Annotated in this window: 52 protein-coding genes (1 of these 52 cut by a window edge); 31 read left to right on the top strand and 21 right to left on the bottom strand. The window is 29.9% G+C overall.

What is annotated here, in order from left to right:
- The 3 genes in view from NEF87_RS01000 to NEF87_RS01010 are tightly spaced (each overlapping or abutting the next) and all read right to left on the bottom strand, a layout consistent with a single transcriptional unit that may run on beyond the window.
- A protein-coding gene (locus NEF87_RS01000) for a tyrosine-type recombinase/integrase (RefSeq protein ID WP_457918243.1) crosses the window boundary here: on the bottom strand, positions 1-422 show its 5' portion. Its footprint begins 529 nt before the window's first position; only the first 422 of its 951 coding nucleotides appear in the window; the start codon lies at positions 420-422; its stop codon lies beyond the left edge, outside the window.
- Positions 419-916, bottom strand: a complete 498-nt coding sequence (locus NEF87_RS01005) for a hypothetical protein (RefSeq protein ID WP_457918244.1) — start codon at positions 914-916, stop codon at positions 419-421. The genes NEF87_RS01000 and NEF87_RS01005 overlap by 4 nt, the downstream gene beginning before the upstream one ends.
- The gene (locus NEF87_RS01010) at positions 906-1,070 is read right to left on the bottom strand and encodes a hypothetical protein (protein ID WP_457918245.1); all 165 of its coding nucleotides are present in this window, start codon (positions 1,068-1,070) and stop codon (positions 906-908) included. Before NEF87_RS01010 ends, NEF87_RS01005 begins: the two co-directional genes overlap by 11 nt.
- Here NEF87_RS01010 and NEF87_RS01015 point away from each other — a divergent pair.
- Positions 1,069-1,407, top strand: coding sequence for a hypothetical protein (locus NEF87_RS01015; protein WP_457918246.1), 339 nt, complete (start codon positions 1,069-1,071; stop codon positions 1,405-1,407). The two genes, NEF87_RS01010 and NEF87_RS01015, sit on opposite strands and share 2 nt — an antisense overlap.
- Here NEF87_RS01015 and NEF87_RS01020 read toward each other — a convergent pair.
- Positions 1,396-1,575, bottom strand: coding sequence for a hypothetical protein (locus tag NEF87_RS01020; RefSeq protein WP_457918247.1), 180 nt, complete (start codon positions 1,573-1,575; stop codon positions 1,396-1,398). The two genes, NEF87_RS01015 and NEF87_RS01020, sit on opposite strands and share 12 nt — an antisense overlap.
- 752 nt (positions 1,576-2,327) lie before the next feature.
- Between NEF87_RS01020 and NEF87_RS01025 the strand changes: the two genes are divergently transcribed.
- The 4 genes from NEF87_RS01025 to NEF87_RS01040 all read left to right on the top strand — a co-directional run bounded on the left by NEF87_RS01025 (position 2,328) and on the right by NEF87_RS01040 (position 6,568).
- Positions 2,328-2,510 (top strand): hypothetical protein, encoded by a 183-nt coding sequence (locus NEF87_RS01025; protein ID WP_457918248.1) that lies wholly within the window; start codon positions 2,328-2,330, stop codon positions 2,508-2,510.
- Between the two features lie 16 nt (positions 2,511-2,526).
- A complete protein-coding gene (locus NEF87_RS01030; protein ID WP_457918249.1) occupies positions 2,527-2,823 on the top strand; it encodes a hypothetical protein in 297 nt (98 codons plus the stop codon).
- Between the two features lie 115 nt (positions 2,824-2,938).
- Positions 2,939-3,166: a hypothetical protein gene (locus NEF87_RS01035; RefSeq protein ID WP_457918250.1), complete on the top strand. Its 228-nt coding sequence runs from the start codon at positions 2,939-2,941 to the stop codon at positions 3,164-3,166.
- Positions 3,167-6,568: a hypothetical protein gene (locus tag NEF87_RS01040; RefSeq protein ID WP_457918251.1), complete on the top strand. Its 3,402-nt coding sequence runs from the start codon at positions 3,167-3,169 to the stop codon at positions 6,566-6,568.
- 1,321 nt (positions 6,569-7,889) lie between these two features.
- On the opposite strand, the gene NEF87_RS01045 is transcribed toward NEF87_RS01040, so the two are convergent.
- The gene (locus tag NEF87_RS01045) at positions 7,890-8,438 is read right to left on the bottom strand and encodes a hypothetical protein (protein WP_457918252.1); all 549 of its coding nucleotides are present in this window, start codon (positions 8,436-8,438) and stop codon (positions 7,890-7,892) included.
- 345 nt (positions 8,439-8,783) lie between these two features.
- On the opposite strand from NEF87_RS01045, the gene NEF87_RS01050 reads away from it, so the two are divergent.
- Positions 8,784-9,452, top strand: a complete 669-nt coding sequence (locus tag NEF87_RS01050) for a hypothetical protein (protein WP_457918253.1) — start codon at positions 8,784-8,786, stop codon at positions 9,450-9,452.
- A gap of 129 nt (positions 9,453-9,581) precedes the next feature.
- Entirely contained in the window at positions 9,582-9,854 is a 273-nt protein-coding gene (locus tag NEF87_RS01055) for a hypothetical protein (RefSeq protein ID WP_457918254.1), read from the top strand.
- Between the two features lie 282 nt (positions 9,855-10,136).
- On the opposite strand, the gene NEF87_RS01060 is transcribed toward NEF87_RS01055, so the two are convergent.
- On the bottom strand, positions 10,137-10,526 hold the full coding sequence (locus tag NEF87_RS01060) for a hypothetical protein (RefSeq protein WP_457918255.1): 390 nt from the start codon (positions 10,524-10,526) through the stop codon (positions 10,137-10,139).
- A 129-nt stretch (positions 10,527-10,655) separates the two neighbouring features.
- Between NEF87_RS01060 and NEF87_RS01065 the strand changes: the two genes are divergently transcribed.
- The 4 genes from NEF87_RS01065 to NEF87_RS01080 all read left to right on the top strand — a co-directional run bounded on the left by NEF87_RS01065 (position 10,656) and on the right by NEF87_RS01080 (position 14,313).
- Positions 10,656-11,327: a hypothetical protein gene (locus tag NEF87_RS01065; RefSeq protein ID WP_457918256.1), complete on the top strand. Its 672-nt coding sequence runs from the start codon at positions 10,656-10,658 to the stop codon at positions 11,325-11,327.
- 12 nt (positions 11,328-11,339) lie between these two features.
- On the top strand, positions 11,340-11,738 hold the full coding sequence (locus tag NEF87_RS01070) for a hypothetical protein (RefSeq protein WP_457918257.1): 399 nt from the start codon (positions 11,340-11,342) through the stop codon (positions 11,736-11,738).
- Positions 11,739-11,750: 12 nt separating this feature from the next.
- Positions 11,751-12,170 carry a hypothetical protein gene (locus tag NEF87_RS01075; protein ID WP_457918258.1) on the top strand — a complete coding sequence of 140 codons (420 nt, stop codon included), beginning with the start codon at positions 11,751-11,753 and terminating at the stop codon, positions 12,168-12,170.
- Positions 12,171-13,389: 1,219 nt separating this feature from the next.
- Complete coding sequence (locus NEF87_RS01080; protein WP_457918259.1) at positions 13,390-14,313, top strand: DUF6602 domain-containing protein; 924 nt, start codon at positions 13,390-13,392, stop codon at positions 14,311-14,313.
- A 317-nt stretch (positions 14,314-14,630) separates the two neighbouring features.
- Here NEF87_RS01080 and NEF87_RS01085 read toward each other — a convergent pair whose 3' ends face one another.
- Both NEF87_RS01085 and NEF87_RS01090 read right to left on the bottom strand, forming a co-directional pair.
- Positions 14,631-15,536: a phospholipase D-like domain-containing protein gene (locus NEF87_RS01085; RefSeq protein WP_457918260.1), complete on the bottom strand. Its 906-nt coding sequence runs from the start codon at positions 15,534-15,536 to the stop codon at positions 14,631-14,633.
- Between the two features lie 244 nt (positions 15,537-15,780).
- Positions 15,781-16,557, bottom strand: coding sequence for a leucine-rich repeat domain-containing protein (locus NEF87_RS01090; protein WP_457918261.1), 777 nt, complete (start codon positions 16,555-16,557; stop codon positions 15,781-15,783).
- Between the two features lie 288 nt (positions 16,558-16,845).
- Between NEF87_RS01090 and NEF87_RS01095 the strand changes: the two genes are divergently transcribed.
- Positions 16,846-17,163: a hypothetical protein gene (locus NEF87_RS01095; RefSeq protein WP_457918262.1), complete on the top strand. Its 318-nt coding sequence runs from the start codon at positions 16,846-16,848 to the stop codon at positions 17,161-17,163.
- Positions 17,156-17,527, top strand: coding sequence for a hypothetical protein (locus NEF87_RS01100; protein ID WP_457918263.1), 372 nt, complete (start codon positions 17,156-17,158; stop codon positions 17,525-17,527). Before NEF87_RS01095 ends, NEF87_RS01100 begins: the two co-directional genes overlap by 8 nt.
- A 268-nt stretch (positions 17,528-17,795) precedes the next feature.
- On the opposite strand, the gene NEF87_RS01105 is transcribed toward NEF87_RS01100, so the two are convergent.
- Positions 17,796-18,755 carry an ATP-binding protein gene (locus NEF87_RS01105; protein ID WP_457918264.1) on the bottom strand — a complete coding sequence of 320 codons (960 nt, stop codon included), beginning with the start codon at positions 18,753-18,755 and terminating at the stop codon, positions 17,796-17,798.
- Between the two features lie 199 nt (positions 18,756-18,954).
- Between NEF87_RS01105 and NEF87_RS01110 the strand changes: the two genes are divergently transcribed.
- Entirely contained in the window at positions 18,955-19,908 is a 954-nt protein-coding gene (locus NEF87_RS01110; protein WP_457918265.1) for a hypothetical protein, read from the top strand.
- A 266-nt stretch (positions 19,909-20,174) separates the two neighbouring features.
- Positions 20,175-21,227 carry a hypothetical protein gene (locus NEF87_RS01115; protein ID WP_457918266.1) on the top strand — a complete coding sequence of 351 codons (1,053 nt, stop codon included), beginning with the start codon at positions 20,175-20,177 and terminating at the stop codon, positions 21,225-21,227.
- Positions 21,228-22,392: 1,165 nt separating this feature from the next.
- Here NEF87_RS01115 and NEF87_RS01120 read toward each other — a convergent pair.
- Positions 22,393-23,283: a viperin family antiviral radical SAM protein gene (locus tag NEF87_RS01120; protein ID WP_457918267.1), complete on the bottom strand. Its 891-nt coding sequence runs from the start codon at positions 23,281-23,283 to the stop codon at positions 22,393-22,395.
- Complete coding sequence (locus tag NEF87_RS01125) at positions 23,284-23,760, bottom strand: NYN domain-containing protein (RefSeq protein ID WP_457918268.1); 477 nt, start codon at positions 23,758-23,760, stop codon at positions 23,284-23,286.
- Positions 23,761-23,882: 122 nt separating this feature from the next.
- Between NEF87_RS01125 and NEF87_RS01130 the strand changes: the two genes are divergently transcribed.
- The 5 genes from NEF87_RS01130 to NEF87_RS01150 all read left to right on the top strand — a co-directional run bounded on the left by NEF87_RS01130 (position 23,883) and on the right by NEF87_RS01150 (position 34,060).
- Positions 23,883-29,429, top strand: a complete 5,547-nt coding sequence (locus tag NEF87_RS01130) for a tetratricopeptide repeat protein (RefSeq protein ID WP_457918269.1) — start codon at positions 23,883-23,885, stop codon at positions 29,427-29,429.
- A gap of 250 nt (positions 29,430-29,679) precedes the next feature.
- Positions 29,680-31,722: a hypothetical protein gene (locus NEF87_RS01135; RefSeq protein WP_457918270.1), complete on the top strand. Its 2,043-nt coding sequence runs from the start codon at positions 29,680-29,682 to the stop codon at positions 31,720-31,722.
- A gap of 14 nt (positions 31,723-31,736) precedes the next feature.
- The gene (locus NEF87_RS01140) at positions 31,737-32,315 is read left to right on the top strand and encodes a hypothetical protein (protein WP_457918271.1); all 579 of its coding nucleotides are present in this window, start codon (positions 31,737-31,739) and stop codon (positions 32,313-32,315) included.
- Positions 32,312-33,127, top strand: a complete 816-nt coding sequence (locus NEF87_RS01145; RefSeq protein WP_457918272.1) for a hypothetical protein — start codon at positions 32,312-32,314, stop codon at positions 33,125-33,127. Before NEF87_RS01140 ends, NEF87_RS01145 begins: the two co-directional genes overlap by 4 nt.
- A 570-nt stretch (positions 33,128-33,697) precedes the next feature.
- On the top strand, positions 33,698-34,060 hold the full coding sequence (locus tag NEF87_RS01150) for a hypothetical protein (protein WP_457918273.1): 363 nt from the start codon (positions 33,698-33,700) through the stop codon (positions 34,058-34,060).
- Positions 34,061-34,482: 422 nt separating this feature from the next.
- On the opposite strand, the gene NEF87_RS01155 is transcribed toward NEF87_RS01150, so the two are convergent.
- On the bottom strand, positions 34,483-34,977 hold the full coding sequence (locus NEF87_RS01155; protein ID WP_457918274.1) for a hypothetical protein: 495 nt from the start codon (positions 34,975-34,977) through the stop codon (positions 34,483-34,485).
- Between the two features lie 411 nt (positions 34,978-35,388).
- On the opposite strand from NEF87_RS01155, the gene NEF87_RS01160 reads away from it, so the two are divergent.
- From NEF87_RS01160 to NEF87_RS01170, 3 genes are all read left to right on the top strand, one after another.
- Entirely contained in the window at positions 35,389-35,964 is a 576-nt protein-coding gene (locus NEF87_RS01160; RefSeq protein WP_457918275.1) for a hypothetical protein, read from the top strand.
- Positions 35,965-36,167: 203 nt separating this feature from the next.
- Positions 36,168-37,841: a hypothetical protein gene (locus NEF87_RS01165; RefSeq protein WP_457918276.1), complete on the top strand. Its 1,674-nt coding sequence runs from the start codon at positions 36,168-36,170 to the stop codon at positions 37,839-37,841.
- Positions 37,842-37,972: 131 nt separating this feature from the next.
- On the top strand, positions 37,973-38,761 hold the full coding sequence (locus NEF87_RS01170; protein WP_457918277.1) for an ATP-grasp domain-containing protein: 789 nt from the start codon (positions 37,973-37,975) through the stop codon (positions 38,759-38,761).
- A 149-nt stretch (positions 38,762-38,910) separates the two neighbouring features.
- Here NEF87_RS01170 and NEF87_RS01175 read toward each other — a convergent pair whose 3' ends face one another.
- From NEF87_RS01175 to NEF87_RS01185, 3 genes are all read right to left on the bottom strand, one after another.
- The gene (locus NEF87_RS01175; protein ID WP_457918278.1) at positions 38,911-39,843 is read right to left on the bottom strand and encodes a CPBP family glutamic-type intramembrane protease; all 933 of its coding nucleotides are present in this window, start codon (positions 39,841-39,843) and stop codon (positions 38,911-38,913) included.
- A gap of 153 nt (positions 39,844-39,996) precedes the next feature.
- Positions 39,997-40,239 carry a hypothetical protein gene (locus NEF87_RS01180; RefSeq protein ID WP_457918279.1) on the bottom strand — a complete coding sequence of 81 codons (243 nt, stop codon included), beginning with the start codon at positions 40,237-40,239 and terminating at the stop codon, positions 39,997-39,999.
- 305 nt (positions 40,240-40,544) lie between these two features.
- Positions 40,545-40,937, bottom strand: coding sequence for a PadR family transcriptional regulator (locus tag NEF87_RS01185; protein ID WP_457918280.1), 393 nt, complete (start codon positions 40,935-40,937; stop codon positions 40,545-40,547).
- 479 nt (positions 40,938-41,416) lie between these two features.
- On the opposite strand from NEF87_RS01185, the gene NEF87_RS01190 reads away from it, so the two are divergent.
- Positions 41,417-41,896 carry a nitroreductase family protein gene (locus NEF87_RS01190; RefSeq protein WP_457920111.1) on the top strand — a complete coding sequence of 160 codons (480 nt, stop codon included), beginning with the start codon at positions 41,417-41,419 and terminating at the stop codon, positions 41,894-41,896.
- Between the two features lie 202 nt (positions 41,897-42,098).
- Positions 42,099-43,466: an MFS transporter gene (locus tag NEF87_RS01195; RefSeq protein ID WP_457918281.1), complete on the top strand. Its 1,368-nt coding sequence runs from the start codon at positions 42,099-42,101 to the stop codon at positions 43,464-43,466.
- Between the two features lie 480 nt (positions 43,467-43,946).
- Here the strand turns inward: NEF87_RS01195 and NEF87_RS01200 are convergent, their stop codons facing one another.
- Positions 43,947-44,990 carry a hypothetical protein gene (locus tag NEF87_RS01200; protein ID WP_457918282.1) on the bottom strand — a complete coding sequence of 348 codons (1,044 nt, stop codon included), beginning with the start codon at positions 44,988-44,990 and terminating at the stop codon, positions 43,947-43,949.
- 202 nt (positions 44,991-45,192) lie between these two features.
- Between NEF87_RS01200 and NEF87_RS01205 the strand changes: the two genes are divergently transcribed.
- A complete protein-coding gene (locus tag NEF87_RS01205) occupies positions 45,193-46,575 on the top strand; it encodes a hypothetical protein (RefSeq protein ID WP_457918283.1) in 1,383 nt (460 codons plus the stop codon).
- A 65-nt stretch (positions 46,576-46,640) separates the two neighbouring features.
- Here NEF87_RS01205 and NEF87_RS01210 read toward each other — a convergent pair whose 3' ends face one another.
- Positions 46,641-47,324, bottom strand: coding sequence for a tyrosine-protein phosphatase (locus tag NEF87_RS01210; protein ID WP_457918284.1), 684 nt, complete (start codon positions 47,322-47,324; stop codon positions 46,641-46,643).
- A gap of 552 nt (positions 47,325-47,876) precedes the next feature.
- Here NEF87_RS01210 and NEF87_RS01215 point away from each other — a divergent pair.
- Complete coding sequence (locus NEF87_RS01215) at positions 47,877-48,812, top strand: leucine-rich repeat domain-containing protein (RefSeq protein WP_457918285.1); 936 nt, start codon at positions 47,877-47,879, stop codon at positions 48,810-48,812.
- A 593-nt stretch (positions 48,813-49,405) separates the two neighbouring features.
- Positions 49,406-49,552: a hypothetical protein gene (locus NEF87_RS01220; RefSeq protein WP_371804564.1), complete on the top strand. Its 147-nt coding sequence runs from the start codon at positions 49,406-49,408 to the stop codon at positions 49,550-49,552.
- A gap of 213 nt (positions 49,553-49,765) precedes the next feature.
- Here the strand turns inward: NEF87_RS01220 and NEF87_RS01225 are convergent, their stop codons facing one another.
- A complete protein-coding gene (locus tag NEF87_RS01225; protein ID WP_371804565.1) occupies positions 49,766-50,317 on the bottom strand; it encodes a GNAT family N-acetyltransferase in 552 nt (183 codons plus the stop codon).
- A gap of 780 nt (positions 50,318-51,097) precedes the next feature.
- On the opposite strand from NEF87_RS01225, the gene NEF87_RS01230 reads away from it, so the two are divergent.
- The 3 genes from NEF87_RS01230 (at position 51,098) to NEF87_RS01240 (ending at position 53,831) form a co-directional block, all read left to right on the top strand.
- The gene (locus tag NEF87_RS01230) at positions 51,098-51,244 is read left to right on the top strand and encodes a hypothetical protein (protein WP_371804566.1); all 147 of its coding nucleotides are present in this window, start codon (positions 51,098-51,100) and stop codon (positions 51,242-51,244) included.
- Positions 51,245-51,505: 261 nt separating this feature from the next.
- Positions 51,506-52,927, top strand: a complete 1,422-nt coding sequence (locus NEF87_RS01235; protein ID WP_457918286.1) for a cryptochrome/photolyase family protein — start codon at positions 51,506-51,508, stop codon at positions 52,925-52,927.
- 115 nt (positions 52,928-53,042) lie between these two features.
- Entirely contained in the window at positions 53,043-53,831 is a 789-nt protein-coding gene (locus NEF87_RS01240) for a hypothetical protein (protein WP_457918287.1), read from the top strand.
- A 319-nt stretch (positions 53,832-54,150) separates the two neighbouring features.
- Here NEF87_RS01240 and NEF87_RS01245 read toward each other — a convergent pair whose 3' ends face one another.
- The 3 genes from NEF87_RS01245 to NEF87_RS01255 form a co-directional block, all read right to left on the bottom strand.
- Positions 54,151-54,564, bottom strand: a complete 414-nt coding sequence (locus NEF87_RS01245; protein WP_457918288.1) for a hypothetical protein — start codon at positions 54,562-54,564, stop codon at positions 54,151-54,153.
- Positions 54,565-54,892: 328 nt separating this feature from the next.
- Positions 54,893-55,675: a CPBP family intramembrane glutamic endopeptidase gene (locus tag NEF87_RS01250; RefSeq protein WP_457918289.1), complete on the bottom strand. Its 783-nt coding sequence runs from the start codon at positions 55,673-55,675 to the stop codon at positions 54,893-54,895.
- A 273-nt stretch (positions 55,676-55,948) separates the two neighbouring features.
- Positions 55,949-57,409 carry a C45 family autoproteolytic acyltransferase/hydolase gene (locus NEF87_RS01255; protein ID WP_457918290.1) on the bottom strand — a complete coding sequence of 487 codons (1,461 nt, stop codon included), beginning with the start codon at positions 57,407-57,409 and terminating at the stop codon, positions 55,949-55,951.
- Positions 57,410-57,671: the final 262 nt, after the last annotated feature.

Genomic DNA, 57,671 nt, shown 5'->3' on the forward strand with positions numbered 1-57,671 from the left:
TGAAATGAAAGAGCATCTCGTTCGACTTTTCCAGCAGTATCCGTAAATTTGAAAAAATCGTTTGAGAAGATATAACTGTAATCATAATCAACTTGTTTTTTATAAGCTCGTGATTCGCCTAAGAGATATTTAATGAAAGCACTTAAATTCATTCTGTATTTGATTTTCACTTTATCTCGCAAAATTCGAGATTCTAAATGCTTGAAAAACGTTTTGAATTGATCGGGAGTTATTTCTAATACTGAATTGACTTCAGGAAAGTTTTCTTGGAAATATTTAAACCCGTAATAGCAATTCTGACTTATATTTTTCTTTGTTGCAGGGGATCGTTTAGATACGATAAATTCCTCAAATTTTACCTGATCTTTCGGTAAGACAACATGAGGTGTTTTTGGAAACACTTTTCCTAGATTTACATTCATTTGCGATACCACCTCTTTCGAGCAGATTGCTCGATTTTGCCCGTTTTTTGTAATGTCACTAAAGATTCTAAAACTTTTGCAGGACTTTCATTACAATAGGTTGCAATTTGGTTTAAAAACAAACGTTTTTCACCAAGATTAGAAAGGATTTGTTCTTCTAATGAAATATTGGTTTCACTAGGCTTATTTGAAAGATTTTGCATTAACATACTCATGCTAAATTCTTTATCTTCCAATTTTGAAACCAATTCAGAAATTTTCCCTAATTCTGTTAAAACGTTTGAAGACTTACCATTTGATTGTGTTCGATTGTAGATGACATTATCAACGCAAAACATTATGAATTCAGAAATATTTTGGTTGTGCTCAAGAGCTTTCGCCTTGATTTGGGCTTTTTTTCCTTTTGAGATTTTGATACCGATGAAATCATCCTTCACAAGAGAAGGATAATGATATTCAGTATTTCTCTTGCTTTCATCAATTTTAGTTGCCATTATTTTCTTCTCCGTGGTTTTCGAGGAATTCGTATAAGACTTCTCGCACAACATCCGAGAAGTAATCAGCTTTGCGATGCGGTTTGTGTTGTTTGAATACATCCCGAACGTTTTCTAAGAGATCTTCACTTAGTTTTAGTGTGATTTTTTTCATGTTAGTCTCTACTTACTCTATAAGAAGTGTGAGGTTAAAAAGTTACTATAATAGTGGACAAATATTCTACCTTAGGGATAACAATAAAACTTATGATTACTCGATTGTTACTACAAATATGGTCGATTATAAATCTATGAAGATTCCTATTAAAATTTGGAATACATTTGATGCGTATATTAAAACTCACACCACTTTGAACGATTCTGCTACGACTATGATTCATGAAGTCATTAAAAACAAAGCAAAAGAACTTCTTCAAGAAATGATAAAGGAAATGGAGGAAAAAAAAGCGAATTGGGAAACAGTTAGAGACCAACTTGATTCAATATCCTAAAATTTTAATAAGTGAATCCAAACCAAGTTTTTTTAACCTTTCTTTAACTTCTTGTTGCAATTTTAAAATATCTTGCTTTAATTTTACATACTGTTTATAATACATATCTAATTCAGAATCTTCAATTGGATCATCATTTGCGGTTTTTTCTTGTGTGTCGAGTGCCATATTTTTTCCCTGTGTTAGTATTTCTTAGCGAAGTTCAAAGACACATAATAAATATGAAAGTTATGCAAATGAACTTCTATAGTATAATATTAAATAAGAATAATTTAGTATTAAAAGGCTCTAATTGTGAGATAACAATATCACTTGATTAATCCACTAACAAATATTTTAGATCCATAAAATTACGTGAAATTTTAGGTGTTTATGAATATCCATAAACATTTTAAAAAAGAATCTAAAAATAGGGACTAATTATTAGTCTAAAAATAACCGACATATAAAAATAGGTGATATTTTCTGATTTAAAATCCTTCAATTTTCTCAAACGGTTCTATTCGCAGTAAACTAAGCCAGAATTGAACAAAATTTTCAAATTTGTCGACAAAAAATGGCCATGTAGGATAGGTAGAGTTAAAAAAATCATATATAAACCTATTGATCAATTTATAATCCATAGGTTTATATATTTAATGAATACTGACTTCAATTTCAACAGAAGAAGGATGAAATCTATTTGAGGTCCGACTAATATTTTTTTAAGGTCTTTATCTCAATTCATTGATTTTTACAACTTCATAATGGGCTACTACAATCTTTTAGAATGAGTTCAATTTTTCCAATATGCCTATAAATTACTTAGAATTCATCCGATTCTTTTCTAAAAAACTGTACTGTGCCGTTACTTTATAAGGAAGATATTGTTTGAGTATCATAGTGTTCAAAATGGGTACTAAACTCACAGTGGTGTAAATATGGAAACTCTAACTCATGTGCGAATAAATCGACGTATTGCTCAAGAAACAAGAGAATTAGGATATACTCTAACTCCCTACATTGAAATATTATTGAGGGAGAATAACCAACTTACCAGAGAAATTCGCAAAAGGCGATTTGAATCAGCATTAGAAAAAGCTAACGACCTGCTTCGAATTTAAATAGGGGAAAAAACTCATGAACACCCAAAAATCAACCTTAAAACACAAATTCACTCAACCTCCCAAGATAATCTCTGAGCAATCTTTCAAACGAGTGGATGCAATTTGGGATTTAGGAGAAAAAACGGATGTTCATGAGTTTCAACTTCTTCCAATCCAAAAAAAACTAGTCTATTTTTTGAATATTATAACTCCAAATACTGCGTTTTTTGCACGAATAAGTCAAAAAGAAAAAGAAGCATTCTCAAGGTCTCCAGCCCTGAGAATGGGACGAATGATCACAAAGAAAGAATCAGTAAGTATATTTACTTAATTCTTCCTTAAAAATATTTGTTATTGAGCTATCAATAGCTCATATGCGATGTTGATGATCGTTTCTAATCACACACTTTCTCTTTTTGAGCACCTAAATATACTAAGTGATCACAATGATACAACAAGAAACAATAAAAAATACGCAAGAATTAACTCAAAAGCCGAACGCAAAGAAGGGAAGTTCACGGCTCCTCTTCTTTGCTAACAAATACGCAACTTTTCATTTTATTCAACACAAAAACGCATCTGCTAATTATTTTAAATTAGCATGGGCTAATAAAGTATCGCACACCTCATTTGTACCGTTTTTTGTTGCTATCGTCATTGGAGGAATGAATTAAATGAAATCCGAAAATCAAGCGATCAACACTTCGAATCCGTTTAAGAAGAAAAATACACCCCATCTTAATTTTGTAGTTGGTTTAAATGGATCAATCTATAAAAAAGAAGACACTTTAAGAGAAAAATACAAAGAATTCTTTGAGAAATACAATCCAAAAACAAATTTTGGTGATATTTGCTTACATCACAAAGAATACTTAAAAGAAATCCCCTATGAAGACCGAAAGTGGATTCGATTTAGCCGACAATTAAAAATTTGGCGAATTATGACATGTGCGAGTTTTTCCGACGATAGATTACAATTTAGAACTGTTCCTGTCAGCAAAAATGGATTTATTTCTTGTGGAACTCAACCTGAATATCAAGGACGATCTTTGGTATTTTTGGATTACGATGTGCCAAAAAATGAAGAAGTCACGTTTAATCTGGAAGCATTAGATAAAGCTTTAGGAGAATATGCTGATACTTTCACACAAGCAACTCCTACTGGAGGATTTCACAAAGGATATTATTTAAAAGAGCCGTATTTTGAGAGGGATGGAAAAAAGATAGATATCACTCCTGCAAATACTCAAGAAAAATCGCTTGAAGATCATACCGAATTAACTCAGAAACTAGGGTTGCAAGCAGTTGATATTAGAGGAAAAGGAGGCAAAATTTTTGCTTCAGGAACAAAATTTGTAGAACATGGGTTAAAAGAATATAAAATCGTGAATGCAAATCTTCCAATGGAAATAACCTTGCAGGAATTTAGTGAAATCACAGGACTATTCCTCCCAAAAGAATTATACGATCCATTTGAAAATCTGAATAAAGCTCAAAATCGGAAACGGGTAAGTAAATTGAAAAAGAAAACTTCTTCGCCAAATTCAATAAATTCCGATTCAAGCGAGATTCCTATGAAGATTCGAGAAGGGTTTAAGGATATATTAGAAGGAACAGTCGCTATTGAAGATCTTAAACTCGAAAAATTTAAGATATTTTCAGCTCTCTTCCGGGAATGTCTAAATTGTGAAATGATACAAGAAGAAATCATTTCCTTTCTTGAACTGAACCAAGGTAGTTTTAAACGGTCAGAAACAGAAAATAATCTTAATTCACAAGAAAAATCTGATAATTGGGAAAAAAGACCAACTAAAGAGCATTATTCTGAAATATTTTCAGAGTACCTAATCAAAAAAGCACAGACACAAATAAGTAAAATACTTGAAACACTTGAACCTGAGAATTTTACTGATTCCCAAATTTTAGAATTAATCCATTTAGCAGATACAACAGCAGATAGAATTAAACTTAAGAAAAAGCTGAAGGAAAAAATTGAGTTAACTAGTAAAGAATTCGATAAATATGTATCCTTATTTACAAAAAAACAAAACGAACTAAATGATAGGGCTAAGGAGGTTTACTATAAATCAAAAGAAGAATTAACTGTAAAATTTGACAAAGGAGATGATCGGAATAAATTCGACCAAGCTTTTAAACTAGAGAAATGCTCTCTTAAAGGGATTCACAGAGAAAAAGTAGGAAAGGAATTTGAATCCTTTTCCTTCATTGAAATTGTGGATGGATGTAAAAAATTCCAAGAGATCACCGCTCGTTTACGAAATCAAACTCAAAACTCTAATAGAATTTCGGTAGATACCCGAAATAACATATTTGCACATGCTTTTAAAGATGTGTTATTGGAAAATGGACGGTTTATTTATGATATAGAAAACACACCTTATTTCTTTCGGAATAAAGAGAAGGATGTGTTAGAGATCGGGGTTAAAAAAGAACATGCTGAATTTTTAGCCTATATCTCAAAATGGGGGATAAATCATAAAAATAGGGAAGGAAACGTAATAATTCAAGAACTGGTGAACTATTGTCTGAAGATGGGAGAAAAAGTTCAAACATATCAACAATCCCATTATGATAAGCTGAGAAAACAACTCTATATCTTTGACGGAGTAAATCAAATCTTTCGACTTGATGGCAATCAGATAGTCAAAATTGATAATGGGGAAGATGGAGTGTTTTTCAGATCTGCATTCCGTAATAATCCTATAGAATTAGTAGATGAAATTGATGAAAAAAGGATTTTTTATGGGAAATTACGTGATGGAAAGTATCTATTTCAACGTATGACTTCATGTCGAATCAATTTTAGTGAGACCGAACTATCTATTGAACAAAAGGCATTTCTTTACGATGTTTATTTTATTGGGATTATGTTTAGAGAGCTTTTCTCAGAACGTGCAGGTGCTCTTTTTATTGGAGATACAGGATCAGGAAAAACTTTAGCTCACTCCTATTTTAGCTTATTTTACACCAATGAAGAACCATTTTCACTTACCAAAGATCAGCGAGATTTTCGAACCACGTTGAATCATTTTGAATTGGCAAATTTTGAGAATGTAGATACAAATTATAATAATGAATTTGATGATATTATCGCTTCAACAATAACAGGAAGTGGAAATACTCCCCTTAGGGAATTACATACCACAAAAAAATCAAGTATTCTCAAACCAAAGACTTGGATCATATTTGACGCACGAACGCCCCGTTTTTTGCGAGCAGACAATTTGAATCGATTTGTAATGTTCAAACTTGATTCATTTCAAAACTCTATTGGCGAATTCGAAGTTATACAAAGAGATGTATTTAAGAAAGTATTTGAAGAGCCAGCTATTCTTAATGAGATTTGGAGCGAATTATTTGTGGTGTTCAATCAAATTATAAGAAAACTACAAAGCACTAATAACTCTGAAATTAAGAAATATCCTTTAAGAATCGCTGAGTTTGCCCGGTTCATGGAAATCTGTGGGGATATTTTTGAAAAAGATGAGAAATTTGTGAAAAATACTATGAGGGCTTTAGCGAAGGAACAACAAGAGATCGGAAATCAAGGTACCCCATTAGATACAATTTTTCAAAATCTTAAAGGTGAATGGGAAAAACATTGCAATGGAAAATCATTCATTATTCCTGAACCAAAAAATCTTGAAAAAAAAATGTATTTCTCAGCAACAATATTACATGAACTCTGTCAGAAACATTTTCCTAGTGATTATCACTACAAATCAGCTCAAGCTTTTGGAAGAGCATTGAATGAACGAAAAGCATATTTATACAAAGAATATGGATTTAGAGTGTTCAAAACCAAAAAGAAAACCCTTTATTATTTTGAAGATCGTGAGATTTACACAGGAATTGTCCAAAATATTATTGAAAAACTAAAAGCGAAAAGCAAATTCACTATCTCAGCCAAAGAGATTGCAAAGGAAATTAGAGTAAATTCAATCAAACAAAGCGAAATATTAAATTACTTAAAAATATTATCCCAAGCTCAGATCAAACAATTTAAGATAACCAATATGAAGGAAAACGGACAATTTTTAATTGTCCGAGCCTAATTTTTTACATTTTTTATCTTTGTAGGGTACTGATTAGAAGCTCTATCAAACAATGTCGAAAAAAAGTGTTTTTTATACACAGAGGGAAATTATCGTAGAGATGAAAAACTACCCTAACATCTTCCTTTATAAATCCCTAACGTGCCAAATTGAATATATGCTTGTTTTAGTTCCGTTGAGGACAAAAAAAGAAAAAAAAAGTAGGGTAGTGCTTGTCAATATCTATTTTATAGCCATATATATTATGGGTGTGGGTTGTTTCTACCATGTTTTTTCTACACGTATAGAAAATGACTTTAGTAGAACCCTACTGTTTTTCTTCTCTTTATCCAATACCACACAACATAACTCATTAACTCTCACTTACTACCGTAGTCCTTTTTAAACAAAAATGCAGGGTATTGGGAGTGCTTTATATAGAAACAAGTAGGGTACGTTTGTCACTCTAATGACTGTGATATTTTATCAAGCAATCAATGAGAAAGAAAATGGTTAAACTCAATTCATATCTCTTTTAACGTTCAATGAAAGACTTTCCTTCATAATTTCATCCTTCTTCTTGGCTAAAATGAGAGTAACAGCATTGTGACACCAAGTACAAACGTTTTGAAATGGTTCAATTTTTAATGTGCCACACTCATGACAAACAGCTCGACCGCATATTTCACACACCTATATTCGCCTTCATTCACAGAATTATAACAGTGACAGCAAGTTGGAATAATAATAAAGTCAGAATTTAAAATAGCTTCCATAATGTAATAAAGACAACACAAATATTTAAATCCACGTTGTTTTTCGCCTATTTTCGTGCGATAAATTCTCAATTTGGATGAATTGCTTAGTGAAATCACTCCATTTTGATAATAAGTTCAATTTATTTTGCTTTCACACTTTTCTTGGGATGACCAAACCAAAATAATTTTTTGTGAGGGTGATCCCTCCTGCTAAGCTAAAAATACCTGCTGGCTGAAAAATGGATGTTTTGTTTCAATAATTAGGTACGCATTATCTTTTTTAGAATGATAACCAAAAAAAGAAGGAAGTACAGTGTAAATTCGAAAAGATGACCTTTAATACTCAGATGTTTAGGAATATCTATTATTTTTCTTTGTTTCTTTCAATTTCTCAATAAAAATTGCTGATGGTTCAAGAAAGATTTCAAAATAGTCTTTTAAAAAATCATTTATATCAAAACCATTTTCTTCAACATGAAGGAATTTCAATTCTAATTCATTTATAGACAAGCATAAAATTGAATTTATCTGGATTTGAGATAGTAGTTTGAAATCAATAAAATTCTTATCTTTCAGGTAATTTGCTACCTTTTTTGGTGGAAACGTAGTACAATATAATAAATAATTAAGCCAAATGCAAAAATCAAACCTCCTTTTATTAAAAGATCATATCCAAATTCATCCATCCAATCCTGTGCATAAATGAGACCAAATAAATAAATTGTAATTATTGATACAAGTCCAATATTTATGATTAATCCTGAAAGATTTTTCTTTGTTTTGCCACTCGAAGCAATATATACAATCGCAATTATTAATTCCAGACTTAAAAATGCGAATAAACCAAGATAAAATTCAAAGAAGAACTGAATGACAATGAGAATCCCAAAAACTCTATCACACCATTCTAAATAAGAAAAAATACCCTCATTTGATTTTTCAATTTTGTATATTCCAAAGAAGCACATAAAAGAAAGTAAAATTGAGATGCTAAAACCTATTCCGAGATATAACGATTCATAACCCGGGAGAAAAAATTCTTGCGACTCTTTTTTTAGTAGTTCCCATAGAAATCCGGCAAATATAATATAATCAACAAAAGAAATAATTATTTTTCTCACATTTTTGGACATGATTTTATTTCTAGTTTGGATTATTTATATGTGAATATACAATTATTTAATGAATAAATTCTAATTTTATTCGAATGGAAAGAAAATTTGTAGATATTTCTTCAAACATGCAATATTTTTCAAGTCAAAGTCTTTAATATCCACTAGCTTCTATTTTCCAATTATGTGTTTTCATTTTCTACTTCATTACATCTCTCATATTCCATGAAATCTTGTGATTCACATGTTTGGAATATCACATGCAAATTCAGACAAATATCGTTAGTTTTGTTATCCACTTTACTTTATCTAAATGATTAATGAGACAGTAAATGGATTTATATGATTTTATATCAGTAATAGTGCATGGCGAAAATTTTTATCTCTCATAGTCAACGAGATGTGAAAATAAAACAATTCTTCCATGAAATTTTTGCAAATACTAAGATACAAGCAAAATTTGAAGAATTTGATCAAGTTCTAGGACACAAAATCAATTCAAACAAAATTGAAACGGATATTGTTTCATGCAATGCAGTTTTTATTTTATTGAGCGAGAATACAGATAATTTAAAACACACTCGGGATTGGATTGCGTGGGAATCTGGAAGTAGTAAAGAAAAGGAAATATGGTTATTTGTGCCCCAAAAAATTAATCGAAAATTGAATATAGTGATTCCAAAATTTAAACATTTAGTTCTTTTTGATTATACTGACTATTGGAAACAATATATTTATCAAATTGTTGAATCTTATGATAATTCAAACGTAATGGCTGTTTCAGCTGCAACAACAGGTATCGGTGCATTAATTGGTGGGACTTCGAGTGAAGATAATTCTTCAGATAGAACAATAATTGGAAGTGCAATTGGTTTATTAGGGGGATTAATCTTGGGACAAGTGTTAATGACAAAAGCACCTAAAGGATGTAAGATTGAATGTTCCACTTGCTCTTCTATTTATACAATTCATACACGAGTACGTGAATTTAGATGTCCTGTATGCAATGCACAGCTTCATTTTATTGAAAATTAGTAAAAAAACATTTCCACTAATAAAATCGTATTAAATATGCTTTTTTCCTTCACTTTTAGCCGTTATGTATTCCAATTCATTGAGTTTATCAGTACGTATATATTTAAGGCAGAGCGATAATTGAAGATCATGAACAATAAGACAGAGAAAGAAACTTATTATTCTGAAAAACTCCAAAATAGAGTTAAAGAATTAAAAAAAGCAAATAAAATGAAGGATCTCTTCTTTTTAGGCAAAGAAAGATTCGGAATGCGTACAGTTGAAAATTTATTCTGGCCTAATACATACCCTGAGCCGATTGATGAAGAGAAATGGATTAAATTGATGGATCAGATTCTCCATGAAGGATTATCTGCCGATGTCAATTTCGTTCCTTTTGATTTGAACAATCAAGATATTTAATTATATCTCATGATTAGTAATAATTTCAGGATTAATGCAGTTAGCAATCTAAAAAACTCTCACCCTAACAAACTTTTTGAACAATTCGTTTGATTCCTCTAATTATGAACACTCGAAAAGCAACAAAAAAGGAAATAGAATTTGAAAATGCTTCGTTTTTGAAGAAATTTTTTTTGACCTTAAAAGAAAACCCGATTTACCATGTACCACTAATCATAATTGTGTTCTACCTAGTATATGTTTCTATTTTTTAAGTTGAGATTGAATTGGAGTGATAACTCATCAATTTCTAATTTTACCCTCAGCAATAGCCTGAATGTCATCTAATCCCGACAAAAATCCATCAGCAACCCGAATCGAATTGGGAATAGATTTCAAAATATCAGATTTAATCAAATCGAAATAGAGTTGGCGAAATTTCTCCCGAATTTCCTTATTGGCGAGATGAGGGTAACACTCTTGAAATGCACCTATATAAACCATTGATTCATGAGGTTTGACAATAGTATTCCGCAATTTCTTCAAATCTCGATTCGACAGGCCAGAATGGAATTGTTTCTTGAGCTGTTCGTTCACAATGTCGTTTGAATGGCCATCCACGAGTAATTTTAGTGCAATTCTCTTTTTTTGATCCCTGAGTTTTTTTTCCACAATTGGTATTATCACGACCAATTATTTAACACTTTTGTATTAGGGATCCAGAATTGGATCATTTGCAGATAATCAGAATTATTGTCAATTTGAATAAAAAGATAAAAATATTTATTTCTGAGAATTATACATATAATAAATGATAATATAATGGGAACACTTTTCAGATTTCAGATTCCAAAAACATTCAAAAAAAATATTCAAGATTTGCTCTCAATATCTGAAAGCAATAGGAAGAAATTTTTAGAGCAAATTCAAATGGCTTCTCCCACTTTGGAGATCCAAGAACTAATTGATTGCTCAGAAAGTGAATTACAATATCCATCCCAAATGTTAATGTTCCTTTCAATGATTTACAGGATTTTTAAAGAATCGAAAACAAATTTGGGAGATTTTAGAATTTCTTTGGAAGATGCTATTAATGAGCTAGGGATATCTAAAGAACATGAAAAATACTCAGATATAATCAATTTTTTCATGGAAAGCATCCAACTTGATAATACTCTGGGGATTTCATCTAAAGCAAATGCAACAATGATAGATCATTCTCAAATAATAAGAAAAACGAGAATTTTAACTGATATTAGACCTCTTTTTCAAGATAATTTTGATGAATCAGTTAAAACAGGTGTCATTTATCATATGCTAAAATTAACCACTCGTCAGAATAAAATAGAGAAAAATCAATACATCGCATTTGATTTCGAGGATTTGGTAAATTTAAAAAATACTATTGACAGAGCTTTAAGGAAAGAAAAAAATATTCGCCAATCACTTAATGATTGGATTATTTTAAGTTATTATGATGAAAACCAAATTTAGGAGGAATAAATAATGAAAATAATTGAAGAATGTAAAGTTTTGGACAATTATCCTCGTGATAATCAAATTAAAGTCCTGAATAGAGGATATGGTAATAAAACCGATATGAATCAATGGTTCAAGAAAGATGAGGATGTTGAAATGAAATTAATTTACTCTTGTCAAACTACATCTTATGACAAAACATATTCAAAATGGGAAAAAGAAACTAATTATTTTAAACAAAATCTTAATTCATTCATTGAAGACATCAATTTGAATAATAAATTCGTAGTAATTTACAAACAAAAAATAATTGATCAAGGTAAAAATGAGTATCAATTATATTCAAGATATAAAGCAAAAATACCCAACGATGTTTTTATTATTATGAAAGTAGAAAAACCTCACCTGTATACTATCGAGAAATAGTGCGGGATTCATATGGAATGGCAATATAGTAAGAAATATTATACGGATCCTGAGGCTTTATTTGGAGAAGGATTTTTAACTCCATTGTTTGAAGATGATTGGCGAAAATTTAATTTCAAAATCGACACAGGGGCTGATGTTACAGTTGTCCCCAAAAATATAGGAGATTTCTTTTCAAAAAAAATTAATCCAAGTTCTTCTTTGAACATTAAAGGTTCAAATAATACAACAAAAACTTATCCTGCTTCTTATTTCAGTTTTTCTCTTGATAAAGCAAAAGAAATTACTATTAAGTCTGCCTTTGTTCGAGATGATGATTTAATTTTACTTGGTAGGGATGTCTTAAATCATTTCATTTTACATGCAGATGGTCCAGCTAAAATTTTTAAGATGTACACTGAACCAAGTATAGATTCAGACAGTGGAGTTTGAATAATTTATCAAATTCCTTCAAATGCAAGAAATGTCTGTAGGTTGACGTATTTTAAGAGTTTAGAACATCTGGTATAGGTTGAGATAGAATTTAAACCAGATCACCCGTATCTCCCTCTTTACATCCCCTCGAGTCCCCCGTCCCGTATTTTTTAAGATACTTTTCAAATTTTTTTAAGATACTCTTCTTTATTTTTACAATATTGTTATTTTAATTCTTTTTCTTTTTCTTTCTTTTCTAAAGCCTTATCTAAGGGATGGTAAACCCCCCTTCGCAAAATTTCGAGATGTTTTTTGAAAATCCAAATTCATATACTGACTTATTTTCAACTCTTCGCCACTTATTTACTTTTGTCGGAGTAATTCAAATGGGTGCTAAAATTCAGTAAATCGAAAATAAAAGTCTGTTCTAACACACTGCACCTTTTAATTAGAAGATTATAAATAATTATATTAGATTTATCAGCAATTCTAAGGAGCTAATTTTGTTCAATCATAAACAAAAATAGCTTTAGAATTCACTACAGCCTTCTGATTCTATTTTGTGACATTCCCAAATTCAAATGCAAGATAACCCTCAAAAATTACTTCTAAATGAGTAACAAAAAATTACTCACAAGTAAAATAAGTAAGAAAAAAGGTGGTGATTAAGCGGAAGGATATCTTGGAGTTGCTGATATTGATCTGGAGTAACATATATTTTTATTATGGTGATGGCATCGGAATCGAATGTTGAAAATTTCAAAGGATCCTCTAAAAGAGTATTTTTTTAATTATATGAGGTTCTATCAAGATTTTCCAATTTAAACTTTTTTTGATTTACTTCGAGTTAATTAACCCGTTTTGAGAATTTATCCTATTTTCAATTTTGTCGAATTGAAATTTTGATCCTTTTATGAAATCGACTGTATGAAGTATATTTAATAATCTCATAGTTACTCCTTTTTTATTGAATTTGAGCGAGATAAAAATCTTAGAAATGATTTATCCAAAATCTAAATTGGAATATTAATGGGATAGATGGCTTATAAGTCGGCATAAATTTCACAAGGATGCCAAAATATTTAATCTAATAAATCTTGATAGAACCTCATATGTCAAAATTGTTCGTAATGAAAAATGGATATTTCAGATTTTCTTCCTATGATCAAAAAATATCTTTTTTCAATTCAATTGGTAGGAAACCCTTTTATGTTTTTTTTACTTTGATTTTTTTAAAATGGAAGAAGAAATGACAGAATTTGGTCCACAAGGATGGAAGCAATTTATTCAAAATCGGGAAAAAATTTTAAATACCATTGATACAGAAAGAAAAGCACATGAAAATCAACAAGTTCAAACCGACTATGGTTTTTTAGCAGAACAAAAGTTAAATGAATGGCTAAATGAATTTCTTCCAAAAAGATTTGCTGCGACGAAAGGATATGTGGTTTCTGATAATTATAAATTTTGGAACGAAGAAAATTTGGAAGAATATGATATTATTATATATGATCAATTTTTAAGCCCAGTATTATGGAGCTCTTCAAGAGGAGATGATCCTAAAAGAATAATTCCGTTTAAATATGTACACGCAGTTTACGAAGTAAAGGGAAAATTCAACAGCACAAAAACTAAAGAGGCAATTGAAAAGCTTTCTAAATTAAACATGTATATAAATTCAAATAATAATCAATTAGAGATTGATTATCCAACGACACCGATTAAAACACATTTCCATGCCGGAATGATATTTATTGATGTACCTGACGATACACCACATCCTGCTGCAGCTCTTTATCATTTAGTTCCCGACCAGTATTTAAATTACATAAAAGTTGGTTTAATAATGAGATCACATCAACGAGATGTTCGAGATAGTGCTTTAATTTATTACAATTACAAAACACATTCTGATGAAATTGTATGGAGAGATGAAAAAATCTATGATAATGGGGTTCATGAATCTAAAACAAAGTATTATTCAACGGTGAATGGAGTAGATTTACATTGTTATGCGGGAATTCAATGGCGTAGAGATATGTTTTCAACATTTATCTTTTCTCTACTTGATATATTGAATTTTAGTGCATCTACTCATTGTAATCGATGGCTGTTAAATCCTTCAAATCTATATGGTGTTGGATTTAATAGAACAGAATAAGTCTGATTTACCATATTTTTTAATATTTACTTTCTAAGTCATATAAACTTGAGATTTTTCATTCTTTCAGCAATATTGATACCCTTAAACAAATTTTGGACATCTCTCCTTATTGTTTCTCATGATAATAATGAAAAAACAATCATTTTTGTTTATTTGCAGATTTTTTAAGAACTAATCCATTTTTGATATTATTAAAATGAAACAGATTGATTTCCAACAAGTAAGAAGAAAATGCAACACGTACACCTTTTGTTATTGTTTGCAAAAAATGAACCATAAATGGTTGATGAAAAAAAAATAATCAAATTCAAGCTTTAGAATGCATAATAGCAATCCTTGCACAGAGGTTTACTATCCGTTATGCCACTTTGTTTAGTACCACAAATATGACATTGTTTCCCAAAAATACTACCGCGATATTTTTTATTTTTGAAGTAACATGGTTTGCACATTGGATGGGTAGGATCTAGTTCGATTTCCTCCCCACAAATGATACAATTGCCTTGAATTTTCCGAATGTTTTTAATTTGGGTGTATTCAACATCCAAACCGTATTTCGTACGATTCCAATTCTTTATAACTTCAGCTTCATACCAGCTCCCATCTTTTAAACCCGGTGCATTAGCAATCAAGATTTTATTTTCATAACCCTCATCTGTTTCAACTTTAATCCATTTATTCCCTTTAGAGAGAACCATGAATTTCTGTATTGAAAATTGTTCCTTGGAATTTTTCGCTAAAGTTGTTTCCTCTAGATTTTTCTTCTTTTCACTAACAGTTTTCTGTCCAGCACTCATTAAATATTTAATATGTTCCCGAACATCCAAAACTTTATCACGTTCTTCAAATAAAACTCCAATTTCATGGTTTTTTTCTGCAGAATGTTGATACATATTCATGGACGTGACAAGTGCTGTCGTTTCGTTATAATAAACTTTAGAATGAAGATCATCAACCACATATACCCTGCATCTGTCAAGATATGGCGATAATTCATCGAGTGATTTGTTATTGCCATTTGGTTGGTTTCGAGTAATAATTGTAATTTCAATTTCATTTTTCTCATTATCATTCAAAACGTATTTCAAAGCATCGTTCAAGCGAGGCCATCCATCTAATTGAATATATGGGCTTACAATCATCAATTCTTTTCTTGCCCGTTTGATTATACTCAGAATTTCTGCTGTAACACCATCTGTTTCAGTAATTACTTTAACCATTTTTATCAACTTTTTAGACTTAGTTCTAAATAGTAATTTATGGAAAATCTTTAAAAATTTATGCAGAATTGTTGATTACAGAAAAGATATATAGATTTCACAAATGAAATCTATTTTCATTAAGTACAAAAAAACTTCTAACTTATTAACTACATATATACAACGTAGAGTACTTCATTAGTAAAGCATTGGAAATACGCGGAATCATCTCAAACACAATATTTGAGTACTCAATCCGCAAGGTTTACGTTCTTTTCCAAAAATTATTAAAATATTGTTCTTGACAAAATTGTTCAAGCTTGTTTCCATTTACATAAATTCTTTCAACAGATTGCATTAATAGTAATTCAACAGGTAAAAATGTCAGCTCATTGCAAGATAACGTTAATAATTTGAGCTTTTTCAAACTTAACAATTGTTCAGGGAGACTTTTAAGTTGATTCATTCCTAAATTCAGTTCTTCCAATTTTTTAAGATTATTAATATCTTTAGAAAGTTCAGAAATCTGATTATCTAAAAGGTAAAGTATTCTAAGAGAAGAGATTGAAAATAAGATGTCGGGAATTTTGGTAATTTTATTTGTTCTTAGATATAAACTCCGAAGTTTGGTTAAATTTCTGATACTTGAAGGGATTTCCTCTAATCCACATCGATATAGGCTTAAATGAAGAATGTATCCATTAGAAGATTTAAAACCAATGCTATTGTATCGAAGAACAGTTTTTTTAGGAATTGGGAATCCAAGTATTGATTCAATCTTATCTAAGAATTCTATTTGACTTGCATACAAGGGTTCTCCATAATAATTATGGATAGGTTCATTATTCGAGTTTTTAATTTTTGCTTTCCGCTTCGCAAAAGTCTTCTCCTTTTCTTTTGCTAGATCTATTATTATTTTTTTTCTGTTTTGCTTGATCTGATATATTTCTGATGGATTTAACAAATTATCAGCGTTTTGATATTCTTCAAATAATATCCACTTATTATTCTTGGAGATTAATAAGTATTCAACGCCAATCATTTCATGAAAGATAGAAAAACGATTCCATTTAAGTGAAACTGTCCTACATTTACACTTTTTCGACTTTTTATGAAAAATTTCCCCACATAATAGACATTGATAGGTATATTTTTTTAGATTTTGTGAATATTGTTCCATCTCAAATCCTTTTTTCTTATCTTTAGTAAAATTAGGTTGGAATAATGATAATAAAAACTTTTACTCGAATGTATGAGTAATACTACTCATCAACAGAACAATAATTGGATTTATTAAGTAATATTACTTATTATTAATTAGTGAAATAATATGGTTAAAATGACACAACAACAGAAAGATGATCGTGATACCAAGATCAAAGAGTTGATTAAAGATGGACTAACAGTAGCACAAATTGTTAAGGAAGTCGGGTGTTCTAATTCCACTGTTTTAGATTTTACTCAACCCAAACATAATATTGGTTCAAGTAATATTACTCATAACGAATTAACACCTGAGATTAAAAGTTCTATCGGTGTTATGATTGAGCTATTTAAAAACTCATTAGATATTCCAGAGTTCGTTGATTCAATTGATTTGAACATTAGAAAGGCAATTTCATCATTGGAGGCAATTATTGATGAGTGAAACCTTTGAGGAAGCTTTTCAGCGAAAAATAAAAGAAAAAGGAGTTATTAAAAGTAAAGATATTGCACTTGAAGAGAAAAATAAACCTTCTTTCAAAGATCCCACAAAATCCAATAAGAACCCAATTTTGAAAGAAAAAATTAAGAAGGATAAACAACCCAATAAGAAAAGAAACATGTCTCCAAAGGCAAAAGAATCAGAAACTAAAGCGAAATTTGAGCCTACAATTTCATGGTATAGAGGTCAAGCGGAACTTTTAGCTGGAGGTTATGTGAAGGGAACTCGAGGTTCAAAAATTGATGCAATTGATGTTATGATTATTGAATTGGAGAAACGTAAATTACAATTAATTTCTAAAATGTAATTTTTTGATTCTTTTTTGAAAATATTAACGGAAGACTGCTCAATTCCGCATTTTCATGCACAAGATAGTCATCTGTGAGTCTAAAGGTTGTATCTGTTTCATCTATCTCAAAAAATACCTTCAATTCCAATTTCTGAAGAAATTTTCTTATTTCAGGTGATTGAATTTTTGTAATGTCTACAGGGAGCTTGAGTAACATAGTTAAATTAAGTGAAAAAAAGAGTATCAAAGGGGGTATGATCGGGGAAGTATCAATGAAATCTGGATTTTATTCCCATTCTGGAATTTCTATTAAATCTGAGTAAAAAATACCTTCATTTGTGTCAAAATAAGCTTTAACTTTGGTTGGGAATGTATAACCCTTTGCGTTGATATTATTTTGGAATTCTTTCTTCTCTATAAATGCAGAACATAAATCTCCATCTTCTAATTTCATAGGGAGTATATCACATAACGAATTCATAGGTTTTTCTGCTAATTTCATTGCTTCAGCCATAATTTTTCGTGGATCTAACACCTTCATCGAATCACCTAGCGTGATTGGAGGCCTAATAATTACTTTAAATTTCATATCCTCGCAATGTATTCCATATTCTTGAATTGTAATAGGACGTGGTGATATATTTACTGCTTTAATTGCAATAATGACTTCTTTAGTTATTTCTGGCGATATGACTGCCTTTGGATGAAGAGTCACATTCAATCTTTTTATTGCTGAACCACCCTTACCTAAAATAATTCCTTCAATATCATCAATCTTCAGTCTACGCTTAGATCCATCTATACGAACCCAAAATTCATAAGTTAAAAAATTAGGTTTTGATGGATTATCCTCTTGTCTGATTCCATATATTCCATGTTTTTTTGGTACTATTTTAATCGCTACAACATATTTTCCACTAGAAAGAGGTATCGGTTTTATTATTGGAAAAGGATTCAATATTGGATCAATTTTTTTTGGTAAAACATCATTAACCACAGTTTTAATTGCATCAACCTTTGTTTGTTCAATACCAATAATCTTAATCGGTGAATCTTGAATTCCATAAAATAAATAACCCTCTTTATTCCCATTTGCGAATGCAATAATATCTCTTCTTAGCTCATTTACATCGCTATGAAATTCTAATTTGTATTCAATTTGAAACGATTCAAAATTTACAGGATCTGCTTCAATAGATTTCAACATAGATTCATCAAATTTGTCAAAATTTGGAAGTGAAGACATGATACTATTTACATCTAATTATTTAAATTATTTACTTCATGTAGGGATTATTTCATAATCAACCTCTCAATATGTGTTTATAATTCTTGGATAAGACACAAATAATTCTTTTATTTTGCTGGAATAGTAATGAATGTGGGAAGATATAGGCGATAGAAATCATGGAAATCTTTTTTTACTTTTAAAATCAAATGTAACCATGTATTATTCAGATAGACATGGTATAGAACGACCTCAAATCTCTTTTGAAATGATTAAACGGAGAATATATGGTTTATTTAAAAAGTTTGAACGCAAAGGATATTTTCAAGGAGCATTTGGTTATGATTGTGTAGATAACGGAGTTGTTTATGGTGATAAAGAAATGACTTTCAAAGAGTACTTGGATATTGAATTAAATTTACAAATAGATTTCAGCAAAATGGATGATTTTCTTTCATTAGATGAAGGAAACCTTTTCAACTTGATTGAATTCTTTTATATTAATATTTCTAAACCAACTGACTCATATTATCATAATTTTGGAGATTGTGGACTTCATGTACATGAATCTGATTATGATGAAGGAAGGACTGAATTTCAAACAGAACTAAATAAAATCCTCCCGTATTATGAAAAAGAGATCTTTCTTAATTCTGATGGACACATTGAGAATGTAGATGTTGATTTGAGAGAAAGAATTTCTACAGCTTCCGTAGGACAATCTAACTTTTTTACATTTATTCCTTCTGTTTTTGATAAACCTGTAGAAGATCCAGATGAAAACTTAGTTAGTGTTATGATGCCGTTTTCTATGGAGTTTAATCAAGTTCACCTGACAATTAAGGAGGCATGTTCAGAATCATCAATAATCTGTAAAAGAGTTGATGATATGTGGGAAAACTCAATATTAATTCAAGATATATTCAAATTAATTTATATCTCTTCAATAGTAATTTGCGACTTCACAAATAAAAATCCAAATGTGTTTTATGAAGCAGGAATTGCTCATACATTAGGGAAATTTGTAATTCCAATTACTCAAAATATGGAGCACATACCCTTCGATCTTCGACACCACCGATGTGTTACATATTTACCTAACGGTGAAGGACTTGGAGAATTAAAAACTAAATTAATCGAACGAATTAATTTTCTGAAGAGAAAATTATGAATTGAAAAATAATGATGTGGAGTTTTTTTCATTTTTTAGAATCAATATCAAATATAGACTCATTTAACTTCACACAGTTCTAATATCTCATCCATTGAATTGTGTTTACAATACATAATCGGAATATTTGCACTCATGTAATTCATGAAGATTTCTCTACTAATATTTTATAAATAATTTTTTTGTTATATTCTGCAAACTGATTAGTAGATTTGAATCAGAAAAATGAAGTTAATCCTTTTATAGAGTAAGCTAATATCAATTATATGGGAAAAAATCCATTTTTTGAAAATCTGGCTATATATTTCAAAAAAGAAAATCATCTGTCTAATTTTTTAGTCGCTTTATTGAATAGTTCAGAAAGCTTAAAAGAAAATTTTCTAAAATATCTTGGGATTCCAATTGGGGATAAATCAATTTCAATTCAAAGGGAATTTTTAATAAAAGAAGGTAGACCTGATATTGCAATTCTGCTTGATGGAGTGAAATCTGTTCTAATTGAGGTCAAATTATTTTCCTTAACCAAATGTCATGTGCAACAGTATGAAGGATCTTCCAAGTCTTGGCAAAAAATATTCCTCTTGCATGCAAAAAGTGAAGATAATATTGAATTGAAGGATGAGGACGAGGATTTTTTAATTCAAAAGCAAAAAATAATACGAAAAAGGGATAATAAGATATTACAAAGATGGAATGTTTTAACTTGGGATAAGATGTTTGATTTTTTGACCAAGGATACCTTTGTAGATTCACCCGTTGACATTACTCAAGAATTGGACAAAATCAATTGTGAAAATTTTGTTTTAATGGCTAAACTAGTATTAAACAGGAAAAAAGGTATCATAGAATTCTGGAATACATTTAATCCTATCTTTAATCAGACAGTAGATGAAAAACTTAAAATTGACGAAAGAAAAGAAAGGTCTGGATGCAGTGCTTTTCCAAAAATGTGGGTTGTGTCTGACGATATTTTTCAATTAAACTATCGGATTCGGATAAAACCCAAATCTCATCCATTTCAAATTAAGATAGGATTGAAGCTCAATCCGAAAAAAATAAAGAAGAACATAATGGATATGATTGTGGAAGTAATGAACGAAGATTATAAAAGATATTTTCCAGATGATCAAAACTTTAGAAGAAAGAAAAATTCCGAAACTAAGTATGATTTTACTCGAATTATCTCGAATCATTCGTTTAATGATGTACTTACAAATATCGATGAAATTGAGAGATTGGCAAAACAAATCGCAGAAATTCTTTCGACAATAGAAAACAAAATGAAATCAAAAATGATCACTAAAATAAAACAGCTTTGAAAGGAAACATCATCTAGATCCTATCCGAAATAAATACAAACATAAGAAAGTAAATGCTCCAATTTTTCAATATCAGAATATGAAAAAGAGATATTATCATCAAGAGCATATAAAAAACCTAAATTCGTGTGGAAATTGTGCTCATATGAAAAGATACAACTGCCCTACTTCGTATCGAAATTATCCTTATGAAATTGATTTTTTATGCAAGAAATTTGACTTTTTAATTGAAAATGCAGGAAATATTCATATTCAAAAAAGTCCTTATCCCATTTGTGATTCATTTACTCCTATTAAAATGGATTAGAATCAATCAATAATAATAATTTTCCTTTTTTATTTATTTTCAGTTAAACCATCGTTTTACTTTCAGACCAACTCCTCCTCAGAGCCGCATTCTTGTATTACAAGTGTAATACAATTTGATGTATCACAAGAGTGATACAGGTGTGATACAAAAAAAAAAGAAAAAATTTAGCTAAGGGGCAAGGCCCCTTTTAGAGATATTTTTCATTTTTTTTACTTTTCCCAGAAACCTTTGCTCCGCTATCATATATCCATACTCAAAGAACCGCCCGGATAACGACCTTAGTCAAGGAAATTCACGTATTTCATCCCGTGCTAATATTTTGTGTCATGGCATTACCCCAGTTATAATGGAGTGATAACCAATATCTCTTAAAGATGAGGGAGGTCTTCTAACCCAGTGTTCTCCATAAAATGAATGCAACTGGGTGTACTCACGAGGAGGCAAATTTTTTCGTTGATGTTTGTTAGCATTATTGGCGAACTCACATAAAATAGGTATTGCTCTCTAGTTCTTTGGGAAGGAACCGCCGTGGAAATACTGTACTCAAAGGAAATTTAGGTTTATTTAGATATAAATCTTTCGGGAGGGTGAGATTATTGAGATAAGTCCTTGATAACCTTCTAGAGCACTCTATATTAAAGTAAGTTATTTAAACTTGAATTTAATAAGTCGTTAAAACGAGCAAAAATAAGAAATAAGCGAGAAAGAAAAAAAAATGACACAAAAAGAATTTATTTGGAATTTTTTGACACAGCTCTTTGAGCTCGAGCTTTGAATTTTTGATCACCTTTTGTTCCTTTTCGATCTTGAGCCGATTGAATTCTTTTCGCTGCGTTTTTTGACATTGGTTGTTTTTTAGCCAGTTTTTTTCACCTCCATTCCCATTTGTGCTTTAGACATAGTATCAGATAAAAAATGCAATCCATCTCGTTGTGAAAAATTGGTAGATGAATAGTATAATTTATCAAAGCATTCATCAATGCCATGAACCAATATTTCTGGACTGTATGTATTTGATTGATCAAAATAAAATCTTCCATCCGGAGTAATAATGCAATACGAGTTGGATAAAATTTCAGAACTTTCATAAATAGGATTATATTTTTCATGTCTTTCCATAAAATAATCGATTTGATCTTTCTTCAATTGTGGATTTATATCAAAGTAATGGTTATTAATTCCATCTATTTTATGAACCTCTAAAACCTTCCAGCGAATAGGCTGAATTGATTCTATTAATGGTGCAAAATTATCCATCCATGTCAACGAAGTTAATGTTGTATTGATTTTTAAAGGAATATTCATCGTTTTTATCCAATTTGAAATCTGGTTGATCTGTTCAACGTGGGAATAAGATGCTTTGCGATTATCAGCTAATCCTCTTCCTAATTTTTGTTCTTTTAATTCATACGGAGAATCAAGACTTAATCCAATGAGATTTATATGGGATTTAATTTTCGTTACAAACTTCTTTGAAATTAGGCTTCCATTTGAAATGATTGAAGTATAGAAACCTAGATTTTTTGCATATATTATCAATTCTGGTAAAAATGGTAATAATGTTGGTTCTCCTCCTGCAAAATTAATTTTTCGGCAATCTTTTTGAGATAATAAGAATATTATCTTTTTCCATTCATCAAAAGTTAATTCTCTACTCAAACATCGATTTTGAGCAAAACAAAACTTACAATGATAATTACATCTATTTGTAAGATGCAAATTGATCGATATTGGAAAATCATCCATTTAATTCACCTTTACCAATGATTCTACATTTTTCGCAGATGGTCGAATAAATTCTATTTTATCTGATTTGATTTGAGCAAGAGATTCATCACTAAAAAAAATTTGATTATTTATGATCATGAAAGAAATTCGATGATTTTCAACCCATTCTCTTGGATATTGTTTATATTCACGAAATAAATCATTTGAAATTATGAAAGAATCATTGCTCCAAGCGTATTGAAGGATGTAGGTATCAGCAGCACATTTTGCAGGTGCTTCAATTATTTTATGGGTACTTAGATAATCCGATTTGTACCTTTTCTTCTCATCTATTTTTCGATAAAGAGAATTGTCTGCTATAGCAATGATCTTGTATTCATTAGACATTGCATCGAATAAAGCATCAACATAATGGAGTTTGGGTTTTCCCAATCTTTGATCAAATGATGCTATATTTGATATATCACATACAAAATTTTGGTTATTAGTAGTCATCAAGAAAATATATCTTCTTGGGGAAGGATCAATTCTCCCCCCAAGATTTACAAAAATAACAAAAAGATTTTCTGGGGGGACAACTATAAGCTATCCCAAGAAGATACAATTTATTGAAAATCATGTCTCATAAAACTTACACAAAACTGGAAGCTATGCTTAAGGAGTTAGTACAGTTAATAACATCCGAAAATTTTACATATGAAACAAATTATTATGCTCAAATTCTCTTTATTCATGAAATATCTGTTTCATTGAAGAATCAATCATCTTTGGGAAAAAGTATTGAAGGAAAAATCAAGAGTATTTTAGATTATTTATTGCAAAATAAAATTGAAGAGATTCCTCAAGATTTATTGGATGAAGAAAAAATTCAAATACTGAAATTAGGAATTAATAAATTTTTAAACATAAATAATTTTAACGCAGCAGACAAAGGTCTTCAACTATTAGGGAACATTAAATCAGAAAATAAATTCGCTATAATATATCAAACACGCTTGCTCTGTAATCAAAATAAGTTTAAAGACGCTAGGGTGAAATTAAATCAAATTCAAATCCCAAATAAAAAAACTGAAAAATACTTGTTTTTCTCAACAAAATTTAATATCTTGGTTCAGAAATCTAACATTGAAGAATGGAAAAATTTTGAGAAACAAATAAAAGAATATATCCCAGATGATGTTTCTCTTGCAAGAATGACTTCAATACAGATATATAAATTGGAAGGAGAATTCGAGAAAGCAATTTCATTACAACAAGAGGTAATTAATGAACTAAAAGCGCATGAAGATACCCATTCTTTTGTTTATTCAGCAGAATATAATACTTTGGGTTTAATCTATCTATATGCAAGAAAATTTGAAAACGCAATTCAGAGTTTTAAAACTTCTATAGAATACAACCCCACTTCTTTAAATCTTAAATTCCAACTTGGAAATGCTTATGAAAGCAGAAGAGATTATCAAAGAGCAATAAAAATATATACAGAAATCCTGCAAATCGATCCTTCAAATCCAAAAGTGGTTACTACTCTTGCAAATATGATTTCTCGAGATGGAAATCCCGATAATGCGATAAAAATGTACCGAAAACTTATGGACAATAAATCTTATGTTGAGCAGAATGGATATTTTTTCAAAAATTTAGCTCTTGCATATTTTCGTAAGGGAGACTTCAAAAATGCAGAAATAAATCATAATATTGCTATTGAAAAAGATCCAAACAATCATCAATTCTATTATCATAGAGGAACATTTTATTTACACTCAATGAAATACAATAAGAGCAAGCATGATTTGTTAAAAGCAATTGAATTGTTTCCCTCTCATCCTGATTATTGGAATCAAATCGGCAATGTTTATTTGAATCAAAATTTAGTAGAAGATGCAACAACAGCATTCCAAGAATGTGTAAAATTAGATCCAATCCATTTTTCTGCATTATTTAATTTGGGATTAGTTCATTATTTTCAGAAAAAACCAAGTATTGCCTTAAAATTTCTTCAAAAGGCTGAAAAATCATGCCCTTCTCAATTTCTTGTCTATTTTTATCAAGGAGTTATTCATCTGAAAAATATTCAATATAAAAAAGCCTCCAAATGTTTTTTAATTGCATTAAAACTGGAGAAACCAACTAAATTAATGCAAGAACGCTTTGAAAAGTTTGAATTAGATATTTTATGTGGGCTGTACCATTGTCATTTTGAATTACAACAAAATGAAGAAGCTCTTACTATTGGTCAAACACTCATGAAAAAAACCGAAAAAAATATTGAATCTAATGAAATTTTTGTTTCAAATATTGAATCTGTTCAGGATCCAACTTCTTTTTTATTAATCATAAAGCGAAATTATGCTGTTCTATTAGAACGGATAGGAAAGTATGAAGAAGCTATCGAAATCTTAAGCGATCATCGACCTTCAAATTCCTTCTTATTTGATGAGAATCACAAAGAAAGATGTTTTCAATTGACTAGTATTATGTACTTGCATAAAAAAGAATATATTAATGCCAGAAATGCAATTTGGCATGCATTATCTAATCGGGAAAGTTCACTCAGTTACTTCATTTGTGGTTTCATTGAATTCAAACTTAAAACTCAAGATTCCCAGAAAAATTTTAAGGTTTCTGTTCAGATATTATATGAAAGTCAAGTAAATCTATTCCTTTATTTTGAAAACTTGAAGATTTTATTTGAATTTTGTGAAAAATTCCATTTCACATCTTCTTTTAAAAAAATTAGTGCATTTCAACCATCCTTTGCTCAACTCACACAAAAAACTTCTTCTATAGAACAATTTAACATTATTCCATATCAACTATGGTATAAAATAATCATGTTTAGCATCTGTATTGATTCTACTCAAGAGTTTATGATTGAGAAATTGGAAGAATTAAATGAACGATCTCAAAGCAAATTTTCCGAATGGTTAGATTATTGGGAAATGTTATTACATCTAGGGATTAAGTATAAAAAAACACAAAAAATCAAAAGAGTCCTAAAAAAAATGTTTGCACTTAATCCGAACTATAAAATCAGATCTAAATTATGGAACAATGAAATAATTGGCAAACAAGAAGTTCTAAAGCTAAAATTAAGCGAAAAAATAAAACAACAAAAGCAAGTTGATTTAACAGAAGAAAGATATGTTTTTAAATTTAGAGATCGTGGTTTTTGGCACAAAGGGGACTATTACATTATTTTAGATACAGGAGAAACTGGAAGTGAATTTCGTGAAGGTCCGAATAATTATTATATTAAGGATCAAGTTGATTTAGGTTTATCCTCTAAAAGAATGGGACTTAATACTAATGATAATATAAATGAAGAGGAAAAACAGAAATTTCAAGAATTAATGGAGAATTTGCATACTCAAGTATTTTTAACGGATAAAACCGAAACCAATTTTCAGTCTAATCTCACTGAATTATTCGGAATGAATAATTCTGGGACGATGAACTATTTCTTGTCAAAAGACGATATTCAAGCTATTAAAGAATATAATGAAATCATCAAAAAATCACCGGAGTACCTAAAACAATATGGGATAATTCAGTATGGAGATATAATTGGGTATTTTCTCCAGCATATTGAAGAGGATAAGAAGGGGAATCATTCCTTATTATGGATAAAAGGGACATCGGGCAATATTGGAAGAATAAGTGAAACATATTTGGAATTAGTCGGATTGTATTTACTTGAATCAGAAATATTTGAAATGGTCGATTCTCCTGCCCAAGGAAGGCTATTAAGGACCTTTACCGCCGAATCTCGAAGTTATGAACCCTTTTTTACCTTAGCTGGAAAAAAACTGGAAGAACCATTAACTAAAATTCCTTTTGTATATAACAATAAGAAATCGCATAATAAACCTGAAATGTTGTATTTAGATTATCTCATTCCAACACAATTAATTCAGTTTTGTAATCCGGAACAAGGAAGTATTTTAGCAGATAGAAGAGGAAGAGTAAAAAGGAAGATATTACAAGAATGGCATATTTTAGATGAGAATAGTCAGATCACGCTTATTACCAAAGTGCTTATCAATGCCTTACGCTCATTTTTCTTTGTCCAGCTAGGAAAATCCAATCCAGACCTAATTTCTGAGTTTGAAGTCCGTTTTTCAATATCGGAAATGATTTATTTATCTCAGCATCACAAGAAAAATTATTCTAATATTCCGGTGCTGTCTAAAATTCTTACGAGTCCTAAACAATTAGCTTTTCTAATAAGGAAATTTGCAAAAAAAACGAAAGAAGGGAATATGGTTATCGTGGAGGACTCGGGGTTATCAGAAATTGCAGATAAAGTTGAAATTTGGCAGTATGCAAATCCCGGAATTATTGATTACTCTGATAATTTACCAAAATGTAAATTTGAAACAATTATTAAAGAGATCTATCACCCTCTCCAACATCCATTTACTTTGATAGATGGTGAGATTGGATGTGGAAAAAGTGTTTTACTCGCTCAAATCGCAATAAACCAGTTAGAGCAAAATAAAACAATTTACATATTGCAACCCTTTGTCGAATTGTCCCGAGTTCCCGACATTAAACCAAATTCTTTAATCATCATTGATAATATCGACGCTTTATCAGATCATCAATTACAGATAATTAATTTATGGTATAATATCAAGGAGATACAAGTTATTGCGACTATTAGATCAGAAAAGATGAAAGCCTTTCGTAATCGATTTAATATCTTAAATCCATTACCAAATTCACTTAGTAGATGGCATTCTGTCAAATTCTCCAATTGGACGATTAAAGAATTAATTGAACTAATTGAACATGAAAAAAATTACTGGGGAATTGCATCGGGAATTGAAAATTATAGGGAAGAAATATTGGAGATTTCAAATGGAAATTGCACATTTTCAACCGGAATATTGAAAAACCTCCGATTTAAAGGAAAAAAAGTGCTGTTACGAAGCGATCTTTTTGAACCTGTTGAGGCAATGGGTTCAAAAATTTTGCGATTATTAGCCGAACTTTACCTCGATGAAAATAGTCAAATAATCTCCGAAAATGCTACCAATGAATTAAAATTGATATGGATAATTCTTATGGCATATCGAAAAATTCCAATTGAACAAATAGAACCAAAAATAAATTATTATCGAGGTTTACCAGATATATTATTTAAAAGTCTTTTAGATAATTTGCACGTAGACTTGCAAAGTGATGATTCTTACTTATCGAGTATTTTTCCCGCAATTTTGAGAGGGAATTCCATAAAAATTCCCCCAAATATTGCTTGGAAGCAATATATTTTAGATATCAAAAACGGTGGATTAATTTTATTTATGAGGAATAAACAAGGGAATTCTTCTTTTTTTGAATTGGAAAGATGGGCTCAAATTCTAAAGATCTTTCAGAATATTCAAGAAGAACAAGGAGAAAGTATTTTTCAACTCTTTAAGAATATTATTCAAGAAATTGTGAATTCAAATGATTTCGATTTTCATGAATTGATTCATATTATCTGTTTTACAATTGGATTTTATTACGATAGAGGGTTTTATGAATATTTTCCTTCAGAATTTTGGGAAAGCAAGAATTATCAAGAGATGTTCAAAAGTTTCAACAATGGAGAAATGATTGAATTTATTCAAATCATCCTTTCTACTATTTTGTATTCTTATATGCCAATTTCTTTAGAAATTCCACAGGAAGTTATATTTAAACCGCTAAAAATTGTTGAAAGCATAATTAGTTATGCAGAAACAGATTTGAAAATTCTTGTTCCTAATTTAATTAAAACACAACTATATGGCTTTCAAGGAAAATTCCATTTCTATTTTCAAAATATAGAAGAAAGCCTAACTTCTTTCTTAAAGGTGGAATCCCTCCCACAATTTTCAGAGATGGATTTAGAGATTCAAATGGAAATCTTAGAAGAAATTATATCGATTTATCTTATTCAGAAGAAACCTGAAATAATGGAAGCTTGGTTGACTAAAATAAAAGATGTTGATCAGAAAATGTGTAACAACCTTAATCGCTTTCCAAAAATACTTCAACCACATGTACATGAATTACATGCATCCTATCTATTCATTTTATCACGATATTATGAAATAAGAGGTGATACTGAGAAGAAAGATGAACTCTTCATGGAAGCAAATATATATAAAAAGGAATGGAATATTGGAAAATAAAAAAATAAGAAAATAGAGATATTTGGTGAACTCTAAAGAGATATTTGGCGAACTCTAAACAATTATTTCACTTCTTTGGAGAGGAAAATATAAGAATTAGATGGTCACCAACAAAAGGTGTAGACATCACAGTAACATCACAGTAACATTTTAAAATTTGAAATTATTACAAGATAGCTAAATTTAATAAGATATTTTTTCTTAAAAACATACAATCTGATAGTAATTAAATTGAGAAAGGCAAAAGAAAATGTCAATTGCAAAAGGATTTTTTGATAATGAAGTTATTCAGCAAATAAAGTCAGGTAATTTAGATATTTTTAATCAATTAACAAAAGATATGGAGAAAATTGTAAATACTCAAATTAAGTTTAATAATTATAAAATAAAAAAAATTTTTACATCTCCAAATTTGTCAGCAGGTAATCCACCTAGGATAATTAATCCTGATTGTGAATCTACAATTATTGTGGGACCAAGTGGAGCTGGAAAGACAACCTTTTTTGATAAAGTAATTCACCCAATAATTAGTTCAAATACAATTAAATCACCTATCAGAGAATACGTTAATGGTTTAAAAATAACGTATTCAGTATCCGATAAAAAACCTCAGAAAGACAAAACTAGAGATGATTTAACATTTCAATTCACAACAACACTACCTAACGAGGTTTCTTTGATAGTTAATAATAAAAAATCAATTGAAAATAAAAAAATCTTGAAATCTCTGGGTTTGTATGACAATTATTTGAGTGCTTTTTTTTTTGTTAGTGGTCAAAACGATCATTTACAGCTTTTCTCAAATTTTCAAGGAAATATCGCTCAATATAAGAGATTTTTTTATCACCCTACTGATTTAGAAGTTGTTAAATTATATGAAAGTACGATAAATGAAATGTCTGAGATTTTGCAAGATAATAATTCTCGAATAAATCATATTGAAACTAGAAAAAGAAGAATTGAAGATTATATTACCAAATTGCAGAAAGAAATTATAGAATACCAGATGTTATTAGACAATAGCACAGATATAAAAATTTTAATTGATAAATTGCGAGCCAATTCAAAATTTAATGCATTGCGGGAAGAGTTAAAAGAAAATAGGAAGAAAATTGATAATATTGATGATAAAATATTGATTGAAAATCAGATTATAAAAGACAAGCAAAATAAAAAGATTTCAAGAAAATTTTCAGATGAATACCACCGATTTATTCGTGAGCAATACAATTCTTCCTTCAAGAGGTGCTTAATATGCTATGAGGAAATCAATTTCAATAAATATCACAAAGCTTTTGAATCAGGAAGTTGCTATTTATGTAATTCAAAGTATCATGGATATGAAAAATATAATGGTACCATGTTTATTAAGGAAGAAAACAAAACAAAAAAAATCCAAAAAGGTTTACTGCATTTTATTACTGATAAATCGAATTTACTCAAAGAAAAGGAAGAAATAATTAAAAGAATCAAAGAAAAGGAAAAACTTACATTTTCCGATGAAGAAATACGTTTAAAAAAGATAATATCGCCATTTTACATGGAAATCACTAGGACGCATCGAAATTTTGAAGATCTTCTTAATAATTTCGCAGATATTAAAAGTTCTAAAGAAGAAATGATTACAGGATATAAAGAAAATGTTTTTGATTATAATAAAGAAATAATCAAACTCAAAAAAATACAAAATATTCTAAAAAAAAAATTTGAAATTATAAATGTAATATATAAAAATTTTATAGAAAAGTTAGAATTAGATATTAAAGATGTATATGAAGTATTTTGTGATAAAATATCTCAATTTTGGTCTCAGTTATCCCAGATTTCTGACAAAAAAATTCAAGAAAAAAATGGAAGACTTTATGTTGTTACAGTCTCAAAAGGGAGTCTTCTCCCCATTACAACTAAAATTACAGGTTTAGATCCAAAACAAAAAAGACTTTCTACAAACATGGTAGAAATATTAAGATATTCTATTCAATTAGCTTTTATTTATTGTTTATCTACCAAATTTCAAAAAACACCCTTTAAAGTAATATTTTTTGATGATCCAAATCAGAAATATCTCAGATCCCTTATAAATTTGTTAAACTCAACATTTGTTAATGACCTAAATTTTCAAATAATAATTTTAACACATATGGAAGAGGTCGAAACTTCATGGAAAAAAGAGGAATTCGATTTCTATGATGGAAATATGCCTATGTCAAATGATGCATGCTCATTAATAGTTAAAAATTGGAGATCTGGTGAATCAAATGATGTTAATTCTGAGGAGAATAATAAAAATTAGGAGTACTATGGAAATTGAGTAAAAAAACCAGATCAATTATCAATTTAGTGTTAGATAAGTTCATTTTGAATAAATATAAGCAAAAAATAGATGAAAAGTATTTAAAAAGTTTGTTTGTTGTATGTAAAAAACTAGAAAAGGAATTTTCAATATTCAATTTAGAAAAATTTATTTTGGGAATAAAATTTGAAGAAAAATTATATAATGAATCCATATTTAAAACTGCAAAAAAAACAATTCCAAAAAAAATTCTTACTGAAGATGCAGCTGTTGGATTGGCTTTCTGTTTTTTATTCAAAATTTGTCCAGATATAACTGAAATAGAATGTTATCAGGCAGAAGGAGAAGGATATGATTACAGGTATCGAATCGGAGATCATTTTTACAAAATTGAAATGAGTGGGACAGATACAGAGATTTCTAAATATTTTACTGATCGAATTTATGCAAAAAGACAAAAATTTAAAGATGGTACATATTGGGAAGATAACTTCGAAAAAGAAGAAATTTTTATCGTTGATTTTCATTTCGACAGATATACTTATTGGGATTCAAAAGTACATGATAATATAAAGCAAGGTAGATTAAATTGATTGGATTATATTCTGAAGATGTTGAAAAACATATCAATATTATTAAAAAAGAAAAAACTAGTCTCATCATCAATCTTAGGAACAATAGTGATGAAGAAAAAGATGATAATTATAGAAGAATAATTAGATTAGAACTTGAAATTGCAGATATGGAGATAATACGTGGATTTTATAATAAAGCGATAAGCAATATAAAAAATGGCTTGATATTTTTAGACAAACTTCAAAACTCACATCATTTTATTGAAAAAATTTGTTTAAGAGGTCTAATTGAAGAAAAATTTTCATCAGAAAATAGAGAATTGTTTTTTAAATTTTTAATTAAAGATAAGGATCCTATTGACGAGGATTTAGAACAAATTTCTGATTCATTAAGAAATACTTTTGCTTATATCATTGATGAATTTGTTGAAAATAAATTTAAAGCGAATCTCCAGAACCTAAATAAATCTCATTTCTATTTATATCAAAACACTCCTTTTAGGTACTTAGATTTGATTCCAAAACCAATTATTAAAATTGGCTCATATCCGCTCTATTCGGAGCATTTTAATACATTTTTCTCGGTTTATTCTGAGAATTGGGATTTCTTCTCAATAAAAGATAATCTTGTACATCCAAGCCTTGAATACAATAGACTTCTTATATTCGCGAATTCATTTAAACGTCGAATTGCTGAGCAAAATGTTAAAATTTTGACATTTTATGAAAACCTTCTTAAAAGTTTTTCAAATTGGAAAACTGATGAAATTAAAGAATGGGAAAAAAAGACACAAATACTAAATCATTTTGGTAGAGATGCAAAGATCTAATGAGGATAATTATTATATTAAAAGAAAGGTCCGATTCATAATTGAATAAAGCAGAACCTGAGTCAATAAAATGAGATTTTTGATTTTCTTGGAAATAACTCAGTTTTTTGCGAATATTTATTAAAAATTTTCAAAATTTCCAATATTTCGAATATTTATCCATTTGGGTATATCTCCATTGAAAAATGGAATCAATTTTTGCTCGTAAATCCTTTGAAGAAGGACATTTCTTCTCAGAGAGAGAAGCGAAGGCACGGTAAACATACAGCCATCCAAAAAGACAATATATGACTTTGCTCAAGTATCAATTGAAGTAATTTTGAGTGATAATTCAATTCAAAGAAACTAACAACGATTAAATTTATGAATAGAAAGTAAAAGAAAAATTAACAAAAAAGCAATTCTAATAGATAAAACCAGTCAATTTCTCAAGAAAGTCCAAATTTTCTACATTATTATGTAGGGATGTAGGGATGTAGAAGATGATGGCTTAAGATAGGGAGTTGAATTATATAACTTGGCATACTTTTCTAGGTCTTTTTAAAATATTGTAACTAAAATATTCCTAATATGAATATAAAAACAGATAACGATTTTTTTGATTTCATGCAGGAAGAAGTAATAAATCTTTTAAAAAAAAATAAAAGTGGATTAACAATAGAGCAAATATTGATTGCTATTAAGAAAAAAGGATATAATCTTCTTGCAGTTGACGATATTTGGCAAATTAGATATGGTATTTCTTTAATCAAAGAATTAGAAATACAAATTGGTGAAGATTTGAAAAATGAGTTAGATAAACTATCCGAAAATCCATATACAAACCTATCTTTCGAAGAAAGTGTAGAAAGACTTAAATCTATTAAAGAACAGTATGTAAAAGAATTGTTTCTTTGGAACAAAGCAATGGGTCTCCCAATTAAGCGAGAGTGAAGATTAAATCGGAGATCACAAAAATCTTAATGCATATCCTTTAAATCGAAAGTGACATATTTTACAAATCTTTAGGATAATTATAAAACATTAGTTAAAGATAAAACCATGGTTTAACGATGGTTAAACCAATTCTTGATATATTTTTTATAATTTCTTGAGGGTATATAAGGGTTTAACCATCGTTAAATTTTAAGACCCACTCCCCCTCAGAGCCGCCATTTTATTATTGGGAGAAATCTCTTGGTGAATAACTAATTGATCATTATGATCAATTTTGCTTTTCCTTTATTGTTGGTCTGAAAAATGTGTAGAAAAGATTTACGTAGTTTTGATTAAAAAATATTTTTGGCAATGGCAACTGCTAATTCGATTAATTTGAAGAAAATGAAGAAAAAAAAACTCTAACTTGATATTGTGATTTATATAAATTTTTGCTGAATATCAAAATCAAGTAAAAAGGATTTGAGTTCATTATATACACCTGCTTGATTTAATTCTGAGATTTTAAAAAAAATAAAAGCATTCTTTTGAATATAAAGTAAAATCCAATCCTTGTATATAAGATAATGTAATATATTCTTGATAGAAATTTCCGTTTTTAAATCATTTGTCTGTGCAATGATACAACCATCAGCTAAAAACTCTATTTCTTCAGAAGCACCAAAATTTTTATTTGTTTTCGCAGCTCGCACCCAAGTACCAATATAAATCTGTTTGATAAATAGTAGGTATAATCCTATAACACTACAAAATATCCCTTCTAAATTTTTTTTCAAGAAAATGAAATTAATTAATGCGATAAATAGCCCTAATAAACCCATTACAGGTAATATTTTCAGATATCTAATAGACTTGTAATGGATGGCGTAAGCTTTTTTCCAGTCTATATCTGTAGATTGAATTGTAAAAGTCATTTTTTTTATCTAATCCTTTAATATATCTAATTGGAAAGGGTATATTAAAAAAAAAGTTTTGGTTATTTGGATTCGATTCGAAACGGTAAAAATTACACAAGTTGAGGTTTCAATTTTTTTGATAATAGTCTTACAATTAGGTAGCATCCCCATTGGAACAGCCAATATTAAGGCTCTAAGCTTTAAATACTAGTATCCTATGATGTGCGATTCTAAAATATGGAAAGGAGTTCTTCTTTTTCTTTTCTAATAGTAATAGAGGGCTCACCTTTGTATGATGTCCCCTCAGAGCCGCCACTATCATAATTAAATAACATTTTATGAAGGAATGAACTTTGATAAAAAAAAAGGACTTTTTTTGATACCAAAACCCAAAAAAAATAAAGGGATAAAATAAGTAAATTACTTTATATGGATAATATTCTCCAGAATGCAGACATTCTACATAAAGAAGCTAGTGATTTGTTATCCTCAATGGGACTTTTAAAATTACTAACTCAATATGGTAATTCCCATCTCACAGGCAGTTATTATTATAATTTAATGACTTGGCGAGATATTGACATATGCGTGGAAATTGATTCTGTCGATAAAACAAAGATATTTGAGGTAGGGAGAGCAATTGCTCTGTTTCCTTACACCTCTACTATGTATTTTCGAAACGAATTTGTTTTAAACACGGTTGGTAACCCCAAAGGAATCTTTTGGTGTGTGGAGATTTTACTCCCGAGTTCACAGTTATGGAAAATAGATATTTTATTTGCAAATAAAGAAGAAATTCACAAAATCCTTAAAAATGGAGAGGAAATTAAACAAAAAGTTACTCCAAGTATTCGAAGATCTATATTGGAAATAAAGACCCCCCTATCTAAAAGGCTAGAATATCGCAGGAGTTATCGATCAGTAGATATATATCATGCGGTGATTCATGACGGGATACGAACGGTAGGTGAGTGGGATATATGGTGGAAAGCAAAAAAAAGATAAGATTGAAATAGTAATAATTTGACCCACTTCCCATCAGTACTCTCAAGTCTAAACCAAAAAAAAGACAATTCCCCCTCAGAGCCACCAAAAACCGAATCAAAACAATTATGGCAATGTTTCAAATTATTTTTTATAGCAAAAAGAATTCCTTTTCAAAAAATCATAACAATTTTATGTATTAAATTCATTTAAATATATGAAATATGCTTCAAAAAAGAACAACGGCAATAATCAAGAATATTTCTGTTCTTTACATAATTTTAGGAATTGCTGGAACATCTATATTTATTATAGTAAACATAGTTCTTTTAACTCTTAAACTTAAATCTCCTGGTGAAATCGCTCAACAATTTAGGTATGATTATTTTTTTATAGTTGAATTGAATTTTATGTTCCTATTATCTTCTATATTTGATATTATTGTCGGAATTTCAATTTTAAGAAGGGAAAACATAGGAAAACAATTTTTAATCATTCATAATTTAGTGAAGATTATTTTAATTTTCTTTCAAGGTTTTTGGGAATCTGTTTATAAATTCACTGATTTAAACACTTTTACAAGTAAAACAATATTGAATAGTGTATTGAGAGCCATTTTTTTGTTGTTCAATTTGATTTTAATTTTGTATTTCCAATTTTCCAGATCTGTTAGAGAATATTTTTCCAAAATTGAAAACAACTCCCAAAATTCTTTAAAATCTGAAGGAGTCTCAAGAGAGGGAAGGAAAAGAATAATAATAACTTATTTAATAGTTAGTTGTTCTTTTTTTTTTTTAGGGAGTATAACTTATTCGACATCTGCAAGTAAAGACAAATTTGAAAGATCTAATTATGGTACTTTATTTGAAACTGATTTAATAAATCCAACTATATCTATCGTAGATGAAAATTTGACAGAAGTTTTTGATTATAATCTCTGTATTCTAAGAAATCAAGCTTTAATAGGGACAATTAGGGATCATTCCTTAAACCAGACATCAGTTATCCATTTTCAGCTTAATGAAAATATAAACCGATTAGAATATGTGAAAATCTTGAACATTAGTTATGATATATATCAGGAGCATTTACCAACTATTATAGGATATAATCAATCAAGTTACTTCCTCATAAATTACAAGAGTAATAGTAATTATATCGTGGCTGTGAACTCATCTGGAATTCAAATGAACCGACAGATATCTATTCCTACAGAATTCGAAGGTTATCCCTTGGATACTCAAAATTATAAATTCTACTATTTGGACATTCAAAAACACTTCTATAATATGATTATTCAAACAAGACCTATTTATGGTGAAATCGGCAAAGCTTTTTACATACGTTATTTTTCTTCTAACTTAACAATATCCTCAATACAACCAATTATAACTGCGAGGAACTATCACTTAGATGAATCAAATACTTTATGGGCAATATGCAATAGAGATCCCATTGGAGGAGAACATACTAGTTCTGTTTCAAAACTATCACCAATTAAAAACTCTTTCTATGGCTATAGTTATTCAAATGGAATATTAGGAAGAATTAATAGAACAATTCAACAGAAATCTTCATACGTTGCCCTATTTGCTGGAGATACGAGGTTACATTATAGGTTAGAAATGGGATTGTTTGTTCATAATGATGAAATTATTATTCCATATTATGACCAGAAAATAAATAATGGAAGTTCATTTACTTTATTTGAAGGAATAGCAAAATATGGGATTAATGAAAACCCATCTTTAAGCAGAGAAATGAAAGGATTCAGTCAAATTCAGATAATACAAGGATGTGCATTTCTTTTTTTCACAATTTCTAAAATTCCTGTTGTTCGTGAAAAACTGAAATATGTATTTTACAAATTGAAGCAAGAGACTAATCTCAATCTATAAAAGTAATAGCTAGTTTTAATTTCTATATTGACTCGATGACTAACGGTTTTGCTTTCAGACTTATTCGGATAAAAACGAAATAAGAAATCAAAATAGGGATACTTTAAAAATGAATAAGTGGAGGACTTCGATTGAATAAAAATAGTGCACTTTTTTGGTTACCAAGGATTCAAGAATTTAAGGATATTCTCATACCTCTTACTAAAATAATCGAAATTGACGAATCAGATGGATTATTACTTCTCAGTGGGATGGACTCTACTTTCAAGGAAATATATGAAAAGAAAATTGAACAAGCATTAGAATCATTTAAGTTTCCTATTTTCATTAAAACCGATGATGTAGCGGGAAAACATGATTGGAAAGATACGTGCTACGTTGAACATAAAGAAGATCTCTATAATCACATAAAAAAACTAATCTACTATGCAAAAAAGTCGAGAGTTGAGTTTCATGCCATACTATTACGAGAGTTTCTTCATCTCGAATCTCCCTTTAATTTTTTTGATGGAAATATGCCTGTTGCAAAGGAAAGAAGATATTTTATTAAAGATGGACACGTAATATGTCATCATCCTTATTGGGATGAAGAGGTATTTTTTGATACTTTTAATCAAGATGATAAAAGATCTTCTATTTTTTTGGAAAACAGGAGCAATAAGAAAGAGAAATTTCAAAGAAAATACCCCGAGGAGGTAAGAGATAGAATAATTAGACAACTTCGAGAAATTAACACAGAATCTGAAGATGAAATCTTGAAATTATCCAAAATTGCAGCCAAGGTATCTACACTTATAGATGGTCTATGGTCTGTAGACTTTGCATGTGATAAATCAGGAAAGTGGTATCTTCTTGATATGGCATTAGCTAAACATTCTTGGCATCCTACAACTTGTATGAAATTAGATAAATTATTATAAAAATCCAATAATAAACATGGAATAATATATTCTAATCCTAATTCCTTGAGCATCTTCTTACTAATTATTAAAAAATGTGCGACATTGTCGGACTTAAAGGTGGATTCCCCCTCAGAGCCGTCATCCATAGAAGAAATGGTTAAATTTTTCTAAGCAAAAAAAATTGAGTGAAATCCCTCACCCACTCCATCAATTCCATGAGAAAAACCACCGGGAATAATACTCTTCGCTTTTTCACGCATCAAACTAAACAAAATCCCACCAAAGAATGTATACAACCCCCATGACCAAATAAATTCCCAATGATTCAGCCAATAATTTGTAGGATTCAAAATATGAGTTAAACTAAATATCAATGCGTTAATGATAAGACCCGGTCCAAAAGAGATCCCAGAAATTTTGTAGGGTTTCCCAAAACTCTGATTTAATCTTCCTAAAATATAACCTCGGAAGAAAAATTCTTCCCCAAATCCAGAAAAGAGTAATTGCCACATTACAATTGAAACTAAGTTCCAAGAAAGCTTCCCCAAGAAAAATCCAATAAAAATTGGACACCCATAAATCAATATTAAGGTTAGAATATTAGATATATGTTTTCTATTTGAAATTATTTCAGATTGTTTGGTTATATTATTTTTTTGAGAATATAAGAATATAAAAATGGACATTATGAAAGTAAGTGATAAAATGGCAGATCCAAGCCAAGAATCATGTTCAATATTAAGGAAGGTAATAAGGAGAAAGATACTGGAAGGAATCAACATGATTAAAATCATATTCAGACTAAAATCAATCTGATTTCTAAAATTAGCGAAATTAAGTCCATAACTCACAAAAGATCGTCTAAATGATGTAATTATCAGTAGTGGAATCAAATACCATAAAAATCCAATAATATAAGGAATATACCATTTTTGGAAATAATTCCCCTCAAAAAAATATTGTAAAATGAAATGGGCAACTATAGAATAAATACCAAATCGCACAAGAAGTACTTCGATAATCGAAAGAATTTTTTTAAAGAAGGATTGCTCATCTTTTGAAGTTAATTGATTTGATTCTATATGGGTTTGATCTTCCATATTAAGATAACTCATATCTATATCTTAAAAAATGATATCACTTGATGTGAAACAGTTCTGAACACCTACTTGAGTCTTCTTGTAGCAAATAATCTAGTATTGTTGTCGATTCCCATCGAGACCTGCTCCTTTTTCTATTACTTTGGTCTAAAATTAACTTCGTTTTAGGAGTCTCTCTATTTCCTCAATTATATGATCTCGAGATCCTGGTGAAAACTCATTAGTTTCGAAGATAACAGTATCTTCTATTTGTAATCTAATATGAGGCTGATCTTTTAGGCGCTGGCGATCTTTTAGGTACCGCCATTTATAGACTCCCGATGGGGGAACGTATGGATTATAGCAGTCATACAGCTCCCGTCGCTTGAGAGCAGAATTTGAGCCATTTGTATACATTTTCAAATAATGCTTAACATTCACTCCTTTAGGGGTTTGGTTAAGAAATATGGCTTATAATCCCGCATCAATTAAACCACCTCAACACGTAGGGAATTAAGCGCATCTCAGAATAAATGAGGGTGTGTAATTGCATACCATTTTTTTAAACTGTTGTCTAACTGTTTTAGAAGTCACTCCTCATTCATGACCATCTTCGAGAGAAATTAGGGCATTTCAAAACTGGAAAATCCCTTATTAGGAGAAAAATTCATTCTGATTGTTGAAACTCAATAAGAGTATTTATAAGATTGTACTATTAGAATTTATTTTTCATAAGTTTTTAATTTGGAACCAATCATTTGGGTTGTAAGGTCTGCTAAAAAAAGATAAAACTTTTGGAGTTTTACTAATTCATCTAATGTGGCATCATGATATTGATTTTGAAAGAGATATTGAATATTATCTTTATTCATTGTGGGAGGAAAAGTTCCCCGAGGTTGTGTTAAGAGAATCGAAGAATTGGTAATGATTTTTAACATTTTTAAGCCGATGTCAGTGATACGATATGTTTTTGCTTTTTTATTACTATTAAGAACAAGTTCTATAATCAGATCATCTTGCATTTCAGTGAGAATTGGATAAAGCGAACCAGGTGATGGTTTCCAGTGATCCAAGGATACTTCTTGAATTTTTTTGATTATATTTGATCCTGTCATTTTTGGATACTCCCCCTCTAAATTTTGGGTACCAAACATCATCAATATTGTGGGATGGAGAAACCCGCGTTTAATGCGATCAAGCCATTTCAAGATAAGTTTTTCTGAAAGGCCTTCATATAATGATAAATGAGAATCATAAATTCCAGAATCATAACTATCGGAGAAATCTTGTTTATGGATCTGTTGATTATCATCTTTTGTTTTTGTAATTTTTGAATCACCAAGTTTTTGGGGAACCTACGCAGAATTCTGATTTATATTATATGGAATAATAATTAAATATATCGATTGACCGATATATTTAAATGTGTTTTTCTCCTTTTTTATAAGCAATCCATTATATGATTCGGATAATCGAAATATTTTTAATATAATTTAGACTCAAATAGATATTATATATCGAATATCCGATATATTATGGATATAATACACACACACAAAAAATACTAGAATGGTGAAAAAAAATCATTGAACAGATCCTCAGTCGTCGGAGTATTCGGGATTTTAGCTCAGAACAAGTGAGTCCCGAAATACTAAAGAAGATTTTAGAAGCTGGTAGAAATGCACCTACGGCGACTAATATCCAACCTTGGCATTTTATTGTTATAAAAGATCCAAAAGGGAAGAAAGCGTGCGTATTTAATGGGTTCAATAAATTTGCGACTAAAGCGGCTTTTATAATATTAGGAGTATATCTGAAATCAAAATCAATAATGGAAACTTACTCATTAATGGATGTTACTGTTGCTTTACAGAATATGGTCATTGCAAGTTGGGCTCAAGGAATAGGATCATGCTGGATGGGCGCTTTTAATGAACCTATACTTAGAAGAACCCTCAATCTCCCGGAAGATGCAAGAATAGTTGGAGGGATTGCCATGGGTATTCCGAAAAAAATACCTCCATCTCCCCCCAAAAAAAAAATAGATGAGATTGTGCATATTGATATCTGGTAATAATAATACCTGGATTCGTTCCGCCATTTATGATGGGACTACATGAAGATAAAGGAACGGAGATATTAGAATAACAAATTAAGATCGAAAATAGGGATAAAAGATGTGCTTTATCTATCGTTTTTAAAATTACAATTATGTAATTACCAATTTGGAAATTTTTTTAATTAGAAATTGTCTACATTTCATGGAGCGCAAATAAATGTCAGAAAAAAACCAACCTAATGATTCATTTGATAATAAAATTTACGATACTGAGCTATTAGAAAATTTTAATAGACCCAATAATATCACATTTACTAATTTCTTGATAATTTGGATTGGACAACTTGCTTCTCTTCTCGGATCAGAAATTGTACAATTCGCCATTATTTGGTGGGTAACCTTAGAGACCGAAAACCCCACCATACTAAGCCTAAATGTGTTTTTTGCCTTTCTACCTCGCATATTTTTAGCACCTTTAGCTGGAGTAATTGCAGATAGAAAAGATAGAAAGAAAATCCTAATGATCACCGACGGAACTCAAGCAATCATAACAGGGGGAATTATTCTCATCTTTTTTGTCAGTGAAATGAAAATTTGGATCATAATCGGGATGAATCTCTTAAGGTCAGTGTGTCAAACATTTCATAGTCCTGCATCCTCATCCATTCGACCACTTATGATCCCGAAAGAACTACTTTCCCGTATGAATGGACTATCTCAACTCGCTTCAAGTGTTATAATGACCCTTGGTCCAATATTTGGGGCATTATTTCTGTCATTTTTGACTATTCAAGAGATTTTATGGATAGATATTTTAACTTTTGGAATAGCATTAGTATGTTTGCTTCGTGTTCCCATTCCAAAAATTAAGCCTACCCAAGCCGCTAAGAACACACAAAATGCTATGCATAACCAACCTTCCAATTCGTTAAAACCAAAAGGACATCGATTTTTACAAGAATTTAAAGAAGGTCTGCACACAATTTTTCGGATTCGGGGGCTAACACCCATTATTGGAATTGTGATTTTAGCAAATTTCTTTTTGACCCCGCTTACAACGCTTTTCACATTTTTTATTCAAAATGATCATCATGGAAATGCTTTACAATACGCCTTAGTTGCTGGATGTTTTCAATCTGGAATGATTTTCGGGGGAATTCTGGTATCTTTAAAAAAGGAGTGGCAGAATAAAATTCGAGGAATTCTTTTTGGTATTTTCTTAATATTTTTTGGGATTACAGCCATAGGATTAATCCCTAAAGGAATGTTTGGGTTGCTGGCAATCGTTTCTTTCGTAGCAACGTTAGGATCGCCATTGATGCATTCTCTGCTTATGACGTTAATCCAGACGTCAGTTCCACCTGAAAAAATGGGCCGTGTATTTTCTAATTTGAATATGATTTCCTCACTAATCATGCCTATTGGGATGTTAAGTTCCGGACCACTTGCAGAAATTTTGGGTACGGGAACTCTAATTAGTTTAGGAGGTGTTTTGGGGATGATAACGGTCGGATTGATTTATTATTTATCGGATCTTCACCTTTTAAATGATGAGACTTTTGGAAACACTACAATCAGATTTTGATGAATTACGGAGTTTATGATTTTTAATTCCAGAATCTGAATATGAAATACATCCACCAAATTTTGTTTTTTCATGGATAATGTATTTTTTTTTTTAATATTATTTCATTATTTTTCTCATTCTTTGTGGATAGGTAGAAAAAGCTATCACAAATCAACATGAAAGTGTAAAAATAATTAAAGTGTTCTCTATCTTTGGACAAGAAATCATGTTTCACACTTCTATATCGGTTTGAAAGGTTTATCCTTAAGATGTAACACAAAAATCATGTAAATCTGCATTAATTACGTGATGCGATAAATTCCGATTGGATTGAGAATTAGTTATTAGATGCAGGGATTTGAACAATGATAATAAAGCAAAAACTAACGGGCTATAATGTAAAGCATTAATTCAAAAAATTTCCTTTCCTGAATTCAATTTTTCTTCTAAATATGCAAATTTGGATGGGAGCAATAGTTAATTATAGCAAGAAAATTCTTATCTTTCTTTTAATTTTTTGAAAAAAATTTTATTCAAAACGTGACTTTCTAGGTACATTTCATTGATTTCACGCAATTTATGCAATTTTTCTTGATTTTCAACGGATTTTTCCATATTATTTAGATTTTCTTGGATATTCAGCAAAATTGGATGCAATTGATCGATCTGACTGAGATATTGCCCTATCTTTTTAAAAAAAGCATCTTCAATTGAGTTCATAGAATACGAAATCTTACCTTTTTTGCCGGTTGACTCAATGGTTATAAAATTCAATTGTAAAAGCAAATTTAAGCCTTCAGAGATAGTCCCCAAAGAAAATCCAGTCAATTGTCGTAGTTTTCGCTGGGTAAGGGTTTTCCTTGTAATGAAATATCCCAAAATCTTCGAATAATATTCAGAATATAATCCAAGTAAGAAAGTTGTGGAAAGAATGTCAATAAAAGCATGTTCAATAGAATCTATTTCAACCTTTTTATTAAAACTAGGCTTGAGAATTTGATTAATAATCGGAGTTTTGGATATTTCATATCCGTGCCTATAGTTTTTAATTTTATGTCTTAAAACATTTAAAAATGCTTTGAATTCATTTAATCTTTGAAAAAATTTCTGTTTTTCAATTGAAACTGGGTTGGATGAGAACTTTTCATTGTTGTTAAAAATATCATCAATAATTGAATTAATTTCATCGACTTCAGTCTGCAATATTATTTGGATCTGTGTGATATATTCATTTACAGGAAATTTCAGCCGATATTTATAAGCAGGAGGTTTATTTTGGACTCTGATTTTTTCTACAATTTTGTTGGTTAGAAAATAATTATTCAAGTACTTGGAAATGGTCCCTGAAGAAATACCACTTCTATTTTTCTTAAAATAATACTTTTTAGAAATGGAAACAAGTTCTTGTTGTGAAATTGGACCAAAAACGACAATATATGCGAAGAGATGAACTATAACATCTGGACGGCCCCGAATTTTTCCAGTATCGACAATATATTTTATGATATCGGATTCAATCATTTCAGCGGATACATTATTCATAATCCTCTTCAAATAGGTAAGAAATTGGTTTTTTAAAAATTTATGCTTTCATGAAAACTAAATCTTTGGTTTATTCTTTTTAAATTATCAATATGAGTTCAATTTTTGATTAATTAGAGATTAAGAAAATTTATTAAAGTGAATCAACTATATTATTATAAATTTCATGGATTCAGATTTCATGAAAACAAAAGTGATATATATGATTAACAACCAGTTTCGACGAAAATTGACATCTCAAGAACTATTATTGAGAAATCACCCAGTTATTATTGCAGGAACGTTAAATGGAAATCTTCTACCCCTAGACGTCCAAAATGCAATACAAGAAATCCAAAAAAAACATATATTACTCAGAGTAAAAATTGAAAAAATTGACAATCAATATTACTTTTTAGAAGATAGTAATATTGAGATTCCATTTATTACCGGAGAATATGCCGAAGACGGCAATTGGATCCGATCCATACAATTATTAATTAAAAAATCTTTCAATTTTCAAAAATCTCCTCTCCTTCAAATTGTTTTTCTAAAATCTCAGAGTCATAATCAAGTAAAATTAATTTTAATCGCAGATCATGCGATATGTGATGGAAAATCGGTAGTTTATTTACTTAAAGATATTCTACTAAGTATAGAAGGAGAAAAAATAGGTTTTCTTATGCATCCTCCTGAAATGAAAGAAAATATGTTTCCAAAGAATGCTAGATTGAATTCGATTGAAAAATTTGTCTTGAAGAAAATGAATGCAAAATGGAAGGATCAAAAGATTTTATTTGATCAGCAAGATTTTGATTGTATTTTTGAGGGATTTTGGAAAAACATTAATTATGAAATAAATGTGTTAGAATTTAATCAAACCGATACCCAGAACTTAATCAGTTATTGTAAACAAAACCACATATCGGTTAATTCTTTTATAACTGCAGTCATTTTAAGGGCACATTTGGAAATACTTGGGAATCAAGACGAATATTACGGTAACATAAATACTGCGGTCAATGTCAGAGAGTATACGAAACCAAAAATTGGTGAACATCTAGGATTGTATGCTCGTGGGATTGATATCTCATACAAATACGACTTAAATCAAACGTTCATTAAAAATGTTAAAGTAATTCAAGAAAAAGTACGAAAGAATTTAACAATGAAAAATTTATTCAAACCATTTCTTCTTTTAAATAATTTATCTCATGGATTAAATGAAGCCCTAATGGTTAAAAAACTTGGAAAATATGCTTCAGAAGAACATTCTAGATATGAAAAAATAATGTCCTTCGTTAAACAAGAAGATATGGTTAAAAAATTGATTAAAAAAAAAGAATCCGACAAGATTTCAAAAAATTTCATTATAACAAATATTGGAAAATTAGATTTGAAAATAAATTATTCGCGTTTTAATCTTGAATCAGTCCATTTTATTCCACCATGTTCATTTATTGCAAAACAGGTTATAGGAGTAGCAACTGTAAATAAGAGACTGATATTAAATTTTTCAAATTACGAGCATATTACCTCAACAAAATCAACAATTGCCATAATTAAAAAAATTAAAACCTTAATTAAGACTCTGAATTTCGATTGAAAAGAGGATTTGGGATTATTGTCGAATGGAAAATAATCAACCTAAAACTTTTGGATTTTTTTTTGCTATTTAAGTAGCTTATTTTTAATTTTTCTTATATTTTCATCATCTAAAGCTACTAATTTCAAGTAATGATCGATATTGTCGAACTTTTCTTTAAATAAAGAGAGAGTTTTTAATATATATTCCTTTTTTGATTGACCAACAAAAGATGGAAGGTCAGAATATTTTTCATGAAGCGCTTTTATTTGTTCATATAAATTGGTTGCTGAAATTTCGTAATCCTCGCAAATTTCTTTTTCATCAACATCAGCAATAAGTAGTAAAAGCATAATGATAATTCCAGTGCGATCTTTTCCAGCATTACAATTTATTAAAACTCCATCAGGGGCTTCTGCAATTCTTGTTAGAATTTTCCGTATAGATTCAAAATCATTGATTATTTCAATATACCCAAGTGGTATCAATTCTTCCGATTCTGGAAATCCACTTCCTTTGGTTGGGATATTATAATAGAAAAACCCTTCACTATTTAGATCATTTGGATTGTTCTTCACATCATCAGGTTCTCTTAGATCGATAACAGTTGTAATTTTTTTTTCTAATAGAAATTCTTTTTCCGATTGATCTATGTTAACAGGTAGATTTGATCGAATGAAACGATATTCTTTTATGAAATGACCTGATTTTGTTTGAATTCCGCCAATATCTCTCATGTTACTGACATTTTTGCATAAAATTCTTCTCATAACTATTCTATTTAATACTGTGTTTTACTATTGTAAAAGTATTCATATTATAACTAAAATAGCATATTCTTAACACACTCAATTTGAACGATATGTCACCCTCAGAACCGGCAATATCGTATTACACTTCAATACAAATAGAAGTATTACAGGGGCAATACCTAAAGATCGATTCCCCTCGAGAGTTGTAAAAAAACGGGTCTAACCGATAATTTGATGAAATTCACCACTTTTAGTTAAACTTACCCACATTAATGCATTTTCCTTGGATTTTAAATGATTACAATCAAAAAAGGATCATGAAAATTGCATCTCAACTAAGTGCCATTAAATTCTTGTAAGAAGTATCCCGTCGTGGAAGTATTTCTGGAAATTATCCCAGTGGTTTAGCTGTAGCATCGATATGTGTGGCAGCTTTTCAACATGGGGAATGATAAATTCAAAAAGAAATTGCTATGTCTAAATCAATGATGAGGTAAATATTCAAATATATTAAAAGCAAAAGTAGTTCACAGAAGACATTTTTGATACGAAATTTAAAGTGAAAAAAAAATGAATGATGATATCATTAAATATCAAGATACGGAACTACATTACAAAGAAGTAAAATTTTTACAGGATTTGGAAGAGTTAACGCATAGAAAAATCCCTTGTCGTGAGAAATTTACCACAAAAAAATTTGGTTTCACTGCAGAGGGTTACCACATAATAGAATTACAATTAATTGATAGTGGGTTAACTCATCTTCCTTATTCGATTGGAAATTTAGAGAAACTTGAGACTATGTATCTCATTAAAAATAGATTAGAGGATTTACCTGACTCCTTTAGGCATCTGAAAAATCTGGAAGAATTACTCCTAAATTCAAATAAATTTACAGAAATCCCCAAATATTTAGGAGAATTATCGAATCTTCGGATTTTAAATTTGGATGATAATTACATTACTCATATTCCAGAATCAATTTGTTCTTTACGAACGCTTAAAAGTCTGGACATCTTGAAAAATCAAGTCGAAACTCTCCCCGTTTGCATTGGAAATATGAAAAGTCTCAACCATCTGAATCTTCGTGATAACAGTCTTTCAGAATTACCTGAATCCTTCGGCAATCTCTCTAATTTGTTCGAATTGAATCTAAGTTGTAATAAAATTACAAATTTACCAAATTCTATTGGTAGTTTACGTAATTTGAATTCGTTATTTTTAGGGGATAATTCTCTAAAAAAATTTCCCGATTCTTTTGCTAATTTAAAAAATCTGAAGGTTTTAAATGTTTCCGATAATCCACTCACCGAAATCCCAAGTAAGTTTCATTCTCTTTCATCTCTTGAAGATTTGAATCTCAATAACACCAACGTGAAAAATTTACTTGAATATGTCAAAACTCTTCCCTCCTTGAAACGATTAGAAATAAAAAAAGTCAACCTTTCAGATGCCGATAAAAAACTAATTGTCACAACTTTAATGAATTGCAAAATCAGATATTAACAGTTATATACGCAGCGCTAAAAGAAGAAAAGAACTATATATTATAAAGAAGGGAACAACAATAGCACTAATATAACTAATAATTAAAGATCTCTTAGTTTTTTTCAAAAAAAATCTCTATCTTTATATCTTAGTCTCTTTTAAAACTTCCTGAGTCATTTTTAAAATAGTGAATATTGATACGATCAAAAATGGAATCGCTGAGATTTTGATCTTTTTTGGGAATTCTCACATAAAAAACTAAAAACCGATTTTTTCAAAAATCTTTAGAATCCAATTGATGAAAGATCCAAAGTCGGATTTTTCCCATCATTGAAATAGTGAAATGGATCATTTTATCATTAATTTGAACCAAAAGTATAGAAAATGAGATCATATAACTAGATGTATGGATCGAAAGAAATCGAAATTATATTTAGATATCAAGACTGCTTTATAAGAATTAATTCTCGCATTGAGAAAAAAGGAAGAAAATACGTAAGGTTTAATAGGTTGCTTGAACTAATAAAGATAAGTAAATATTACGAATTTTAAAGAAGCATCAAACAACCAATCGTGGGAGTTTGGCAATTTAATTTGTGAGTTGAATAAATATGGCACAAGAAAAATGGATTATAGAAGAAACTAAAAGATATGATCAAGAATTGCGTGATCAAAAAGAAGAAAATAGAACTATGCGAAAAATTGTTAATCGATCTTTATTAAAATCAAAAAAAAACTCTAAAGCTTATAGAGGTTAATTTTTTCATTCATTATTGATATTGCTCTATTTACCGTCAAAACGTAAATACACGAGCAATATCTCCCAATTTTAAATCTCTATCTATTCAATATTCTATTATATTCTTACCCCGCATATTTGGAAAATATTTAGGACTATTTGATATTAGAATCTTATTTTAAAAAACCACATTTCCTATTAATTGTAAAGATATTTGGATTGAAAAAATACTTCAATCTTTGGTGATCCATTGTTCTCTGGTTAGTTCATAGAGATTATACAAAAATTCTATCGGAAGACCATTAATATTTTCCCGAAAATGCGTCATTTTTTCCCCTATTTTTTTAAAGCCTAATTTTTTCAAGAGCTTTTGGGATGAAGCATTAACTGCGGCAGTACCTGCGGTGCATTTATCCACTTTTAACTCTCCTAATACATATTTGAGGATTTCTTTCCCTGCCTCAGTAGCATAGCCTTGTCCATGATAGTTTGAATTAAAATTGTACCCAAACCCACGTACTACTTCTCCAACGAAATCTTTTTTCAATTGAATTTGCATAAGTCCAATTACTTTTCCTTGAGTTTTCAATTCAACCGCTGCAAATTCATCTCCCATGCTCAGATAATCTAAGAGTGGTTGGAGCTCTTTAGCAGTTTGGGGATAGGGTTGATCATATTTGCCCATCTCTGAAGCTTCATATTGTTGAGTTATCTCTAGAAGATCCTTTAAATCATTAGAAGTAAAATTTCTTAAGAGTAATCGTTCAGTCTGTAGACGGATCATTAATTATTACATACTTTCAAAAGATTTAAAACATATGAAAGTCCTTTTTTTGCCATTTATCGTATGTATAAGCTATTGAAGGAGTGAATTTTATTTATCGACCTGATTACTACGGCTAAATAGTGTTTTGAGATTCATTCTTGAAAATGGTTGATAATTCGAACTTTTTTAACATTCTTTTTAAAAAATTTTATCCTATTTTTTTAACTTATTTTTTATTACTAACGTATTTATAATAAGATGTGTTTAATGTGTTGAAATTTGTGATACTATTAAAATCACAAGTATTTTTATTTTAATTACAATGAGTTAGATAAATTAAAGTAGAATCTGTTGATCAATTTTTCAATTATGTGAATATTAAACATGTTAAATAGTATTTGGATGTTCATTCAATAGTAGAGCATCAAAAATTTAATGTTTATATTTTATCAATTTAAAAATATAGGAATACTAATATTTCTGGGAATCAATGAATATTATCGCCAAAAAGATGGTAATATTAGATATTGTGGGATTTTTAAGATTTTAACTTATGATTCTCTTTTTAAATATTTTACTTTGGGCATAGCGTAGTATAAAACATATTACGTCATTTTAGTACCTTTATGAGTTTAAAACGAATATAAATTTGTATTTAAAGTTGGTATATCGAAATATTTAAAAGACCATTCTTCCTATAAATTATTAGGTAACTTTCGAATACGTTACCGAATTTTAACTATTCATCAAACTACCCAAATTGGGAGTTTGGCATATTATACTATAGAGTTGAATTATATGACACAAGAAAACTGGATTTTAGAAGAATTAGAAAGATACGAACAACGTATCCATGACCAACAAACTGAAAATGCAATTAGACGAGAAGTACTTAAATTATCTTTATTAAAGTCAAAAATAAACGCTGGAGTGTATAATGGCTAAACACATTTTCTTTTTTTATAGCGTACTTGATTCTTTTGAATGAAAGAATTCATTTTTTTTAACTTGAAGAGGAAAATGAATATTTCAGGGGATTTTTATCCCCATATCCTCATTTTATTCCAACCTATCAAAAATATTATGACTTAAATCGAAATTTACTGAAGAAAAATCAACATAATTTTTAAGGTGTAATTTTTTTTAGAACATTGATTTCATAACAAATTGCCACAGCTTTTTAAACAAAAAACCCCTTTTTCTTAAGTGGTGAAAAGAATCAAATCTAAATTAACGGTATTTCTCTTTCACAGATCTTTGAGGATTATTGACAATATTGGATTATATCATGCATTAAATACTTCAAATTTAGTAATTCCGATATTCATTTTTGATCCTAGACAAATAACGATGAATGAATATTTTAATTCAAATGCGTTTCAATTTTTACTCGATTCTTTAAATGATTTGCAGGAGCAATTTCAATTACTTCGTAAAAAAATCTATTTCTTCCATAATAATCCGATTTCAGTCCTGAATTCAATTTTTAAAGAATTAAAATATGATTCGATCGTTCTAAATAAAGATTACACTCCATTTTCCTTGGAAAGAGAGCAAAAAATAAGGGAATTCTGCAATAAACACAAAATTCACTTGACTGCAGTTCATGATTGTGTAATTAACAATCCTGACGTAATTAAATCTCAAAAACACACCCCCTATACGATCTTCACCCCGTATTTTAAATTTAGCAGAAAAATTCCTGTTATCGAACCACAGGAATTTAATGAAGAAAAAAGCGATCAATTCGTTGAAATTGAATTGGGAAACGCGTTTCTCCTAAAGGAAGCAAGACAAAAATTTTTAAAATCCAATAAGATTCCAACTCAAAAAGGAGGGAGAGAAGAAGGGATCAAGATCCTAAAATCCTTGCAAAAATATATTGATTATGACAAAAACCGCAATTTTCCAGGATTAAATGGAACCACGGGATTATCACCTCATCTAAAATTCGGATCCATTTCTATACGGGAAGCCTATTCCCATATTAGCAAAATCCTTGGGAAAGAACATCCCTTACTCCGTCAACTTTATTGGCATGATTTTTTCACATATATTGGCTTTCATTTTCCCCATGTTTTTATCAAATCATTCAAGGAAAAATACAATCAAATTAAATGGAATAATGACGATTTGAAATTTGCTTTATGGAAACAAGGAATTACCGGATTTCCGATTGTTGATGCAGGTATGCGGGAATTAAATTCTACGGGTATCATGCATAATAGAGTACGCATGATTGTTGCTTCATTTTTGACTAAAGACCTCCATATTAATTGGCAATGGGGAGAAAGATATTTTGCTCAAATGTTGACAGATTATGATCCTGCATTAAATAATGGGAACTGGCAATGGGCTGCGAGCACCGGATGTGATTCTCAACCATATTTCCGGATTTTTAATCCTTGGAGCCAGCAGAAGACTTATGATCCAGATGCAATTTATATCAAGAAATGGATTCCCGAACTTGCTGACTATTCGGCAAAAATAATCCATAACCTTGAAAAAAAACGCCCAAAAGAATTACTTGAAGATGTATATCCTAAACCTATCGTTAATCATAAGAAAGAAAGAGAACTTACACTGTTCATGTTTAAAACGTTATCGGGCAAAGAAGTATCATTTTAGTATTATTACCTCGGGGGGTTTTTTTATTAATTTCTATAAATCTAAGCCTTTGTTTATTTATCTTATTAAATCAGAGCATATTAAAGAGTGAAGGGGTAAAATTACATTGATTGTTATGCAAAATAAATCTAAAATTATTTTACAAATTGGAATATTATTATCGTTCATCGGAACGGTTGTAACGAATGCACTCGCGAACATTTTACCAATAAATGGATACAATACTGGAGAATTGTCTGATAATATCCCCAATTTATTTGTTCCATCTGGTTTGACATTTAGCATTTGGGGTGTAATTTATGTACTTTTAGCCGTATTTACAGGATATTTCATTCGTGATTGGTTTAAAAAGCCAAAGGAGGATGAAGAATTTGAAACAAAACTTGCTCTTGCGTTTATCATCAGCAATATCGCTAATCTTCTTTGGATATTAACTTGGCATTATCTTTATGTGGGTTTATCTTTGATTCTCATGTTAATCATTTTAGGCTCCTTAATCTATGCCCATGAATATTTATATAAAAAGAAAGATCAGAATAATAAAATCAGAAATTTTAGCTTATTTCTACCTATCTCAATTTATTTAGGTTGGATTACCGTAGCGACTGTGGCCAATGTTACGGCTCTAGCAGTGGTAAATAATTGGAATGGTTGGGGCATTTCCGAATCAATGTGGACTATAATTGTTCTGATTGTTGCCACACTAATTACTTTTGGCATGATTTGGTTCCGAAAGAATTATGCTCATGCGATGGTTGTTGTATGGGCATTTGTTGGGATTCTTATCAAGCGGTTAGATCCAGTGAATTCCCCGGAAACAGGTATTGTTGTAGTAACAATAATTTCCATGATTTTGATCGTTAGTTTGATTGTTGTTCGGATTTTAATAAAAGAGAAGAAATAATTTATTTTCTTTATCTCTTGATAATTTATTTGCTTTTTTTTCATTAATGAATTTGGTTCAAGTTTTTGATTTTTTCTTTCCCTAAATTCATACTTTTAATAAATCTTGAGAAAATATTAAGAAGGAGGGCAATGGCATACTATTTCTATAACGATATATGAATTTGAACTTTTGAGAGATGATCATGCTTGTTTAAGAATTGAAGCGATGGAATAATCGAAAAACAAAAGGATTAAATCTCGATTTCAAGAAAAAAACTAATTTTACAAACTGTAAACTGATTTTTTCTCAGAGCTACCATTTTTTTTGTACTTGCAATTTATTTCAAACGTTTCTCAATTGCTTTTCTATCCGCTTTTCGATTCGGATATTTTTTTAAAAAGGCTTGTTCGTCTTGTTTAAGCATAATAAGACATTCCTTCAGAATTTTTTGTGATTTTATTTTGTCGGTTGATTCTAATGTATTCGCTTTCATTAAAAGTGAAAAATACTTACTCCAATTTGTTTTTATCCTTTCTTCGCTTTTTTCAGGTATATCCTTATCTTTAGGTGATATTGACTCTTTTAAACTTAATTTTCTCTTCAAATTTAGTATCAATGATGCTTTTTCCTCTTTCCAACTCGAAATATCTCTTTTAATTTCATTATTGGAAATTAGAGCTATAATGGCATCACAAATATCAATTGCATATTCAAATTGTTCGCTTTCTTTAAAGATACGTAATTTTTCCAACAATTCGGAATAGGTTTCCATCAAATGTGACAGTTTTTAATTCTCCTCGTTAATTGATATTTTTTAAATGAATAGTATTAGATTTTTCTTTTAATTAAGATTTGATAAAATCTGAATTTATCTAATTTAAAGATAATGATAAAGATTACATTTAGTTATTGTTAAAAATAATCCTCAGAATTCAAATTCCTTAATACTATTAGCATTTTAGATTCAGGAAATCTTCTATGAAGTAGAAATATTGTGGAAAATTAATTTCAATAGTACAATTCTAGATTGAGCAGTTCCAAAAAAGGAAAAAATTAATATTTTTGAGGATAAACTGGTTTTACACAAAATAAACCATTATTGCCATCGCAACAGCCCCCATACAATTCAATATTATGTGAGTTAAAATACTTAACCGCATATTTTTTTTTATCCACACAAAGTATACCAATGGAATCAAAATAACGATGCGAATCAAGTTTTCCCATGGAGAAAAGAAATGATAAATTGAAAAGAGAATTGCGTTGATATAAGGTGCTCCTTTTCCCATTTTTTCTTCCATTCTTGGAAGAAGATAGCCTCGAAAATATAGTTCTTCAACAAATGGAGCGGCAATACATGATAATAAGATGTAGAGAATAAAAATAAGTTGAAAACCTTTAAAATTTTGCATTGAAGCAGGATCTTGCATTTGATTTTGAAAATTATACTCTTGCGGATACCATGAAAATATTTTTTCGATGAAAAAATTATTTACCGGTGGGGCGAGTAGAAACATAAAAACGAATGCAAATATGATATATATTGGAATAAAGATTAAATATATCTTAGTTGGACTAGTTTTTTTATTTCCTATAACTTCTTTTATGTTAAACGAGTTATTTTGCTTTTTTCCAACATATAACAGCATTCCCAATTGAACTGGAATTAAACAAAAGGTAATTGACATCAACCATCCTAGTAAGGGACCGAATCGTGCATCAAGTCCCAAAATTTCACAAAACAATGGTTGCGAGAACAAAAAAATTCCACCTAACACTAAAAGCCCTGGAAACAAGTGTAGTATTACAGATTTTAGAACATTATGTTGGTCTTGAAATAATAAATCATCCGTTTTTTCCATTTTAAAACATTCCCTTGAACAAAATATATACAACTTCCGTTATGTTAACAATCATAGTTAATTTTGTGGAAGCAGATACTCAAAGGATTCAGAGGCCAGAATTAAGCAAAACAAAACTTTGAAAATTTACATTTTTGGTGTGGAATATAACTCCAATAATTCTATTCCAAAATTGAAGCATAAATTTTATTCCATCAATCCGATTAAGGTTAAATTTAAAAAATCTATGAGTTTCAAAACTTTTTATGGATAATAAAAAAAAATATGGAGGCATTATAATGCCGCATATATTGCAGTATCGTCATAATCACCAAAAAGAGCTTTCGCTTCTAGTGATGTAAGATCCCAACAAGTTACGGCGGCTCCTACGGGTTGAGTCAAGTCATCCCCATAATAATCATAGCTTGGGGGATGCAGATAATCAATCAATTCAAATCCCTGCTCTAAATCAATGTTTCCATACATTGTGAGAGCTTCATTGGTAAGCCATTCATACCTGCTCTTCGAATCCTTAATTGCCGTGGAATCGGCATCATTGGCCATTCCATAATAAATATAGTGATTTGTGTAGGTTACCAAATCATCTTTCTTCTCAATAGGATTTGGAGAGAAAATTGCCCACCATGGTCGTGTGTAACCCATATTCCTTACCCTATAATTATGAGCAGATGTTTCTAAGGCAACCCCTCCCGTTTCTCCATTACGTCCATCCCCTATGCCATAAATCCAAGAGCAACCGCGTACATTATTAATAATGAAATTAGTTGCTTCACTTAGTTGGTTGGTATATTGCATTACATATCTGGCGGTGAGCAAAGTACCCATCCCGAAATTTGCAGGATCACAATCTTGAGCTGGAACCATATCATTTCCAATACCCAAACCTTGATCATTCATGGCTGAAGTGACTCCGACAAATCCAGCACAGGAAGTGCTTAGGAAAGCATTTCCATTGTCAGGGTAGAACTCCATCATAATCATTTCCTCATGAGTAACATAGCTGGTAAATTGCCAATGACGACCCATGATGGTATGACCATCGGTGGTAGCATCTTCTTGAGCAACAAATCCGCTACAAGAAAGAAAAGCGAACAAATCAATTAACCACAATAAAGGTTCCACAACAGGATACGCTAGTGCAAGAAGGGCATCCATCCCCATGTTTAATAATAATACTTGTTCGTAAGTAACTGGAACTCCCGCTGCTGTTGCTCCATCAGCAACTCCTTGTATCTCATCTAAAAATGCTTGGGGGACATAACGCGTATTATATTCAACTAACACATGGCAGAGATCTAACAATTTATACAATTTGTCATCAATACTATCTCCGCTTGCAGCTGCGACTTGATCAAGAATTTCATCGGAAACCACATTTCCGACAACGTTCTCTAAGCGACTTCGGCTGAGCACTTCATTGAATACTAAATTCAAAATCCAATCATCGGCTTCTAACATATTGAGAACGACTTCCCGCATCCAATCGTCCGAAGCTAAACGCGAAACACTGATCGGATCAAGATACCCTTGCTGGAATCCCATCTCATAAGGAGAACCTTCTAAGTGCATTAGATATTTACCAGAAATCAATTCTTCCAAATATCCTTTTCCATCTGGCGAATAAGAAATAATACTTGTTGCACTCGCTGATTGAACAAAATTTGCTAGGGAAGTCACCATCAAAAGTCCAATAAGACTAAGTGACAATACTTTTTTTCTTTGATTTTTCATCATTCAAAACAACCTACAAATTCGTCGTAAGTCAAACGAATTGGCAATTATCTAATTTATCAAAGATCTATATAAAGTTTTTAGTGGTGTAAATTGCTAGGATGGCCTTGTTACAAAGATATGTGATCATAATGCTCCAAAACATTATTTCATTGATCATATTCAAAATAATGATTCAATATTTATTTTTACTTGGAATAAAATCTCACTTCTATAACTATGAATATGATATTATATTCAGAATGCTATTAAATATGGTGAATTT

Origin of the sequence: Candidatus Lokiarchaeum ossiferum, assembly GCA_025839675.1 — an archaeon.
GTDB classification, from domain to species: domain Archaea; phylum Asgardarchaeota; class Lokiarchaeia; order Sigyniarchaeales; family Promethearchaeaceae; genus Lokiarchaeum; species Lokiarchaeum ossiferum.

Bases quoted from the DNA above. Each gene is read 5' to 3' on its own strand.
- NEF87_RS01230 (WP_371804566.1), top strand. From the start codon at position 51,098: ATGACACAAGAAAACTGGATTTTAGAAGAATTAGAAAGATACGAACAA.
- NEF87_RS01035 (WP_457918250.1), top strand. From the start codon at position 2,939: ATGATACAACAAGAAACAATAAAAAATACGCAAGAATTAACTCAAAAG.
- NEF87_RS01130 (WP_457918269.1), top strand. From the start codon at position 23,883: ATGTCTCATAAAACTTACACAAAACTGGAAGCTATGCTTAAGGAGTTA.
- NEF87_RS01155 (WP_457918274.1), bottom strand. From the start codon at position 34,977: ATGACTTTTACAATTCAATCTACAGATATAGACTGGAAAAAAGCTTAC.
- NEF87_RS01210 (WP_457918284.1), bottom strand. From the start codon at position 47,324: ATGAGAAGAATTTTATGCAAAAATGTCAGTAACATGAGAGATATTGGC.
- NEF87_RS01070 (WP_457918257.1), top strand. From the start codon at position 11,340: ATGAAAATAATTGAAGAATGTAAAGTTTTGGACAATTATCCTCGTGAT.
- NEF87_RS01020 (WP_457918247.1), bottom strand. From the start codon at position 1,575: ATGGCACTCGACACACAAGAAAAAACCGCAAATGATGATCCAATTGAA.
- NEF87_RS01050 (WP_457918253.1), top strand. From the start codon at position 8,784: ATGGCGAAAATTTTTATCTCTCATAGTCAACGAGATGTGAAAATAAAA.
- NEF87_RS01025 (WP_457918248.1), top strand. From the start codon at position 2,328: ATGGAAACTCTAACTCATGTGCGAATAAATCGACGTATTGCTCAAGAA.
- NEF87_RS01150 (WP_457918273.1), top strand. From the start codon at position 33,698: ATGAATATAAAAACAGATAACGATTTTTTTGATTTCATGCAGGAAGAA.
- NEF87_RS01115 (WP_457918266.1), top strand. From the start codon at position 20,175: ATGGGAAAAAATCCATTTTTTGAAAATCTGGCTATATATTTCAAAAAA.
- NEF87_RS01085 (WP_457918260.1), bottom strand. From the start codon at position 15,536: ATGGTTAAAGTAATTACTGAAACAGATGGTGTTACAGCAGAAATTCTG.
- NEF87_RS01240 (WP_457918287.1), top strand. From the start codon at position 53,043: ATGCAAAATAAATCTAAAATTATTTTACAAATTGGAATATTATTATCG.
- NEF87_RS01195 (WP_457918281.1), top strand. From the start codon at position 42,099: ATGTCAGAAAAAAACCAACCTAATGATTCATTTGATAATAAAATTTAC.
- NEF87_RS01100 (WP_457918263.1), top strand. From the start codon at position 17,156: ATGAGTGAAACCTTTGAGGAAGCTTTTCAGCGAAAAATAAAAGAAAAA.
- NEF87_RS01200 (WP_457918282.1), bottom strand. From the start codon at position 44,990: ATGAATAATGTATCCGCTGAAATGATTGAATCCGATATCATAAAATAT.
- NEF87_RS01015 (WP_457918246.1), top strand. From the start codon at position 1,069: ATGTTAGTCTCTACTTACTCTATAAGAAGTGTGAGGTTAAAAAGTTAC.
- NEF87_RS01185 (WP_457918280.1), bottom strand. From the start codon at position 40,937: ATGACAGGATCAAATATAATCAAAAAAATTCAAGAAGTATCCTTGGAT.
- NEF87_RS01095 (WP_457918262.1), top strand. From the start codon at position 16,846: ATGGTTAAAATGACACAACAACAGAAAGATGATCGTGATACCAAGATC.
- NEF87_RS01135 (WP_457918270.1), top strand. From the start codon at position 29,680: ATGTCAATTGCAAAAGGATTTTTTGATAATGAAGTTATTCAGCAAATA.
- NEF87_RS01090 (WP_457918261.1), bottom strand. From the start codon at position 16,557: ATGATTGGCGTTGAATACTTATTAATCTCCAAGAATAATAAGTGGATA.
- NEF87_RS01220 (WP_371804564.1), top strand. From the start codon at position 49,406: ATGGCACAAGAAAAATGGATTATAGAAGAAACTAAAAGATATGATCAA.
- NEF87_RS01040 (WP_457918251.1), top strand. From the start codon at position 3,167: ATGAAATCCGAAAATCAAGCGATCAACACTTCGAATCCGTTTAAGAAG.
- NEF87_RS01175 (WP_457918278.1), bottom strand. From the start codon at position 39,843: ATGGAAGATCAAACCCATATAGAATCAAATCAATTAACTTCAAAAGAT.
- NEF87_RS01225 (WP_371804565.1), bottom strand. From the start codon at position 50,317: ATGATCCGTCTACAGACTGAACGATTACTCTTAAGAAATTTTACTTCT.
- NEF87_RS01250 (WP_457918289.1), bottom strand. From the start codon at position 55,675: ATGGAAAAAACGGATGATTTATTATTTCAAGACCAACATAATGTTCTA.
- NEF87_RS01010 (WP_457918245.1), bottom strand. From the start codon at position 1,070: ATGAAAAAAATCACACTAAAACTAAGTGAAGATCTCTTAGAAAACGTT.
- NEF87_RS01160 (WP_457918275.1), top strand. From the start codon at position 35,389: ATGGATAATATTCTCCAGAATGCAGACATTCTACATAAAGAAGCTAGT.
- NEF87_RS01215 (WP_457918285.1), top strand. From the start codon at position 47,877: ATGAATGATGATATCATTAAATATCAAGATACGGAACTACATTACAAA.
- NEF87_RS01110 (WP_457918265.1), top strand. From the start codon at position 18,955: ATGTATTATTCAGATAGACATGGTATAGAACGACCTCAAATCTCTTTT.
- NEF87_RS01080 (WP_457918259.1), top strand. From the start codon at position 13,390: ATGGAAGAAGAAATGACAGAATTTGGTCCACAAGGATGGAAGCAATTT.
- NEF87_RS01055 (WP_457918254.1), top strand. From the start codon at position 9,582: ATGAACAATAAGACAGAGAAAGAAACTTATTATTCTGAAAAACTCCAA.
- NEF87_RS01075 (WP_457918258.1), top strand. From the start codon at position 11,751: ATGGAATGGCAATATAGTAAGAAATATTATACGGATCCTGAGGCTTTA.
- NEF87_RS01205 (WP_457918283.1), top strand. From the start codon at position 45,193: ATGATTAACAACCAGTTTCGACGAAAATTGACATCTCAAGAACTATTA.
- NEF87_RS01120 (WP_457918267.1), bottom strand. From the start codon at position 23,283: ATGGATGATTTTCCAATATCGATCAATTTGCATCTTACAAATAGATGT.
- NEF87_RS01180 (WP_457918279.1), bottom strand. From the start codon at position 40,239: ATGTATACAAATGGCTCAAATTCTGCTCTCAAGCGACGGGAGCTGTAT.
- NEF87_RS01065 (WP_457918256.1), top strand. From the start codon at position 10,656: ATGGGAACACTTTTCAGATTTCAGATTCCAAAAACATTCAAAAAAAAT.
- NEF87_RS01045 (WP_457918252.1), bottom strand. From the start codon at position 8,438: ATGTCCAAAAATGTGAGAAAAATAATTATTTCTTTTGTTGATTATATT.
- NEF87_RS01255 (WP_457918290.1), bottom strand. From the start codon at position 57,409: ATGATGAAAAATCAAAGAAAAAAAGTATTGTCACTTAGTCTTATTGGA.
- NEF87_RS01005 (WP_457918244.1), bottom strand. From the start codon at position 916: ATGGCAACTAAAATTGATGAAAGCAAGAGAAATACTGAATATCATTAT.
- NEF87_RS01105 (WP_457918264.1), bottom strand. From the start codon at position 18,755: ATGTCTTCACTTCCAAATTTTGACAAATTTGATGAATCTATGTTGAAA.
- NEF87_RS01030 (WP_457918249.1), top strand. From the start codon at position 2,527: ATGAACACCCAAAAATCAACCTTAAAACACAAATTCACTCAACCTCCC.
- NEF87_RS01165 (WP_457918276.1), top strand. From the start codon at position 36,168: ATGCTTCAAAAAAGAACAACGGCAATAATCAAGAATATTTCTGTTCTT.
- NEF87_RS01125 (WP_457918268.1), bottom strand. From the start codon at position 23,760: ATGACTACTAATAACCAAAATTTTGTATGTGATATATCAAATATAGCA.